This window comes from Sandaracinobacter sp. (assembly GCF_041909755.1).
Lineage (GTDB): Bacteria > Pseudomonadota > Alphaproteobacteria > Sphingomonadales > Sphingomonadaceae > Sandaracinobacteroides.
This window is the reverse complement of sequence record NZ_JAYRCW010000008.1, coordinates 1-43,995: the sequence shown is the minus strand read 5'-3', so window position 1 is coordinate 43,995 and position 43,995 is coordinate 1. Positions and strand designations below refer to the sequence as shown.

Below are 43,995 nucleotides of genomic sequence, written 5' to 3'. Positions count from 1 at the left end.
ATCCAACAGACGGCGATGTCAGTTGCCCACCCGTGTCCAGGTGTCGCTGCGGCAGCCGGTGTTGCGCACCAGGCAGCCGCGCACGTTGATCGTGGTGGGGTTGGTGACCGTCAGCGTGCCGTTGAAGCTGCGGTTGATGTCCGGCACGAAAACCCGGCCGCTGAAGCTGTTCGGCCCCGTCCGGCTGAAATTCTCGAACAGGTTCATGCCCACCAGATTGGGATGGCCGCCGCGCGCGGCGTCCGCCTTGGCCTTCGGGCTGGCCCAGGCCACCTTGCCGCAGATATTCGCGCCGCACTTCGAAAGCCTGAGGCGCGTGTTGCCGCCGGGGCTCTGCCAGACGCCCGTGGGCGTCACCGGCTTCTGCGCCAGCGCCGGCGCGGCCAGCGCGATTGTCGAGATCAGGATCAGGCCGAACCGATTCATCTTCACCCCCATCATGCCTGTTCGTGGCTGCCGCCCGGAGGATGCCCGCCGCCCCCCGGTCGTGCAATGGCTCAGTCCCGCAGCAGCTCGTTGATGCCGGTCTTTGCCCGCGTCTGCGCATCCACCCGTTTCACGATGACGGCGCAGGCGAGGTTCGGCCCCGGCGTGCCATCCGGCAGCGCCTTGCCGGGCAGCGTTCCCGGCACCACCACGGCATAGGGCGGCACCTCGCCGATGAAGACCTCGCCCGTCGCGCGGTCCACGATCTTGGTGGATGCCCCCAGGAACACCCCCATCGACAGCACCGCGCCTTCGCGGACGATGACGCCTTCGGCCACTTCGGAGCGCGCGCCGATGAAGGCGCCGTCCTCGATGATGACCGGGCCGGCCTGAAGCGGCTCCAGCACGCCGCCGATCCCCGCCCCGCCCGAGATATGCACATTGGCGCCGATCTGGGCGCAGCTGCCCACCGTGGCCCATGTGTCCACCATGCTGCCCTTGCCGACATGGGCGCCGATGTTCACGAAGCTGGGCATCAGCACCACGCCGGGCGCCACATAGGCCCCGCGCCGGACAACGGCGCCCGGCACCATGCGGAACCCGGCCTCTGCAAAGCGGTTGGCGCCCCAGCCCAGCGTCTTCAGCGGCACCTTGTCGTAGGCCGGCGCCCCGACACCGTCCGCCGGGCCGTTCGCCGTCAGCCGGAAGCTGAGCAGTACGGCCTTCTTCAGCCACTGGTTCACCGCCCACTGGCCGTCGGCGCCGCGTTCGGCCACCCGGAGCGCGCCGGAATCGAGGCCCGCGATCGCGGCCTCCACGGCAGCGGCCACCGCGCCGTCACCGGGCGTCAGCGCGTCGCGCGCATCCCACGCGGCCTCGATCGCGTCGCGGGTTTCGGTCCAGTCGGTCATCGCGTCAGCTCCTCAAGCCAGTCTGTCAGGTCGGCGATCTCATGATCGATGAAATCGGGCGAATGCCCGTGATCGCCGCGTTCGGATCCGTTGTTCACCCAGCCCGTCACCATGCCCAGCGCATGGGCGGGTTTCAGATTGTGCGCCATATCATCCACGAAAAAGGCCCGGGCGGGATCGACGCCATGCGCCGCGCACAGGCCGGAATAGGCCCTGGGATCGGGCTTGGGATGGTAATCCATCGCGTGGATGTCGTGGATATCCTCGAAACAGTCGAGGATGCCGATCGCCCCCAGCACCCGTTCGGCATAGGGCCGATCGCCGTTGGTGAAAATGATGCGGCGGCCGGGCAGTTTCATCAGCGCCGCCCGGAGGCGCGGATTTGGATCCAGCACGGATGTGTCGATATCGTGGACGAACGACAGGAAGTGATAGGGATCGACCTGATGGCTCAGCATCAGCCCCTTCAGCGTGGTCCCATGTTCGTGGAAATAGCGCTTCTGCAGGGCCCGCGCCTCGTCCCGGCCGAGCCCCAGCAGCTGCCCGACATAGGCCTCCATCTTGCGGTCGATCTGGGCGAACAGGTTGACGCTGGCCTGATAGAGGCTGTTGTCCATATCGAAGAGCCAGGAGTTGACGCCCGAAAGCCGCCCCGGCAGGCTGCCCGTCAACGAGAAGTCGTTTTCGAAGGTCGTGCGGCGAGTCATGCGCCGCCCATAGACGAGGACGAACGAATGAGGCCAGTTCCACTTTGGGCGGAAGCCCGGCTGCGCGCGTGCCTGCTGCTGTCTGCCGGGTGCATGGCGCTTGCGGCCTGCGGCGGGGCCGGCGGATCCGTGACCCCGGTTTCGCAGACCCCGGCAGCGGTGACGCCCGCGCCCACGCCCGCGCCACCGGCCGCCATCAGCTATGACACGGCCGAATATCGCCGTTCTACCGCGACGCTGGGCTCTGCCGCGATCACCGCCTGGCAGGCCGGGGCGACGGGCCGGGGCATCACCATCGCCTTCGTGGACAGCGGCATCGACACCGGCAGCGCAGAGTTTGCGGGGCGCATTTCCGGCCAGAGCCGCGACGTGAGCGGACAGGGGCGGACGGTGCAGGACATTTCCGGCCATGGCACGGCGGTGGCGGGCGTGGCGGCCGCCGCGCGCAACGACAGCCAGATCATGGGCGTCGCCTTCGAGGCGACGATCGCCAGCTTCCGCGCCGACAATGGGCAATGTGCCGACGGGTGCAACTATACCGACGCCAGCATCGCCGCCGGGGTGGACGCCGCCGCCAATGCCGGGGCGCGGGCCATCAACATCTCGCTGGGGGGATCGCCCGCCAATTCGGTGCTGCGCAACGCGCTGGCCCGGGCGGCCGGCGATGGCGCGGTGATCGTGCTTTCGGCCGGGAACGAGGGGGCGGCGAACCCCGATCCGCTGCCGCTGGGCGCTTTGAGCGCGGTGGGGCCTTCGGCTGTGATCATCGTTGGCTCGGTCGGCGACGGCGGGGTGATCAGCAGCTTTTCCAACCGGGCGGGATCGGCGGCGGCCAACTTCCTCGTCGCGCTGGGGGAGGGCGTGCGCGGCTTCGACCATCTGGGGCAGGCCTATCACTATTCCGGCACCAGCTTTTCCGCGCCGGCGGTGACGGGGGCGGTCGCGCTGCTGGCGCAGGCCTTTCCGAACCTGACGGCCACGCGCATCACCGAAATCCTGCTGACGACGGCCGACGATCTGGGCGAGGCGGGGCCCGATGCGGTTTATGGCCGGGGGCGGCTGAACATCGGGCGCGCGATGTCTCCCATTGGGCAGACCAGCTTGGCGGGGACGGCCGTGCCGGTTTCCGCCACCTCTGCCGGGGCGCTGGGCAGCGCGCTGGGCACCGGGCTTTCCGGCAGCGCCGGGCTGGGGGCGGTGCCCGTGGTGGACAGCCATGACCGGCTTTATCACTTTGCGCTGGGGGGCGGGCTGCGCCCGGCCTCTGCCGCGCGGCTGGCGGGGCGGCTGGCGGCGGGCGAGCTGGAGACGGCCGCGACGGATGTTTCAGCCGGGCCGTTCCGCGCCGCGCTGACCTTGCGCGCGACCGGGGATCGGGACAGGCCCGCGGCGGATGCGTTCCGCGACGGGGACCGGCAGGTGGCGCATCTGGGCCTTGCGCTGCGGGGCGTGGACCGGCGCGCCGCCAGCCGCAATCCCCTGCGGGAAACGCGCCTGTCGCTGCGGCAGGGCACGCCCGGCGAGGCGGAATGGGGGCTGAGCGTGGCAAGCGGGCAGCTGGCGCGGGAGGCGCTGCCCGGGAGCGCGGCGGGCGGGCTGGCGGCGGACGACGGGCTGACGCCGGACGACAATATGGGCACCGGCGGGCGGCAGCTGGCGATGGCGGACTGGCGGAGCGGTGGGCTGACGCTGGCGCTGGCCGCGACGCAGCGGCGGCTGGCGCTGCCCCGGCTGGACGGGCTTTCCACCGATAGCCGGCAGGATCAGCTGCTGGCGGCGGCGAACTGGGCGCGGGGGCCGCTGGCGCTGACGCTGCACGCGGCGGACACGCAGGAGGACGGCGCCTTCCTGGGCACGCGGCTGTCCGGCGATTACGGATTGACCGGGGGGCGGACGCAATCGCTGGGCGGGGCGCTGGCGTTCGGGCGCGGCGGGTTCGGGCTGCGGCTGGCGGGGACGCGGGGCTGGGCGACGCCGCATCTGGCCGCGAACAGCCTGTTGCGGGCCGACGGCGCGCTGGCGGTGGAGAGCTGGTCTGCCACGGCGCGGGCCCCCCTGGGGGGCGGGGTGCTGAGCCTGTTCGTGGCGCAGCCGCCGGCGGTGACGGGCGGCGGCTTCCGGCTGGCCAACGGAACAGCGCTGGGGGCCGGGGTGACGGCGCGGGAAACTGCCCGGGAGATCGGCTGGAGCCGGGGCGGCTTCACGCTGGCGGCCTTTCGCCGCGACAATGCCGGGAACCAGCCCGGCCTGACGGACACCGGCGGGGCGGTGACACTGCGGACGCGCTTCTAGGCGGGCTAGAGGACGGCGTCGCCCACGAAGGGGTTGGTCTGCCGTTCGCGGCCGAAGGTGCTGATCGGGCCATGGCCGGGGACGAACGCCGTCTGGTCGCCGAGCGGCCAGAGGCGGCTGGTGATGGACTGCACGAGTTGCTGGAAATCCCCCTTGGGAAAATCGGTGCGGCCCACCGAGCCCTGGAACAGCACGTCGCCGACGATGGCGAGGTTGGACGGCGGATGGTGGAACACCACATGGCCGGGCGTGTGACCGGGGCAGTGCCAGACATCGAGCACGAGGTTGCCGACCGTCACCTTGTCGCCATCGTGGAGCCACCTGTCTGGCGTGAAGGCGGTGGCGCCGGGGATGCCATATTGGGCGCCGGTCGCGGGGTTCATGTCGATCCAGAACTTGTCGTCCGGGTGGGGGCCTTCGATGGGAACGCCAAGCCGTTCGGCAAGAACGCCCGTGAGACCGCAATGATCGATATGGCCGTGGGTGACGAGCAGCTTTTCGATGGTGACGCCCTGTTCGGCGGCGACCTTCAGCAGATGATCGAGATCCCCGCCCGGATCGGTGAAGGCGCCCTTCATCGTTTCCGTGCACCAGATGAGGGTGCAGTTCTGCTGGAGGGGCGTGACCGGGATGATCACCGCCTTCATCGGGGGATTGGAAGCCATGCGTGACATGTGGCGTCGGCGGGCGCGCACTGCAACGGCTTATTGCGACAGGCGGCCGCGAGTGCCACATGGCGGGCGTGAGCCCCCCTGCCCGCCCCCCCGAGCGCACCCCCGGAAGCAGCGCCGAGCCCGGCTTCGCGACGCTGAAGCGGTTCCTGCCCTATCTGTGGCCGGCGGATCAGCCGCAACTGAAGCTGCGCATCGCGATCGCGCTGCTGCTGGTGCTGGTTTCGAAGGCGATCCAGCTTTCGATGGGTTTCCTGTATGCGGGCGCGATCGACCGGATGGCGCCGGGTCTGGAAGGCGGGGCCGCGATCGCGATTGCGCTGGTCGTCGCCTATGCGGGCGCGCGCTTTGGATCGGTGCTGTTCGACAATCTGCGCAACGTGGTGTTCGAGCGGGTGGGCCAGGATGCGACCCGGCGGCTGGCCGAGCATGTGTTCGCGCACCTGCACCGGCTGTCGCTGCGCTTCCACATGAACCGCTCCACCGGGGCGCTGGCGAAGATCGTGGAGCGCGGCACCAAATCCATCGACGTGATGCTGTATTTCCTGCTGTTCAACATCGCCCCGACGATCATCGAGCTGGCGGCCGTTGGCGTGATCTTCTGGATGCGGTTCGGCGTGGAGCTGGTGATCGCGACCGCCGTGATGGTGGTGGCCTATATCAGCTTCACCCGCCGCGTGACCGACTGGCGCAATGCCCTGCGCGAGGAGATGAACGAGCTGGACACCGCGACGGTGGCGCGCAGCGTGGACAGCCTGCTGAATTACGAGACGGTGAAATATTTCACCGCCGAGGACCGGGAGAGCCTGCACTACGGCCGGGTGGCGCGCCGCTATGCCGACGCGGCGGTGAAATCGGAAAATTCGCTGGCCTTCCTGAACATCGGCCAGTCGCTGATCACCAACCTGCTGATGGGCGGCGCGATGGCCTACAGCGTGTGGGGCTGGAGCCGGGGGCAGTTCACGACCGGCGACGTGGTGCTGGTGAACACCCTGCTGGCGCAGCTGTTCCGCCCGCTGGACATGCTGGGCATGGTGTATCGCACGATCCGGCAAGGTCTGGTGGACATGGCGGCGATGTTCACGCTGATCGACAGCGAGGCGGAGATCCGCGACGTGCCCGGGGCGCAGCCGCTGCTGGTGACGGGCGGGGAAATCCGCTTCGAGGATGTGCGCTTCGGCTATGAGCCGGAACGGGAAATCCTGCGCGGCATCAGCTTCACCGCGCCCGCCGGCACGCGCACGGCCATCGTCGGCCCTTCGGGGGCGGGGAAATCCACCATCTCGCGCCTGCTGTTCCGCTTTTACGACGTGGCGGGCGGGCGCATCCTGATCGACGGGCAGGACATTCGCGCGGTGACCCAATCCTCTCTGCGCGCCGCGATCGGGATCGTGCCGCAGGATACCGTGCTGTTCAACGACACGATCGGCTACAACATCGGCTATGGCCGCGACGGCGCGACCATGGACGAGATCCGGGCGGCCGCCGGGGCGGCGCAGATCGGGCCCTTCATCGAAAGCCTGCCCGACGGCTATGACACGCCGGTGGGCGAACGCGGCCTGAAGCTTTCGGGCGGGGAAAAGCAGCGGGTGGCGATCGCGCGCACCCTGCTGAAAGATCCCCCGATCCTGCTGCTGGACGAGGCGACAAGCGCGCTCGATTCCGCGACCGAGGCCGGAATCCAGGAGGCGCTGGAACTGGCCGAGCGCGGCCGCACCTCGCTGATGATCGCGCACCGGCTTTCGACGATCGTGGACGCGGACCAGATCCTGGTGATGCGCGGCGGAGAGATCGTGGAGCGGGGCACCCATGCCGCGCTGCTGGCGGCGGACGGCCTATATGCCGAGCTGTGGGCGATGCAGGCGGCCGAAGAGGCCGATCAGCCCGCGGTGGTGTAGGCCGCCGACGCCTCGGCCGCCGAGACGCTGTTCGCGAGCGAGACAGCGGAGAAGCCCCCGATGAATCCCAGCGCGATCGCAATCAGCAGAATCTGCCTGTTCGACATAATGTCGCTCATGTCCCGAACCCTTTGCGATTCCGCCCGCCCGCCGGATGGCGGACCTGAATGCGGGATCGCGGAGACAGCCTGATGACAAGCAGCGCCCAAAGCCAAGTGAACGATTGTAACGGCGGATTTGCGCCCTGTTCCGAACGGCTTGGACGCGGCGTGACGGATGGGGCGCGGGCCGTTGGCGGGCCGCGCGACTCAGGCCGTGGCGGCGGTGGTGATCGGGCCTTCGGCGCGGCCGTGGACGAACTGGTCCACATGGGCGTTGCCGCTGTGATCCAGCGTGGAAACGGGGCCGCTCCACAGGATGCGGCCGCCGTGGAGCATGGCGACCCGGTCCGCGATGTGGCGGGCGGAGGCCATGTCGTGCGTGATGGTGATGGCGGTGGCGCCCAGCGCTGTCACCTGCTGACGGATGAGGGCGTTGATGACATCGGCGCGGATGGGATCGAGACCGGTTGTCGGTTCATCGAAGAACAGGATTTCCGGGTTGGCGGCGATCGCGCGGGCGAGCGCGACGCGCTTCTGCATGCCGCCAGACAGTTCCGACGGGCGGAGATCGGCGACGCGGGGTTCCAGCCCCACCTTCGCCAGCACCTCCACCGCGAGGGCATGCATCTTCGCCCCGCCGCCCAGCTTCCCCTGGGTGAGGGCGAAGGTGACGTTGCGCCACACCGGCAGCGAATCGAACAGGGCGCCGCCCTGGAACAGCATGCCGAAGCGGGCACGCGCCTGTTCCAGCGCCCGGCCCTTCAGCCCCACCAGTTCCTGCCCGTCGAGCCGGATCGAGCCTTCGTCGGGCCGGATGATGCCGAGGACGCATTTCAGCAGCACCGACTTGCCGGTGCCCGACCCGCCGATGACGACGAGGCTTTCGCCCGCCGCAACATCGAGATCGACGCCGTCCAGAACGACCTTCGGGCCGAACGCCTTTTTGAGGCCCCGGATGCTGAGGCGCGGTTCCGTCATGCGCCGAACACCAGCACGGTGATGGCGAGGTTGAACAGCAGGATCAGGATAAAGGCGGTGACGACCGCGTTTGTGGTGGCGCGGCCGACGCCCGCCGCGCCGCCGCCGGAGCGATAGCCGTGGTAGCAACCCGCGAGCGCCAGCAGGAAGCCGAACACGGCGGCCTTCACCAGTGAGGAGACGATGTCGTCTGCCTCGAGATAGCGGCGGGTGGTGGCGAGATAGGTGCTGCCGTTGAAGCCCAGCCGCCAGACGGCCAGCGCATAGCCGCCGAGGATGCCGATGACATTGGCGATGGTGACGAGGATGGGCAGCATCAGCGTGGAGGCCACGAGGCGCGGCGCGATCAGGTAGGACCAGGGATCGGTGCGGAGTGTGACCATCGCATCGAGCTGTTCGGTGACCCGCATCGTCGCAAGTTCGGCCGCGATTGCCGAGGACACCCGGCCCGCGACCATCAGGCCCGCCAGCACCGGCCCCAGTTCGCGCACCATGGCGATCACGGTGACGGCGGGAACCGTGGATTCGGCGGAGAAGCGCTGGCCGCCGACATAGATCTGCTGCGCGAGGGCGGCGCCGGTGAACAGAGCGGTCAACCCGACGACGGGAAGCGAGAACCAGCCGATCAGCGCCATCTGTTCCAGCCAGCGGGCAGGATACCAGGGCGGCGCGAAGGCGGCCTTCACCCCATGGCCCGCGAAAATGGCGAGCCGCCCCACCCCGGCCATCAGGGAGAGGACGAAGCGGCCCAGCGCGATCAGCGGGCGGAAAAGGATGTCGGCTGCAGCCATGTGCGGCGCTCGTAGCGGGGGACGGGGGATCGCGGCAAGCCCGGCCGTTCAGTCATCGGGGCCGAGCGTCGCATCCAGGTCGCGCGGACGGACGAAGGTGACGAGGCGGCCCGTCTGCATATGCTCTTCGGCTGCTGCCCAGCTTTCCACGTCCATCTCGATGCCGGCGAAGGTGGCGGTGGGATATTTGACGGCCGCTTCCGCGCGGAGCGCGGAGGTGTCTTCCTCGGTGGCCAGCAGCAGCAGATCCTCCAGCCCCGGATTGTGGCCGATGAGGAGCAGGCTTTCCAGCGCGTCATCCGTTTCGCGGACGAGATCGAACAGGGTCGCGGCCGAGGCCATGTAGATGCGCTTGTCGAACTGGGGGGCGAGCCTGCGACCCAGCCCGGCCTCCACGCCTTCGATCGTCTGCCGGATGCGCAGCGCGGGCGAGGCGATGACGAGATCGAACTGCTGGCCGCTTTCCTTCAGCCATTCGCCCATGCGGCGCGCGGCGCGGTGCCCCCGGCCGTTCAGCGGCCTGTCGAAATCCCGTTCCACCGGATCGTCCCAGCTGGACTTGGCGTGGCGCAGTAGGTTGAGGCGCTTCATCTTGGTCAGCCGGCTCCCGTTCCGTCGCCCGTGTCAGAGGGCCTGTGTTAGAGGGGGCGACTGCGGCGCACAATCCCGCAGCAAGCGGGCGATGGCGTCGGCGGCGTCGGCCAGCGGCACGCGGGCAACCGGCACCTCTGCTGGAAAGGCGGTGAGCAGGCGCGACGGCGTGGAGGCCCCCAGCAGGACGAAGGCGCCCCTGTCCTCTGACGACCGGATCAGGCGGCCGAACGCCTGCGACAGGCGGTGCTTCACGGCCATCTCCTCATGGGCGGAACCGCCGAAGGCCGCACGGCGGGCGGCGTTGAGGATCGTGGGGCGGGACCAGGGCACGCCTTCGAACACGATGAGGCGCAGCGAATCACCCGGCACATCGACGCCGTCCCTGAGCGCATCCGTTCCGAACAGCGTGGCGCGGCGGTCTGCGCGGAAGAGATCGACGAGGGTGCCCGTATCCACAGCGTCCACATGCTGGGCGAAGAGCGGCAGCCCGGCGCGGGCCATGCGATCCGCCAGCCGGGCGTGGACGGCACGCAGCCGGGCGATGGCGGTGAACAGGCCCAGCGTGCCGCCGCCCGCCGCCTCGATCAGGGCGTGGTAGGCGTGGGCGAGGCTGGCGGTGTTGCCCCGCTCGACATCGGTGACGATGAAGACGCGGGCCTGTTCGGCATAATCGAAGGGCGACTGCACCCGGAAGATGTGGGGCGCCACGGCGAGATGCGCTGCGCCCGCGGCGGCTTCGGGGGGATCGCCCAGCGTCGCGGATGTGACGAGGACGCCGTGCGCCGGGGCCAGCACCGCGCCAGCGAGCGGCTTCAGCGGATCGAGCCAGTGGCGCCAGATGCCGCAATCCAGTTCCCGCCCCTCGGTTCGGATGAGCGCGAACCAGTCGACATGGTCGGCCTCTGGCTCGCCCACGACGCGGGCGAGGAGGCGCTGCCAGGCGCCCAGCAGATCAAGGCGGAGCTGAAGCCCCTCTCCGGCGGCGGACAGGCGGGCGATGCCGGGCTGGTCGAGCCATTCGGGCTTTTCCTCGGCCAGCGCCAGCAGGCGGGCGCGCAGCGCGATCATCGCGCGCGCCATGCGGGACAGGCAGGCGGCCGCCGCATCGACGGCTTCGGGCAGGCCGGGCGAGAGCGCGGCGACTTCGGTTTCCAGCGAAAAGCCGCGATCCTCGTCTGTCGCGCGGGTGAGGACGTGGGTGCGGATGGCGGCGATGAGCGCTTCGATCGGGCCTGCGGGTTCGCCCGCGCCCACCCGGCTGAGCCAGTCCGCACCGGGAAGTTCTGTGGCGAGGTGGAGCAGTTCCTCCAGCGCGGTGCCGCCTTCGCCATCATAGCTGCTGACATCCATCAGCCGGGCGGCGAGGCCGCGGCGGCGGCCGGCGCGACGGCCGGGGCGATCCGGGCCGAGGAGCCAGCGGCGGAGTTCGATGGCCTCTCCGCCGGAGAGGACGACGGCGAAGGCGCTGTCGGCTGCGGCGTGGAGGTGATGGCCTTCATCGAACACGAGCCGGGTGAGGCCCTGCCCTTCGGCGCGGGCGCGCACGGCATTCGCCATGACGAGGGCGTGATTGGCGATGACGAGGCTGGCCTTTTGCCCTTCGCGGACCGAGCGTTCGATGAAGCAGCGCCGCCAGTGCGGGCAGGCAGAGCGGATGCATTCGCCGCGCCGGTCCGTGAGCGCGGGAAGCGCGGTGCCGCGCCGGAACAGGCCGGGGAGCCAGCCGGGCAGATCGCCGCCGACCATGTCGCCGTCTACCGTGAAGCGGGCCCAGCGGGCGACGAGTTCCGCGAACAGCGCCTGCCGGCCGGCGAAGGCGCCCTGCATCGCATCCTCGAGGTTGAGGAGGCAGAGATAGTTTTCGCGGCCCTTGCGGACGACGACCTGGCCTGCATCGACCATGGCGGGCAGGCTGCGGCGGGTTTCGGCCTTCAGCTGGCGTTGCAGGGCGCGGGTGAAGGTGGAGAGCCAGACCTGTTCGCCGGTTTCGGCGGCATGGAGGCTGGCGGGTGCGAGATAGCCGAGCGTCTTGCCGATGCCGGTGCCGGCTTCGGCCACCACGAGGTTGGGGCCGTCGCGGCTGTCGCGGGGCTGGAAGGCGTGGGCCGCGGCGAGCGCATAGGCCATCTGCCCTTCGCGCGGTTCGCGGCGGGTGCCGGCGAGATGGCGGAGATTTTCCAGCACGTCGGCGTCGGCATGGGTGCGGACAAGGGGCGGCAGGCGGGGCGGCATGTCGTGCCATTCGGGAAGCGCGACGAACAGATCGGGGGCATGGGGGCTGCTGCCCATCGCCTCCCCCACGGGGGCGGCCCAGAGCCAGCCCTTGCGGTGGAGCCGTTCGAGGCTGTCGCGCGCGCCGGCGCGGTGGGGCCATTTCCGGTCCTCCAGCCGGGTGAGGAGGGCGGCGGCGGCCCGTTGCAGGAAGGCGGCCTCTTCCGCTTCGCGGCCGGGTAGTTCATGCCCCAGCGCATCCGCGAGGCCACGCGCGGAGGGGACGAGGAAGGTGGCCGGCAGCACGAAGGCCCAGAGTTCGAGGAGATCGAGGCCGGAGACTTCGGGCAGGCCGAGCCGGGCCGCGACCTGCGGCGCATTGAGCAGAAGATGCGGGGTGTCAGCCAGCCGCCGCACCGCTTCGGCGCGCGAAACGGCCGTGACTTCGCCGCCCGCATCGGCGCGCCAGATGCCGGCATGGCTTGCAACGAGCGCGGGGATTGGCAAAGGGGCGACCATGTTTACCGGACTCGACAGCCTTTCGCCCACGGAATTGCAAGCTCTGCGCGACGAAGCGCTGGTGAGCAAGGCCTGGCCGTTCGAGGAAGCGCGCAAGGTGATCGCCCGCTATCCCGAGGGATTCCCGGCCGATGGGGTGATCTTCGAGACGGGCTATGGCCCATCCGGGCTGCCGCACATCGGCACCTTCGGGGAAGTGGTGCGCACGACCATGGTGCGCCGCGCCTTCGAGCTGTTGCAGCCGGGCGTGAAGACGCGGCTGATCGCCTTTTCCGACGACATGGACGGCATGCGCAAGGTGCCGCCGCATCTGCCCAACCAGGAGCTGCTGAAGGCTGCGCTGGACCTGCCGCTGACGGTGGTGCCCGATCCGTTCGGCACGCACGACAGTTTCGGCGCGCACAACAATGCCCGGCTGCGGGCGTTCCTGGACAGCTTCGGCTTCGATTACGAATTCCTGAGCTCGACGGACTGCTACCGGTCGGGCCGGTTCGACGCCACCCTGCTGAAGGTGCTGGCGAAGTATGAGGAGATCATGGCCGTGATGCTGCCCACGCTGGGCGCGGAGCGGCAGGCGACCTATTCGCCCTTCCTTCCGGTTTCGCCCACCACGGGCAAGGTGCTGCAGGTGCCGATCACCGCACGCGACGAGGCGGCGGGGACGATTTCCTATGCCGATCCCGACACCGGTGAAACGGTGACGGTTCCCGTCACGGGCGGCCATTGCAAACTGCAGTGGAAGGTGGACTGGGCGATGCGCTGGGTGGCGCTGGGCGTGGATTACGAGATGTCGGGCAAGGACCTCATCGATTCGGTGAAGCTGTCCAGCCAGATCACCCGCATCCTGGGGGCGAAGCCGCCCGAAGGCTTCAACTACGAGCTGTTCCTGGACGGCGAGGGCGCGAAGATCTCGAAGACGAAGGGCAATGGCCTGACGATCGAGGAATGGCTGCGCTATGCCCCGCCGGAGAGCCTGGCCTTCTACATGTTCCAGCAGCCGCGCGCGGCGAAGAAGCTGTATCTGGGGGTGATCCCCAAGGCGATGGACGACTATTTCCAGTTCGTCGCCGCCTTCCCCGGACAGGCGCCGAAGGAGCAGCTGGGCAACCCCAGCTTCCATGTGCATGGCGGCCCGCCGCCGGCCTATGCGCCGCCCGTGACCTTCGCGCTGCTGCTGAACCTGGTGGCGGTGTCGGGCGCGAGCGACGCCGGGATGCTGGGCGCCTATCTGAAGCGCTATGCGCCGCAGTGCGACCCTGAGGGCGACCCCCGGCTGAAGGCGCTGATCGACGCGGCCATCGCCTTCCATGCCGATCATGTGGCCCCCACGCTGAAGCGGCGCGCGCCCGACGCGCGGGAGCGCGAGGCGCTGGCCGAGCTGGAGCTGTGGCTGCAGGGCCATGCGGATGCCGATGCGGAAGCGATCCAGTTCGAGGTGTATGAGATCGGCAAGCGCTATGGCTTCGAGCCTTTGCGCAGCTGGTTCCAGGCGCTGTACGAGATCCTGCTGGGATCGTCGCAAGGGCCGCGCATGGGCACCTTCTTCGCGCTTTATGGCGTGGACAACAGCCGGCGCCTGATCGGCGACGCGCTGGGCGAGGTGCGGGCCTGATGCGCGCGCTGCTGCTGACGGCGCTGATGCTGACGGCGGCCCCGGCGGCGGCCAGCCCTTCGGCGGATGCGTTTGCGGCCGGGAAATTCGCGGACGCCGCAGCCATCGGGCGCAAGGAAGCAACCGCGCAATCGCTGCTGACAGCCGGGCGCGCGCTTGCGACCCAGGCGGCCTGGCAGACGACCGACAGGGAAACGGCGCGCAAGATGCTGGTGCAGGCGGAAGCCGACCTGACCGCATCGCTGGCGCTGGCGCCGGGCAATCCGGACGCGCTGCTGCAGAGGGCGGTGGTGATCGGCTATCAGGCGAAGCTGGCGAAAAGCCCCGGCCTTGCGAAGCAGGCCCGCGCCGGGTTCGAGGCCGTGCTGGCGAAGGAGCCCGGCAGCGCGCTGGCGCAGGGCGCGATGGGCGGCTGGCACGGCGAGGCGGTGGCGACGCTGGGCAAGTTCCTGGCCGGCACCGCGCTGGGGGCGAAGGAGGCGGAGGCCATCCGCTGGTTCGACAAGGCGGTGGCGACGCGGGGCGGCGACCCGGCCATCCCGCTGTTCTATGCCTCGACGCTGCTGGGGCTGTCTGCCGACAATGCGGCGAAGGCGAAGGCGCTGTTGCAGCGGGCCGTGAAGGCGGCGCCGGCCGACGGGTTCGACCGGCTGATGCAGGCGAACGCCCGCGCGATCCTGGCGCCGCTGGACAAGGGGGATGTGAAAACCGCGCAGGCGACGGCGAAGCGGCTGTCGCCGCTGGGAAGCGTGCGGTAGCGGGCGTCCCTTTCGGGACGCCCGGCCCGGTTTACTTGCCGCCGGCGGCGATCCAGCGGTCGATCTTGGCGTCCAGCACTTCCAGCGGCAGCGCGCCTGTCATCAGAACCTGTTCGTGGAAGCCGCGGATGTCGAAATTCTTGCCCAGCGCCTTTTCGGCGCGCTTGCGGGCGGCCTGGATGCGCAGGTCGCCCACCTTGTAGGCCAGCGCCTGACCCGGCATCGCGACGTAACGGTCCACCTCGTTCACGACATCGGTTTCGCCCTGCGAGGAGTTGGCGAGCATGTAATCGATCGCCTGCTGGCGGCTCCACCCTTTGGAATGGAGGCCGGTGTCCACCACGAGCCGCATGGCGCGCAGCATCTCGTCGTCGAGGCGGCCATAATATTGGTAGGGATCGGTGAACATGCCCAGTTCCTTGCCGAGGCTTTCGGCATAGAGGCCCCAGCCTTCGGCAAAGGCGGTGTTGCCGCCGAAGCGCTGGAAGCTGGGCAGCTTCGCGTTCTCGAACGCCAGCGCGATCTGGAAATGGTGCCCCGGCGCGCCTTCGTGGAGATAGAGCGTCTCCATCCCCGGCGTGGTGCGGCTGGGGAGATCATAGGCGTTGAAATAGAAGATGCCCGGGCGCTTCCCGTCGGGCGAACCCGGCTGATAGGAGCCGCCCGCCATGTCCTTTTCGAGGAAGGGGGGATAGGGGCGGATTTCCAGCGGCGTCTTGGGCATGGTGCGGAACAGCTTGGGCAGCGTGGCATCCACCCGCTTGCCGATGTCGTAATAGCCCTGCGTCATCGCTTCACGGCTGACGGGCTTGAACTTCGGATCGGTCTTGATGTGGGTGAAGAACTCCTGGAGGCTTCCCTTGAAGCCCACTTCGGCCATCACCTTCTTCATTTCGCCCTGGATGCGGGCGACTTCCGACAGGCCGAGATTGTGGATTTCATCCGGCGTCATGTTCGTCGTCGTCTGGGTGGAGACGAGATAGCGGTAGAAATCCGGGCCGCCCGGCATGGAGACGAGGCCGGGGCGATCATTGCCGCGGCTGGCCGGTAGATAGGTATCGCGGGTGTAATCGCGCAGCGCCGCATAGCGCGGCAGGATTTCATCCTTCACCTTGGCGGCATAGGCGGCCTTCAGCCGGGCCTGGTCTTCCGCCGAAATGCCTTCGGGGAATTTCTGCACCGGCATCATCAGCGGCATCTTTTCGACCCCGCCTTCGACATGGCGGTTCAGCTGATCGAGCACCCGTTCGGAGACGAGCTTCGGCTGCACCACGCCGGCGGCCACACCCTCCTTCATCCGGCCCAGCACGCGGTCCAGCGCGACTGCGAAGCCGTCGAGGCGCTTCAGATTGTCCTCATAGTCCTTCACCGTCTTGAACTGGGCGACGGAGGTGCCGGACAGGATGTCGGGCACGAACTGGTGCAGGCCGTTGAAGTGATCGATCGGCAGCAGCTTCGAGACGTTCAGCAGATCCGGCTGATAGCCCCGGAGCGTGGATTCACGCTGCCATTTGAAGACATCGTAGCTGATCTGCTCATCGGCCGTCAGCTTCGCGCGGTCGATCGCGGCGAGCGCCTTCAGATCGGCTTCTGCGGCGGCCTTTTCGGCGGCCAGATACGCGTCGGTGATATAGTCGCCGAACTGATCGGAGAAGCGGGTGTCGCCCCGGAACAGGGCGAACAGCGGGTTGCGCTTCAGATTCGCCTCGTCCGAGGCGATGAAGAGCTGGGTGAGCTTTGCCGACGGGGTTTCGACCATCGGGCCGGCGGCGACCTTGTCGGCGGGCTGCTGGGCCATGGCCGGCATGGCGAGCGCAAGCGCGGCAACGGCTGCGCCGAGGCGGAAAATGTGCGTCATTCTTGCTGAGACTCCGGTTTTTGTTGTCGCCCTCTCCGTTGCAGGGGATAGCGGCTGCGGCGGCGTTCACAAGAGGCGATTCCCGTGGCCGCGCGCCGGGGCCCGTGGCCTGCCGAAGGTTGACAAAGGGCGAGTCGAGCCATAAAGGCGCTGGCTTTCGCGGCACCCCCTGCTTCGGCGGGGGCGGCCGCGTTTGCTATCTTGAGATGAGGATTTCCAGATGTTCGCGGTGGTGCGCACGGGTGGCAAGCAATATCGGGTTGCCGCCGATGACCAGATCACGGTCGAGAAGCTGGACGGCGAAGCCGGCAGCCAGGTGCAGCTGGACGTGCTGCTCGTTTCCGACGGCGGCGCGCTGAAGGACGCCGGCAAGGCGAAGGTGACGGCCGAGATCGTGGCCCACAATCGCGGCGACAAGGTGATCATCTTCAAGAAGCGCCGTCGCCACAATTATCGCCGCAAGAACGGCCATCGCCAGCACCAGACGGTGCTGAAGATCCTCTCGATCGCTTAAGGAGCCCCTGAAATGGCACATAAGAAGGCAGGCGGCTCGTCGCGCAACGGCCGTGATTCGAATGCGAAGCGCCTGGGCGTGAAGCTGTTCGGCGGCCAGGAAGCGGTTGCCGGCAACATCATCGTGCGCCAGCGCGGCACCCGCGTGTGGCCGGGTGTGAACGTGGGCCTTGGCCGCGATCACACCCTGTTCGCGACCGCTGACGGCCGCATCGAGTTCCACGACGGCAAGCAAGGGCGGAAGTATGTGTCCGTCCGCGTGGCCGAAGCCGCCGAGTAAGAGTTCCCTTTCAAGGGTTGGAAGGGGGGCCGGGGTTTTCCCGGCCCTTTTTCGTTTCGGCGCCATGCGGTGGCCAAGCCCCTTGCAACTTCGGGACTTGAAGCGCGGCCACATCTGATTGAAGACCCCTACGCCATGATGTTCCTTGACCAGGCCAAGATCCACCTGAAGTCCGGCTGGGGCGGGGATGGTTGCGTGAGCTTCCGGCGCGAGAAGTTCATCGAATATGGCGGGCCGAACGGCGGCAATGGCGGCAAGGGCGGCGATATCGTGTTCGAGGCGGTGGCCGGGCTGAACACGCTGATCGATTTTCGTTACACTCAGCATTTCCGGGCCCAGCGCGGCGCGGGCGGCATGGGCACCGACCGGCACGGCGCCAATGGCGAGACGCTGGTGATCAAGGTGCCCGTGGGGACGCAGGTGCTGGCCGACGACGAGGAGCGAACGCCGCTCGCCGACCTGACCGAGGTGGGGCAGACGGTGATGCTGCTGAGGGGCGGCGACGGCGGCAAGGGCAACGCCAGCTACAAGAGCAGCACCAACCGCGCGCCGCGCCAGTTCCAGAAGGGCTTTCCGGGGCAGGAAATGAGCGTGTGGCTGCGGCTGAAGCTGCTGGCCGATGTGGGGCTGGTGGGGCTGCCGAATGCGGGCAAGTCCAGCTTCCTGAACGCGGTGACGAACGCCAGCGCCAAGGTGGGGGCCTATGCCTTCACCACGCTGAAGCCGCAGCTGGGGGTGGTGAGCCACCGGGGCCGCGAGTTCGTGATGGCGGACATTCCGGGCCTGATCGAGGGCGCGGCGGACGGGGCCGGCATCGGCGACCGCTTCCTGGGCCATGTGGAGCGCTGCCGCGTGCTGCTGCATCTGGTGGACGCCGACGGCGAGGCGCCGACGGCCGGATATGACATCGTGCGCGGCGAGCTGGAAGCCTATGGCGCGGGGCTGGAGGACAAGCCCGAGATCGTGGTGCTTTCCAAGAGCGACACGGCCACGCCGCAGAAGATCGCCGCCGTTTCGCGCGCCATCGAACGGCGCACGGGGGTGCCGCCGCTGGTGGCTTCGTCCATGACCGGGGCGGGGATGGAGGGCGTGCTGAACGCCCTCGCCGACGAACTGTGGCCGAGGGGCGAGGCGGTCAAAACCGAAGGCGGCTGGTCGCCGCTATGACCCTGCGCGGGGGGCTTTTCGCGGCCGGGCAGGCCGCGCGGCTGACGCTGAAGGTGGGATCCAGCCTGCTGGTGGAGAAATCCGGCGAGGTGCGGGCGCGCTGGCTGGAAACGCTGGTGGCCGACATCGCCGAGGCGCATGCGGCCGGGCAGCAGATCATCCTGGTGTCGTCCGGTGCGATCGCGCTGGGGTCGCGGCGGCTGAAGCTGGTGAAGGGCGGGCGCGCGAGCCTTGAGGATGCGCAGGCAGCGGCCGCAACCGGGCAGATCATCCTGGCCGGGCTGTGGGCGGACCTGCTGGGGAAGCATGGCATCGCGGCGGCGCAGATGCTGGTGACGCTGGGCGATTTCGAGGACCGGCGGCGGTTCCTGAACGCATCCGCCACGCTGGACCGGCTGCTGAGCCTGGGCGTGGTGCCGATCCTGAACGAGAATGATTCGGTGGCGACCGAGGAAATCCGCTTTGGCGACAATGACCGGCTGGCCGCGCGCGCGGCGCAGGCGGCGCGGGCGGATGCGCTGGTGCTGCTGTCGGACATCGACGGGCTGTACACCGCCAATCCGGCGGAAGACCCTTCGGCCGAGTTCATCCCGACCGTGAGCGACATTTCGGCGGTCGCGCATATGGCGAGCCGGGCTTCGTCTTCTGGGATGGGATCGGGCGGGATGGCGGCCAAGGTGGAGGCGGCGCGGATCGCCCATGCGGCCGGTGTGCCGGTGGCGATCGTGGCCGGCGCGCCGGACCATCCGCTGAAGCGGTTCATCGAAACAGGGCATGGCACGCTGTTCGAGGCGCCCGACCCGCTGACGGCGCGCAAGGCCTGGCTGGCGGGCCGCATGCAGGTGGAAGGACGGCTGACGGTGGATGCCGGGGCCGCGCGCGCGCTGAAGGCGGGGAAGAGCCTGCTGGCAGCCGGTGTGATCGGGATCGAGGGGCAGTTCCGGCGCGGCGACGCGGTGGACGTGCTGGACGAGGGTGGCAAGCTGATCGCGCGCGGGCTGGTGAGCTATGATGCGGCGGATGCGCGGGCGATTGCTGGGAAGAGCCGCGAGGCGCTGCAGCCGATCCTGGGCTATGCGCCGCGCAGCGCGATGATCCACCGCGACCAGATGGTGATGCTGTGACGATGGCGACGCAGCCGGAACGGCTGATGGCCGAAATGGGCGCGCGCGCCCGGGCAGCCCAGCGCCTGCTGGCGGCGGCGCCGACGGCCACAAAGGCCGATGCGCTGCGCGCGATGGCAGCCGCGATCCGGGCCGATGCGGCCGACATCCTGGCCGCCAACGCGTGCGACATGGCCGGGGCGGATGCGCTGTCGCCCGCGATGCGGGACCGGCTGAAGCTGACGGAGGCGCGGATCGAAGGCATCGCCGCTGCGCTGGAGCAGGTGGCCGCGCTGCCGGACCCGGTGGGCGAGACGATCCGCGCGTGGCGGCAGCCGAACGGGCTGACCTTCCGCCGGGTGCGGGTGCCGCTGGGCGTGATCGGCATCATCTTCGAAAGCCGCCCGAACGTGACGGCGGACGCGGGCGCGCTGTGCCTGATGGCGGGCAACGCCTGCATCCTGCGCGGCGGATCGGACGCGACCGAAAGCAGCCGCGCCATCCATCGCTGCCTGCTGGCGGGGCTGGACGCGGCGGGGCTGCCCGCGGATGCGATCCAGCTGGCGCCGACGGCCGACCGGGCCTTCGTGGGGGCGATGCTGGGGGCTTCGGGGCTGATCGACGTGATCATTCCGCGCGGGGGGAAAAACCTTGTCGCGCGGGTGCAGGCCGAGGCGCGGGTGCCGGTGCTGGCGCATCTGGACGGCAACAACCATGTCTATGTCGATGCCGCCGCCGACACGGACATGGCGCGGGCCATCGTGGTGAACGCCAAGATGCGGCGCATCGGCGTGTGCGGGGCGATGGAGACGCTGCTGATCGACCGGGCCTTCTCCGATGCCCGCGCCCTGCTGACCACGCTGCTGGACGCCGGATGCGAATGCCGGGTTTCGTCCGAGCTGATCGGGCTGGATGCGCGGCTGAAGCCGGTGGCGCCGGAGGACTGGGACACCGAATATCTGGATGCCGTGTGCGCGGTGGGGCTGGTGGACGGCGTGGAGGGCGCGATTGCCCATATCGCGGCGCATGGCAGCGCGCACACCGATGCGATCGTGACCGAGGATGCCGCCGTGGCGGAACGCTTCCTGGCGGCGGTCGATTCGGCGATCGTGCTGTGGAACGCCTCCACCCAGTTCGCGGACGGGGGCGAGTTCGGTTTCGGCGCGGAAATCGGCATCGCCACCGGGCGGCTGCATGCGCGGGGGCCTGTCGCGCTGGAAGGCCTGACCAGCTACAAGACGCTGGTGATGGGCAGCGGGCAGGTCAGACGCGGTTGAGGAAGGGCTTTACCGTCGGGCTGCTGGGCGGCTCGTTCAATCCGGCGCATGGCGGGCACCGCAAGATGAGCGTGGCGGCGCTGGAACGGCTGGGGCTGGACGAGGTGTGGTGGCTGGTTTCGCCGCAGAATCCGCTGAAGCCGGTGGCCGGCATGGCGCCGCTGAAGGCGCGAATCGCATCGGGCCGGGCGGTGGCGCGGCATCCGCGCATCCGGGTGACGGGCATCGAGGCGGAGCTGGGCACGCAACTGACCATCGACACCATCCAGGCGCTGAAGCGGCGCTATCCGCAGGTGCGCTTCCTGTGGCTGATGGGATCCGACAATCTGATGCAGTTCCACCGCTGGGCCGACTGGCGGGAAATCGCGCGGCAGGTTCCGATTGTGGTGATGGCCCGGCCGCTTTATGTTGGGCGGAGCCAGTTCGCCCCGGCCATGGGCTGGCTGAGGCGATGGCGCCACGGAAACCCGGCCGGATGGAGGACCTGGCGTCTGCCCGGGCTTGCGCTCGTGAACTTCGGACTGGACCAGAGGTCTGCCACCGCGATCCGGCGGGCAGACCCGGACTGGGCGGACGACATCCTCTTGCAACAGGACACACCAGATTGACTGACGCCGAAAAGAGCGTGGAGGCTCTCCACACGCTGATCCTGAAATGCCTGGAGGACGGGCAGGCCGAGGAGGTGGTTTCCATCCCGCTGGCCGGGAAGAGCGCGATCGCGGACCATATGGTGATCGCATCCGGCCGCTCCACCCGGCAGGTGGCGGCGCTGGCGCAGCGGATCGAATCGGAAGTGAAGCAATCCCTTCACCGGAATGTGCGGATCGAGGGGCTGGCGAGCGCGGACTGGGTGCTGATCGACGCGCATGACGTGATCGTCCACCTGTTCCGGCCGGAAGTGCGCCAGTTCTATGGCCTGGAAAAGATGTGGGCCTTCGATGCCGATGGCGCACCGCTGCGCGCGGAAGGCGCGAAACCCTGAAGCTGAGCATCCTTGCCTATGGAAAGGCCGGGCGCGGGGCGGAATCCGAACTTGTCGAGCGTTATCTGAAGCGCATTCCCTGGGGCGCTTCGGTGGTGGAACTGGGCGATTCCGCCGCCTTTCCCCCGGCCCCGCCGCACAGCCGCACCGTGGTGCTGGACGAGCGCGGCCGGGCGTTGACGAGCGAAGCTCTTGCCGGGCGGCTGGGCAAATGGCGCGACGAGGGCGTGCGCGAGGTGCGCTTCCTGCTGGGCCCGGCGGACGGCCACCGGGCGGACACGCGCGACGCCGCAGACCTTGTGCTGGCGCTGGGGCCTGCCACCTGGCCGCACCTGCTGGCCCGCGCCATGCTGGCCGAGCAGCTGTACCGGGCCTGGTCCATCCTGACGGGCCATCCCTATCATCGTGAATGATGATGCCCCCCCTTTTCACCGGGGGTTCAAGCTGTCAGTCTTAAAGGTCAAGATATGGGCGAGTCTGTCGCGGAGGTTGCGCCGGATCCCAAGCCCGAGAGGGTCTGACTGATGAAGCCGATCGTACACACGCTTCTTGCCGGAACAGCGGGCGCCATCCTGGCGCTGACGCTGCCCACGGCCGTGAACGCCGCGCGCGGGAATGAAACCTGGCGCGAGCTGGACACGCTGATGGACGTGTTCCTGAAGGTGCGCGAGGCCTATGTCGACCAGGTGGACGACCGGAAGCTGATCGAAGGCGCGATCAACGGCATGCTGGCGAGCCTGGACCCGCACAGTTCCTATCTGGACGCGCGCGCCAGCCAGAACATGCGTACCCAGACCGACGGCGAATATGGCGGGCTGGGCCTGACGGTGAGCAGCGAGGACGGCGCCGTCCGCGTGGTGTCGCCCACCGATGAAACACCGGCCGCCCGCGCCGGGATCAAGGCCGGCGATTTCATCACCCATATCGACGACGAACTGATCTTCGGCTCCACGCTGAACGAAGCCGTGGACCGGATGCGCGGCACGCCCGGCACCTCCATCAAGCTGACGGTGGTGCGGCCGGGCGAATCCAAGCCGCTGACCTTCAAGCTGACGCGCGAGGTGATCAAGGTGCGCCCGGTGCGCTGGGAAGCGAAGGGCAATGTGGGCGTGATCCGCATCGCCAGCTTCAACCGGCAGACCGGCGAGGCGACGCGGCAGGCTGTGGCCGAGCTTTCGAAGAAGCTGGGGCCGGATGCCGCCGGCTATGTGATCGACCTGAGATCGAACCCCGGCGGGCTGCTGGACCAAGCGATCGAAGTGACGGACACCTTCCTGGAGCGCGGCGAGATCGTGAGCCAGCGCGGCCGCACCAAGGAGGATATCGAACGCTATTACGCCCGTTCCGACGACCTGACGGGCGGCAAGCCGATCGTGGTTCTGGTGGACGAAGGCTCTGCCTCTGCCGCGGAAATCGTGGCGGGCGCCCTGCAGGACCAGAAGCGCGCGATCGTGCTGGGGCAGCGCACCTTCGGGAAGGGCAGCGTGCAGACGCTGATCCCGCTGGGGCCGGAAACCGGGCTGAGGCTGACCACTGCGCGCTACTACACGCCTGCCGGCCGTTCGGTGCAGGAAGCCGGGATCGACCCCGACATCCAGGTGCCGCAGCTGACGGACGCCAGCCGGGCCGACCGGCCGCGCCTGCGCGAAGCCGACCTCAGGAACCATCTGATCGCGGAGAAGAAGGCGGACGACAAGCTGATCGAGGAGGACGGCAAGCCCGATCCCCGGTTCCGCATGACCGCCGAGGAGCTGAAGAAGCAGGGCATCACCGACTTCCAGCTGGACTATGCGGTGAAGCTGGTGTCGCGGCTTGGCGCCCGGCCGGTGGCCCCGGCGCAGGTGGCTGCCACCACGCGATGACGCGCGCCAGAGGGGTACGGCAGGCCGCCTGGCTGCTGTTCGCGGTTTCGGGATCGCTGCTGCTGGGGGCGCTGAGCTTTCAGTTTCTGGGCGGGCTTGCGCCGTGCGAAATGTGCTTCTGGCAGCGCTATGCCCATCTGGCAGTGCTGGCGGTGGCGGCGCTCGCCCTGCTGAGCGGCAACCGCGCCATCGGCTGGCTGGCGGTGCTGGCGATGGCGGCGGCCGCCGGCCTTGGCCTGTTCCACGCGGGCGTCGAGCAGAAATGGTGGCAGGGCATCACCGCCTGCACCGCGCCGGTATCGGCGGGCATGTCCACCGCCGACATGCTGGACACGCTGATGAACGCGCCGCTGGTGCGCTGCGACGAAATCCCCTGGAGCCTGATGGGCATTTCCATGGCAGGATGGAATGCGCTGATCTCGGCGGGCGCCGCGCTGTGTGGGGCCTTCATCCTGATCTTCACGCGGAGGGCGAAATGACACGGCTGGCCGGCGACCGCGCCCCTGACACCAAGGCCATGATCCGCGTGGATCAGGCCGGGGAATATGGCGCCAAGCGCATCTATGCCGGACAACTGGCGGTGATGGGCAACCGCCACGCCAGTTCGGGCGAAATCGCCCGCATGGCCGCGCAGGAGGATGTGCACCTGGCCGCCTTTGACCGGCTGGTGGCGGAGCGCTGCGTGCGCCCCACCCTGCTGATGCCGCTGTGGCATGTGGCCGGCTTCGCGCTGGGCGCAGCATCGGCGCTGGTGGGGCCCAAGGCCGCCATGGCCGTGACCGCCGCGGTGGAAACGGAAATCGACCGCCATTACCAGGCGCAGCGCGACGCGCTGGCCGGCGACGACCCGGAACTGGAAGGCATGATCGCACAGTTCCAGGCCGAGGAAGTGGAACATCGCGACAGCGCCATCGCCCATGGGGCGGAACAGGCGCCCGCCTATCCGCTGATGTCGGCACTGGTGCGCGCCGGATGCCGCGCGGCGATCCGGGTGGCGGAGAAGATCTAGGCGGGAAGGCTGTTTTCGCCTCCGGCGGGCAGGCTCTTTTCGCCTCCGGCGGGCAGGGAAATGATTTCCCTGCACCCTCGACATTCGCGCTGCGGATCGGCTGCGGATGACACGCCCGCGAATCGGGTTCATGTGCCTGCGGCGCCTTCAAGTTGGCGCCGCAGGCAATCATTTCCTTCCGCCAGCGCCAACCCGTCCGTTGCAGCGCAAGGCAAGGAATGAGGGTGCAGGGAAATCATTTCCCTGCCCGCCGGAGGCATGAAGGCTGCCGCCGGACGCGCCAATGACGTCCGCGTCAGGCCAGCAGCTGGTCCACCAGCGCCTTTACCTTGGCGCTTTTCCATTGGGGGGCTGGGGCGCAGAGCCAGTAGGCGTCGTCCGTCGGGATGCGGTCGGCGCGTTCTTCCAGCTGGCCGGTGGCGAGTGCGGCGGCGGCCAGCGTGAGCGGCACCTGGGCTTCGCCGAGGCCGGCGATGGCCCAGTCCAGCGCCTGGCCGGCATCCGGCAGGGCGGCGGCGGGGCCTTCCATCGTGCGCCAGCCCAGTGCGCGGGCCGGGGCGCCGGGGGCAGCGACGGTGACCAGTTGTTCGTCTGCCAGCTTGCGGCCGAACACGCCTTCGGCATCCGGGGCGGGGCCGAAGCTGAGGGCGAGATCGAGGTTGGCCTGGGCGAAATCGACCGGGCCGTCGAGCGCGAGGATCTGCACGCTGGCATCGGGGTTGTCGTGCAGCCAGCGGGCGAGGCGGGGCATCAGCCAGTGGCGGATGGCGCCGCGCGCGCAGCCGATGGAGAGGCGGGCGGCGCCCTGCCCTTCCTGGAGCGCGGAGACGGATTCCTCGAAGGCGGCAAAGCCGGCGCGCAGGTGCGGCAGGGCGCGGGCGGCTTCAGGCGTGAGTTCCAGCCCGCGCGCGGTGCGGCGGAACAGGATGACGCCCAACGTTTCCTCAAGCGCGCGGATCTGCTGCCCGACGGCGGCGGGCGTGACGGCGAGTTCGTCTGCCGCGCGGGTGAAGGAGAGCGAGCGGGCGGCGGCATCGAACACGCGCAGTGCGTTGAGGGGGAGGAGGGATCGTTTCATCAGTTGGCGGCCCCCTTCGCATCGGGCGAGAGGAGATCGAAGCCGGGAATGGCCACCTCGAAACGGCGGCCGCCGCTGTCCACCATGCCGAAGCGGCCCTCCATATGGCCCATGGGCGTGGCGAGCGGGCAGCCGGAGACATAATCGTAGCTGCAACCGGGTGCGATCAGGGGCTGTTCGCCGACGACGCCTTCGCCCATCACGTCGCGCCGCGCGCCATGGCCGTCGATGATGACCCAGTGGCGGTCGATCAGCTGCACCTCCATGCCGGAGCCGTTTTCGACCCGGATATGATAGTGCCAGACCCAATGGCCGTTTTCGGGATCCGACTGGTCACCGGCGTAGCGCGGCTGCACGCGGATCGTGATGCCGTCGGTGGTGGCGGTTACCGAGAACAGGCCGGGCAGGCTCATGCGCCGGACCTTTGAGGGGGGCGGGGGTTCAAAGGCCGATGGCCTTGAGCGCCTGTTCGAGATCGTCGATCAGGTCGTCGGCGTCTTCCAGCCCGACGGAGAGGCGAAGGGTGCCTTCGCTGATGCCCATTTCCAGCCGCGCCGCTTCGGCCATGCTGGCGTGGGTGGTGGAGGCGGGGTGCGTCATCAGGGTGCGGCTGTCGCCCAGGTTGTTGGAGATGTCGATCAGCTGAAGCGCATCGAGCAGCCCGTGCGCCTGCGGGCGGCCGCCGGCGAGGTGCAGCGCGATGATGGTGCCGCCGGCCGACATCTGCGCCATGGCGAGCGCGTGCTGGGGGTGGCTTTCGAGGCCGGGGTAGAGGGTGCCGGGGGCGCGCGTTTCCAGGAAGCGGGCGACCTTCAGCGCATTCTGGCAGGCGCGCTGGACGCGGAGATCCAGCGTTTCCAGGCTTTTCAGCAGCACCCAGGCGTTGAAGGCGCTGAGCACGGGACCGGTGTGGCGGGTGAAGGCCAGATAGGTCTTCTCCATCCATTCCTCGGGGCCCATCACGGCACCGGCCAGTACGCGGCCCTGCCCATCCATCAGCTTGGTGGCGGAATAGGCGACGATGTCGGCGCCCAGTTCCAGCGGGCGCTGCACGATGGGGGAGGCGAAGGCATTGTCCACCATCACCAGCGCGCCGGCATCATGGGCGATGGCCGAGACGGCGGGGATGTCCACGATATCCAGCGTGGGGTTGGCGGGCGATTCCAGGAACACCGCCCTGGTGTTGGGGCGCAGGGCCCGGGCGAAGGCATCGGTGTCGCGGCCGTCGACGACTGTGGTTTCGATGCCGAAGCGGGGCAGGATGGTATCGACCAGCACCCGGCAGGACCCGAAGGCGGCGCGGCCCGCGATCAGGTGATCGCCCGCCGACAGGGTGGACATCAGCATCGCCGACATCGCGGCCATTCCGCTGGCGGAGACGCGGCAGGCTTCCGCCCCTTCCAGCAGGGCGAGCCGTTCCTCCAGCATTTCCACCGTGGGGTTCTGCAGGCGCGAATAGGTCATGCCCTTCGCGTCGCCCCGGAAGCGGGCGGCGGCTTCCTCGGCATTGTCGTAGCAATAGCCGGAGGTGAGGAAGATCGCTTCGGAGGTTTCGCCGTAGTTGCTGCGCGCGGTGCCCCCGCGCACGAGCTGCGTGGCCGGGCGCCAGCCGCGGGTGATGGCCCTGTCCTGTCCTGTGAGCTTTTTCATCGCGCTGCTTCCCTAGCGCCAAAGCGCTGGAGGGCAAAGGGCGCTGGCGCGCCAGGCAGGGAAGGAGCGGGCGTTGCAGCGATTCGCCAGTTGGAGTATCGCTGGCTGAATATCCTTAACGAGGGTCTCTCATGCGCATCTGGCTTCCCATCCTTGGCGCGGGCGTGCTTCTGGCCGCCGGCGGAATGGTCGTTTCCGCGACCCGCGCGCAGACGCCTGCCACGCCGCCCATGCCTGTTGTGAAATCCGCCCATGATTTCACCCTGACGCGGATCGACGGCAAGCCGATGCCGATGTCTGCCTATAAGGGGAAGGTCGTGCTGCTGGTGAACACAGCCAGCTTCTGCGGATTCACGCCGCAATATGAAGGGCTTCAGAAACTGCAGCAGGCCTATCAGGCGAAGGGCTTCACGGTGATCGGCGTGCCGTCCGGCGATTTCATGAGCCAGGAGTATGACGAGAACGGGAAGATCAAGGAGTTCTGCGAGACGAAGTTCGGCATCAGCTTCCCCATGGCCGAAAAGGCGCATGTGAAGGGCGACAAGGCCATTCCCATCTATCGCTGGGCAAAGGCGCAGCTGCCTGTGGAGAATGAGCCCAAGTGGAACTTCCACAAGATCCTGATCGGCAGGGACGGAAAGCCCATCGCCGGCTTCAACAGCAAGGTGGAACCCGGCAGCCCGCAACTGACGGGCGCCATCGAAAAGGCGCTGAAGGCATGAAACAGGCCCTGACCCTGACCGCGTTGCTGCTGCTGGCCGCCTGCGGGCAGAAGGCAGAGGAAGCACCCAAGTCCGAAACCGCAGCGCCTGCGACGCCCAACCTCGCCAAGGCGAGCCGGACTGTTGCCTATACCTGCGAGAAGGATCTGCCGATCACGGCGATCCACGGCACCAACGCCCAGGGCAAGCCCGATGTCGCGCTGGTGATCCGCGGCGACGATTTCACCCTGACCCCGACGGACGCCACGCCGGGCACGCGCTTTACCACGCAATATGGCCTTGAGCCGGGCATGGGCCTTGCCTGGTGGGAGCAGCCGGACGGCAGCGTGCTGCTGCAGCAGGCGCCCTTCAAGGAGATCGACGATCCCGCGAAGGCGACGACGCTGCGAACCTGCCGGGTGAAGACCCAGCCGGACGGCGCCGCCGCCAAATAGGCGGGCCGCTTCAGCTTCGCAGAGCTTCGATCGGGCTGAGTTTCGCGGCGCGGGTGGCGGGCCACCAGCCGAAGAAGATGCCGATGCCGGCCGAAATCGCGAAGGCGATCAGCACCGAACCGGGGGAAATCACCGTCGGGAACGGCAGGAAGCGGCTGATTCCGCCACCGATCAGGACGCCGGCGAGACAGCCGGCGAGGCTGAGCATCAACGCTTCCAGCAGGAACTGAAGCCGGATCGCGCTGCGGGGCGCGCCGATCGCCATGCGGATGCCGATTTCCCGCGTGCGCTCGGTGACGCTGACCAGCATGATGTTCATGATGCCGATGCCGCCGACCACGAGGCTGATGCCGCCGATGGCGCCCAGCAGCAGCGACAGCGCGCCCGTCGTCTGCTTGAAGGTGTCGCCCAGCGCGGAGACGTTGGTGATGTTGAAGTCATCGACGGCCGACGGGGCCAGCCGGTGGCGGCGGCGCAGCAGCTGGCTGATCTGCTCCTGCGTCGATTCCAGCTCGTCCTGACGCTCCACCGTGATCATGATGGTGCGGACCGAGCGGCGGAACGGCCCGCCGCCCTGCACCATGCGCTGGGCGGAATTCAGCGGCAGGACGATGGCGTCATCCCGGTCGGCGCCGCCGATGCCCTGCCCCTTCGACGGCAGGACACCGATCACCGTGAAGCTGATGCCGCGCACGCGCACCTGCTGGCCGATGGGATCATTGGCGCCGAACAGTTCATCCGCGACCTTCCGGCCCAGCACCGCGACCCGCGCGCCCTGCCGGTTTTCCATCTCCGTGAAGGCGCGGCCTTCATCGGGGAACCAGTCCTGCACCTGGAACCAGCCCGGCGTGGTGGCGGTGACGGCGGTGAGCCAGTTGGCGGGCCCGGCAACCGCCTGGGTGGAGAAGGCGGAAACGGGGGCGGCGGCCGCCACCGCCGGCAGCCTGCCGATCGCCTCTGCGTCATCCAGCGTGAGCGTGGGCGCCGTGCCGATGCCCTGCGCGAAACCGCCGCCGGACCGGGCGGCCCCGGCGTTCACGATGAGCAGGTTGGTGCCCAGCGACGAGATCTGCCGTTCGATATAGGCCTGCACGCCATTGCCGATCGCCAGCATCACGATCACGGCGGCAACGCCGATGATCATGCCGAGCATGGTGAGGATCGAGCGCAGGCGGTTCGCCAGCAGCGCGCTCCAGGCCTCTGCGAGCATTGCGCCGAGCATCAGGCGGGCGTCTCGTCTGCGGCGACCTGCCGGCCGGCGCCGGCCAGTGCCTCGGCCGTTGGCGGACCATCATAGGTGATGCGGCCGTCGTGGATGCGCACGACCCTGTCGGTCGAGGCAGCGACGCCCGGATCATGGGTGACGATGATCGCGGTGACGCCGCGTTCGCGGTTCAGGCGGCGGACCATGTCCAGCACTTCGCGCCCTGTCTTCGTGTCGAGCGCGCCGGTCGGCTCGTCAGCCAGCAGCAGGCGGGGATCATTGGCGAGCGCGCGGGCGATGGCGACCCGCTGCTGCTGCCCGCCCGACAGCTGCATCGGGCGCGACCGTTCCTTGCCGGCAAGGCCCACGAGGCCGAGCAGCTCTTCCGCCTTGGCGTCGCGTTCGGCGCGGGACCGGCCCGAATAGACGAGCGGCAGACCCACATTCTGCCGCGCGGACAGGCGGGGCAGCAGGTTGAACTGCTGGAAGACGAAGCCGAGCGACCCGTTCCTGAGATGCGCCAGCTCCGCTTCCTCGAAGGCCGAGATATCGCGCCCGTCGAACAGATATTGCCCCTCTGTCAGACTGTCGAGGCAACCGATGATGTTCATCAGCGTGGACTTGCCGGACCCGGACGGGCCGACGATCGACAGCAATTCCCCCTGCATCACCCGCATGGACACACCATGGAGCGCGCGGAACACCCCCGCTTCGGACGGGAAGTCCTTGATGACGTTGCGCACGTCGATGACGGGGGTTTCGGCCACCGGGTGACGATCAGCCGGGCGGCGGGCCGCCGGGGCGGGCGCTTTCCGCGGGCTTCACGTCGCCCGTGATCACCTTTTCCCCGGCCTTCAGCTGGCCGCCCAGCACGACGCTCATGTCGTTGTCGGCCGCGCCCACGCGGATGCGCCGCGGCTCCGGCTCTCCCCCGGGGCCGAGCACGAAGATGGTGGTGCCATAGCCGGGAAGCCTCGCTTCGTCCGGCAGGGGCTTTGGCTGCTGCTGGCGGTTCCAGCCGGCGGGCTTCCAGCTCATCGCGGAATTGGGGACCAGCAGCACATCATCATATTGCCGGACAAGGAAACTGGCATTCACCGTCATCCCCGGCAGCAGCGCCCCATCGGGGTTCGGCACGGCGACGATCACCGTGAAGGTGACGACATTCTGCTGCGTGGTGGGGTTCAGCCGCACCTGGCTGACGGTTCCGGCAAACGGGCGGTTGCCATAGGCATCGACGGTGAAGCTGACCTTCTGGCCCAGCTGCACGCGGGCGACATCGGCCTCGGCCACCAGCGCCTCGATCTGCATTTCGGTCAGGTCCTGAGCAATGGTGAACAGGGTCGGCGTCTGGAAGGAGGCCGCGACGGTCTGCCCGATATCGACGGCCCGGCTGATGATGACGCCGGACACCGGGGCGCGGATGATGGAGAAGCCGAGGTTTGCGCGATCCTGATCGGCGGCCGCCTGGGCGGAGGCGACCTGCGCGGCCTGCGACCGGGCCGTGGCGAGCGCCGTTTCATAATCCTGCTGGCTGATGAAATCCTGCCGCCGCAGCTGCCCGGCGCGGGCGGCGTTCGCCTGCGACAGCGCAGCCTGTGCGCGGGCGTTGGCAAGCGCCCCTTCGGACTGGGCGAGACGGGCCTTGAACAGCTGCGGGTCCAGTTCCAACAGGACCTGCCCGGCCGTCACCTTGTCGTTATAGTCGGCATAGAGTTTCTGGACGGTGCCCGACACCTGCGAGCCGACATTGACCACCCGCACCGGGTTGATGGTGCCGTTGGCGCTGATCACCTCTGTCAGGTCGCCGGTTTCGGCTGCCGCCGTGTGGAAGCGGGCGGCATCCCCCGGCTTGCGGATCGCGAAATACCAGACGGCGCCCGCGATCGCGACGAGCAGCAGCAGCAAGGCCAGGATCCGCCCGGTGGTGAATTTGGGGAGCGTCATTCCAGGGCGTCTCCGACAGCGCCGACCGAGCGGGCGAGTTGCAGTTCCGATGCGCGAAGCTGAAGATCGGCCAGCACCTTCTGCTGGCGCGCGCCCGTGAGGCTGGACTGGGCGTCGAGCAGTTCGGTGATGCCGGCCAGCCCGGCCTTGTAGCGTCCCTGCGCGAGGGCCGCCGCCTCTTCCGCGCTGGCGAGCAGGCGGCGGGTGGTTTCGAGGTTGGCGCTGGCCGTTTCCAGATCCTGGTAACGGCTCCACACCTCAAGCGCGGCCTGCTGGCCGGCGAGCGCGAGATTGGCTTCGGCGCGGTCGCGTTCGGCCTCTGCCTCGCGAAGGGCGGCGGTGCGGCCGCCGCTGTTGAAGAGCGGGATCGACATGGTGACGCCGGCTGTGGCCACGGCGCTGTCCTGCCCCTGGGTGCCGACCGACACGCTGGGCCCCGCGCCGACCGAGACGCTGGGGCGCCGGGCGGCCCGTGCCTGCGCGACAGCCGCGCGGGCGGATTCGAGCGTGGCGGCCTGCAGGCGAAGATCGGGGCGGAGCCGCGCGGCCTCCTCCAGAAGGGCGCGGGCGGACGCGCGCGCGACGGCGCTGCTGGGGGCGGGCGGTTCCGCGACGGTGATGCGGCCATCGGGCGGCAGGGAGAGCGCCGTCAGCAGCCGCCCGCGCTGTGTTTCCAACGTGCCCTGGGCCTGCCGCTGTTCCAGCAGGGCGCGGGCGTAGGCGGCGTCTGCCTGAAGGCGATCGGACTTGATGGCGACCCCGGCCCGTTCCCGCGCGGTTGCCGCGGCAAGGCTGGTTTGCGCAAAGCCGGCATTGGCGTCGGCCGCGCGGGCGGAGGCCATCGCGGAGACATATGCGTTGTAGGCTAGGGCAGTTTCCTCGACCACGTCCTGCGCGGTGCCGGCGAACGAGGCCATTGCTGCGGCGCGGGCCGCCTCTGCCCCGGCGAGGGCGGCCTGACGGCCGCCGAAATCGAACAGCAGCCACTGGAGTGAAAGCTGGGCGGTGGCGCTGGCGCTGCTGTCCGTGGCGGCGGGGAAGCCCCCGCCCCAGCGGCGGCTGGCGCTGACATCCGGGCCGACGGCGGCGGACAGCGACGGGCCATAGGCCGCGCGCGCCTGCGCTTCCCGTGCGGCTGCGGCTCGCACGCCCGCCCATGCGGCGCTTGTGGCCGGCGCGCGGCACAGGGCGATGTCGATGAGGTCCGCAAGGGCGAGCGGGCGATCCGGCACGGGCGCATCGGCACAGGCGGGCTGGTGCAGGCCGGCGGCGGCGAAATCCGGGCCGGTGGCGGGCTGGGCGGCGAGGCCCGGCCCGGCCGACAGCAGCAACGCAACGGGTATCAGCAGGCGTGACAAATGAATTCGTTCCTCGGCACTTGCAGATCCCTACGCGCCGGACCGGAGATTTCCCCTGCCCCCCGGCCAAGTCAAGCGGCGGAGTGCCAAGGGAAGGCTTTTGCGGCAACGCGCCACGCGCTAGGGAATGCGAAACACGCATCGAAAAGGGCGCAGCACATGCCGACTATCCTCGTGGTGGACGATGATCCCGGAATCCGGGATCTGGTGTCCGAGTTCCTGGGCCGCCACGGCTATTCGGTGACGACTGCCGAGGATGGCGTTTCGATGGATCGCGCGATCGCAGACGCCGCCGCGCCCTTTGACCTGGTGGTGCTGGACCTGATGATGCCGGGCGAACATGGGCTGGAAATCGCGCGCCGGCTTTCGACGCCGGGGGGGCCGGGGCTAATCATGCTGTCGGCCATGGGCGAAGACAGCGACCGGATCGTGGGGCTGGAAGTGGGGGCGGACGATTATCTGCCCAAGCCCTGCAACCCGCGGGAACTGCTGGCGCGCATCCGGGCGGTGCTGCGCCGCCGGCAGGAGCCGGGTGCCGAGGTGGCGGCCGGGGTGATCGCCGAGTTCGACGGCTGGAAGCTGGATCTTGTGCGGCGGGAGCTGACCTCTCCCGAACAGGTGCTGATCGCGCTGTCGGACGGGGAGTTTTCGCTGCTGCGCGTGTTCGTGGAGCGGCCGCAGCAGCCGCTGGCGCGCGAGGAGTTGCTGGAACTGGCGCGCGGGCGTGATGCGGACAGCTATGACCGCTCCATCGACGTGCAGATCAGCCGCCTTCGCCGCAAGCTGGACGGGGCGGTGAAGAACCGCGAGGAGCTGATCCGCACCGTGCGCAACGAGGGCTATATGTTCACGCCCAAGGTCACCCGCCGCTGACCGCACCGGCCCCACAGGAAGGCGTTTCGCCCGGCGCCGCGCGGCGCGAGGTTCCCAGCAGCCTGTTCACCCAGATCTTCGCGCTGGTGCTGGCGACGGTTGCCATCGCGCAGCTGATCAACCTGGTGCTGCTGGCGCTACTGCCGCCGGATCCGCCGCGCACCGTGCCGGTGACGGCGCTGGCCGAGGCGATCCTGACCCGGAACGAAAGGGCGCTGATCTTCCAGCGGGTGCCGGTGGCCCCTTTCCAGCCGGCGACCGCGGGGCCGGGCGCGGCGCGGGTGGAGGCGGAGCTGGCGGGCCTGATCGGGCGGATTCCAGCCGAAGTGGCGCTGGACATGTCTGCCGTGCAGGGGCGCAAGTTCCTGGAGCTGTATCCCAAGGCCGGCGGCGCGCCGGTTTCCGCGATCCAGGGCCATTTCCGCGTGGCCGTGCGCGAGCGCGACGGCTGGCTGCTGGCGGAACCGCGCGACCAGCGGCTGTTCGCCACGCGGGAGCGGCAGTTCCTGTTGCTGTTCCTGCTGAGCGCGCTGGCCATGCTGCCCATCGCATGGGTCTTTGCGAGGCGGCTTGCCGATCCGATCGAGCGGTTCGCCGACGCGGCCGAGAAGCTGGGGCGCGACCCGCGCGCGACCCCGCCGGGCGTCGATGGCCCGGCCGAGATCGAACGCGCCGCGCAGGCCTTCCAGCAGATGCAGCAACGGCTGCAGGCCTATGTGACGGACAGGACCCAGATGCTGGGCGCCATCGCGCACGACCTGCGCACGCCGCTGACGCGGCTGGCCTTCCGGCTGGAATCCCTGCCCGAAGCCGACAAGGCGCGCCTGCGGGGCGATGTGGCTGAAATGGAAGCGATGGTGCGATCCACGCTGAGCCTGGCGCGCGCCGACAACGAGCCGGTGAACCGGCAGCGGCTGGACCTGGGATCGCTGACGGAGCAGGCCGCCGACGACCTGGCGCTGACGGGCCGGCGGATCACCGCCGACGCAACGGACATGCTGGTGGTGGACGGCGATCCGGGCGAATTGAAGCGGCTGCTGACCAATCTGATGGAAAATGGCGAAACCTATGGCGGCGACGTCAGCGCCCGGGCCTGGCGCGGCGACGGGCTGGCGGTGATCGACATCGACGACCGGGGGCCGGGCATTCCCGAAGCCGAGCTGGAGCGGGTGTTCGAGCCCTTCTACCGGCTGGAACGGTCGCGCAGCCGGGAAACGGGCGGCACCGGACTGGGGTTGGCGGTGGTTCGCTCCATCGCCCGGGCGCATGGCGGCGATGTGGTGCTGAGCAACCGCGAGGGCGGCGGGCTGCGGGCGCGGGTGACGATCCCGCTGGCGCCGGCGCGCTAGCGCAGCAGCGCGGCCTCCACCTGGGCCCAGAGCGCCGCGAAGGCGCGGGCGGGGGCGCCGCTGGGCTGGAAGGCCGCGATCGGGGCGCGATGCACTGCCATCTGCTCCACCGTGCTGGAATAGGGGATCTGGGGCCAATCCGGATGGGCAGCGACCGTCTGCCGGTGCAGCTTGCGGCGGGCATCCACCATGCTCCACACCGGCAGCAGCCGGGGCCGGTCGAAGCCGCCCATCGCCAGTTCCTCCTGAAGCTGGGCGGCGGCCCGTTCCGACAGGGGCGAAGGGATCACCGGCAGGACGATGAGATCGACGGCGCGGAAGATGCGCACCGCGAGTTCCGAGAGGCCCGGCGGGCAATCGATCAGGATGCGGTCATAGCTTTCGGTGAAGGCCTTCAGCTGTTTCCTCAGCTGCTTTTCCTTGTCGGACCGGGCGAGATCGCCTTCCAGCCGGCGCAGCGAGCGATCGGCGGGCAGGATGTGCAGGTTCGGGAATTCGGTGTGCACCACGAGGCCCGACAACGCCTCGTCCCCGGCAAGTGCTGCGCGGGCCTTGCGGCCCGACGCCGGCTCCCGCTGGAGCAGCCAGGTGGCGGCCCCTTGCGAATCCAGATCCCACAGCAGGGTGCGGCGGCCGCCGGTTGTGGCGGCCGCATGGGCGAGGTTCACCGCCGTCGCGGATTTTCCGACGCCGCCCTTGATGGAAAAGACCGCAACCGCCTTCATGCCCCGTTTATGGGGGTGGGCGACGCAGGCGGCAAGCGGGGGTTCAGGCCGCCAGCGCGGCGGCGAGGCGATCGCGCAGGGCGATGAGTTCCGGGAGGAGCGCCGGCGAGGCGGCGGACGCAGGCGTCGCCACGGCGGGCGCGCGGACCGGTTCGGCAGCGGCCGGGGCCGGCTCTGCCGGGGCGGGCACCACCGAGATCACCGGCGCTGCGGCCGGCCGGCCACGCCCGCGCGGCGCGACCGTTTCCCCGTTGGCGAGTGCGACGAGGTTCGAGGCGCCATGATCGGTGATCAGCTTGCGCACGCCCTTCACCGTGTAGCCGTCCTGGTGCAGCAGCTTGTGGAGCGCGGCCGCGAAGGCGACATCCCCCGGCCGGTAATAGCGGCGGTTGCCGCCCCGCTGCAGCGGCTTCAGTTCAGGGAAACGGGTTTCCCAGAAGCGCAGCACATGCTGCGGCACGCCGAGCAGTTCGGACACTTCGCGAATGGTGCGGAAGGCCGCGGGATCCTTGCCCGGGGCATCTGGTTCAGCAGGAGGCGCCATCAATCATTGATCTTCTGTCGGAGCAGCTGGCTGGGCCGGAAGGTGAGGACGGTGCGCGGCTGGATCGGCACCTCTACCCCGGTCTTCGGGTTGCGTCCGACGCGCAGGCCCTTCTTGCGGAGGATGAAGCTGCCGAACGAGGACAGTTTCACATTGCCCCCCTTCAGCAGGGCTTCGGCGACATTGTCCAGAACCTGTTCGACAAGGTCGGCCGATTCGGCGCGCGACAGCCCGATGGTGCGGTGCAGTTCATCCGCCAGATCCGCCCGCGTGAGCGTCGGCACCGATTTCTGGGATTGCGCCATTCGACCCCCCGACACCTCAAGATCGGCCCGAACGACTCGGACAAGACCTGTTTACGTCGAAGAATGCTAATCAAAAGCGTGGCTTGGCGAAAGCCCTTACAGTTTCGTGAAATGCTTCGTCACAAAGGGCAACGGGACACGCCGCCCCTTGGCAGCGACGGGCCGAGCCGCCGTGGCCCCGTTCAGGCCCGAATCAGCACCGCGCCCCAGGTGAATCCGCCGCCCATGGCTTCCAGCAGGCAGAGATCGCCGGGCTTGATCCGCCCGTCGCGAACGGCGGCATCCAGCGCCAGCGGCACCGAGGCGGCCGAGGTGTTGGCATGGCCGCTCACCGTCATCACCACCCGTTCCATCGGCAGGCCGAGCTTCTTCGCGGTCGCCTCCAGGATGCGGGCGTTCGCCTGGTGGGGCACGATCCAGTCGATGGACTGCGCGGAAAGACCTGCGTCTGCAAGCACTTCCTCGGTAACGGCGGCAAGGTTGGTGACGGCGTGGCGGAACACCTCGCGGCCCTTCATGCGCAGCTTGCCCACGGTGCCGGTGGAGCCGGGGCCGCCATCCACATAGAGCAGATCATTGTGCCGGCCATCGGCATGGAGCCGCGCCGAAAGCACGCCGCGCCCATCCGTTTCCTGCGCTTCCAGCACGACGGCGCCTGCGCCATCACCGAAGAGGACGGCGGTGGTGCGGTCCTCCCAATCGAGGATGTGGCTGAACAGTTCGGCGCCGATCACCAGCGCGCGGCCATGTGCGCCGGTGCGGAGCAGCGCATCCGCGACCGTCAGCGCATAGACGAAGCCCGAGCAGACCGCCGCGACATCGAAGGCCGCGCCGTGCCGGATGCCCAGCCGCGCCTGCACGGTGGTGGCGGTGGCCGGGAAGGTCTGATCCGGGGTGGCGGTGGCGACGATCACCAGATCGATGTCGGCCGCCGTCACGCCCGCCGCCTGCATCGCGGCCTCGGCCGCAGCCGTGGCGAGATCGGAGGTGCGGACGCCGGGCGCGGCAATCCGACGCTCGCGGATGCCGGTGCGTTCGACGATCCATTCATCCGACGTGTCGAGCCTTGCGGCGAGATCGGCGTTGGTGACGGTTTCGGGCGGCAGCGCGCTGCCGGTGCCGGTGATGACGGAGCGACGTTGCATGACGATCAGGCCGCGTCGGCCGCGGGCCCGCTGCCGGGCCGGGGGGCGGGCCTGTGGGCGGCGAAATTGGCGAGATCCTGGTGGATGCGGGCGTTGATGTCCTTGGTGACCAGATCATGGGCGACGCCGATGGCATTCGCGAAACCCTTGATGTTGGCGCCCCCATGGCTTTTCACCACCACACCGTTCAGGCCCAGGAACACCGCGCCATTGTGGTTGTTCGGATCCAGCTGATCCCGGAGCGCGCGCAGCGCCGAGCGGGAGAAGAGATAGCCGATCTTCGTGAGCAGCGACGCGCGATAGGCGTTCGCCAGCAGCCCGGTCACCAGCTTGGCGGTTCCTTCCGCCGTCTTCAGCGCGATGTTGCCGGAGAACCCGTCGGTCACGATCACGTCGGTGTTGCCCTGCGCGATGCCGTTTCCTTCGACATTGCCGAGGAATTCCAGCGGCAGGTCGACAGCGGCCGTGCGGATGAGGGCGGCGGCGTCGCGGATCGCTTCCGTGCCCTTCATGTCTTCCTCGCCGATGTTGAGGAAGGCGACCTTGGGCCGGTCAAGCCCGAGCACAGTGCGGGCGAAAGCGGCGCCCATCACGGCGAACTGCACCAGATTTTCCGCGTCGCATTCGGTGTTGGCGCCCAGATCCAGCACCACCGAGTCGCTTTTGAGCGTGGGCATCAGCGCGACAAGCGCCGGACGCTCGATATCGGGCATGGTGCGCAGCGCCAGCTTGGCCATCGCCATCAGCGCGCCGGTGTTGCCGGCCGAGACGGCGGCCTGTGCCTGCCCGGATTTCACCGCCTCGATCGCGAGGCCCATCGAGGTGGATTTCGCACGGCGGATCGCCTGACCGGGCTTGTCCGTGCCAAGCACGACGCCGTCGACATGGACGATTTCGGCTTCCGCGCTGACGCGGGGCGCCTGGGCGAGCGCGGCGCGGATCGCGGCTTCCTGCCCGTAGAGGCGGAAGCGGAGCTGCGGATAGCGTTCGCGCGCGAGTTCGGCCCCGCCGATCACGACTTCGGGGCCGACGTCTCCGCCCATCGCATCAAGCGCGATGAGCGGGCGCTTCTGGTGTTTTTCTGCTGTCACGCGGCGTGACTAGCCATGGCCGGGCGGGGCTTCAAGCGCGGTTTCGCCTGTTATCCCCCGGTCCGTCGATCAGTCCTCGGAGGCGATCACTTCGCGGCCGTCATAGAAGCCGCAGGCCGGGCAGACATGGTGGTTCAGCTTCAGCTCGCCGCAGTTGGAGCATTCCTGGGGCTGCACCGCGACGAGGGCGTGGTGGCTGCGCCGCATGTTGCGCCGGGAAGGCGAGGTCTTGCGCTTGGGGACGGCCATGAGGCACCTTCTTCAATCAAATGGGCGGGAAGCGCACAATCCTGCGCGCCCGAACCGCCCGGACAGTTGGGAATCGAGCGCGCGGTCTTAGCCAAAAATCGCGAAAAGGCAAGAGGCGGCGCCCGCCGAGGGGAGAATCGGACGTGCAGCTGACCATGATAACCGCCGGGATGCTCGGCCTGATGATCGTCGTGCTGGGCCTGCGCGTCTCGGCCATCCGGCGGAGCGCGCATGTTTCGCTGGGCGATGGCGGCAATCCGCTGCTGGAAGAACGTATCCGCGCCCATGGCAATGCGGTGGAAACAATCCCGATCGCGCTGATCCTGCTGGGGCTTGCCGAACGGGCATTGGGGCAGCCCTGGTATCTGGTGGCGATGGCGGTGGTGCTTGTCGTCTCGCGGCTGATCCATCCGATCGGCATGGCGCGGCCTTCGCCCAATGCCGCGCGCGTGCTGGGCATCCTGGGCACATGGAGCGTGATCGGCATCCTGGCGCTGATCCTGATTAGCAGCGGAATCCGGCTTTGCCGGGCTTGCCTGTTGGGGGCCTGAGCGGCAAGGGGACGCGATGATCCCCGCCTTCTTCGGCCTTGCCGGCACCGAGCTTTCCACCGACGAGCGCGCGCTGTTCGGCGCCTGCGAACCTGCCGGCTATATTCTGTTCAAGCGCAACATCGACACGCCTGAGCAGGTGCGGGCGCTGACCGATTCGCTGCGGGCGCTTTCCGGCAATGCGGCGGTGCCGATCCTGATCGACCAGGAGGGCGGGCGTGTCGCCCGGCTGCGGCCGCCGCACTGGCCCGAATTCCCGTCGCCGGTGGTGTTCGGGGAGGCGTTCGCCAGGGCGCCGCTGACGGCGATGGCCGCCGCCCGCGCCAATGCGCAGGCGCTGGGCGTGATGCTGGCCGAACTGGGCATCAACGTGGATTGCCTGCCGCTGCTGGACGTGAAGGCGGACGGCATGCACGAGGTGATCGGCGACCGCAGCTATGGCACCGATCCCGCGATGGTCGCCTCGCTTGGCCGGGCCACGCTGGACGGGCTGAAGCAGGGCGGCTGCGTGGGGGTGGTGAAGCATATACCCGGCCATGGGCGCGGCACGCTCGATTCGCATCTGGCGCTGCCCACCGTGACGGCGAGCACGGAGGAACTGGAAACCGACCTGATCCCGTTCCGCCGGCTGGCCGACGCGCCGATGGCGATGACCGCGCACATCCTCTATACCGGCTGGGACGAGACCTTCTGCGCCTCGCTCTCTCCCACGATCATCCGCGACATCATCCGGGGCTCCATCGGCTTCGACAATCTGCTGATGTCCGACGATCTGGGCATGCATGCGCTGGGCCTGCAACCGGGCGGCAACAGCATGGCGGGCCGTGCGACCGGCGTGATCGCCGCCGGCTGCGACATTGCGCTGCACTGTTCGGGCGACTTCGCCGAAATGCAGGAAGTCGCCGACGCGCTGGGGCCGATTTCCGACCCGGCCCGGGAGCGGCTCGATCGGGCGATGGCCTGGCCGTCCGCTGCGGCGGGCACTGTGGCCGAACTGGCCGCAAAGCGCGACCTGCTGCTGGCATCGGCATGAGCGGGCTGTTCGCGGAAGACCCCCCGCGGACGGCGCCGCTGCCCGAAACGCTGATCGTTTCGTTCGAAAGCTGGGAAGGCCCGCTGGACCTTCTGCTGAACCTGGCGCGGCACCAGAAGATCGATCTGGCGAAGATCCCGATCCTGCCGCTGGTGGAGCAGTATCTGGCCTTCATCCAGAAGGCCCGCGCCCTGCGGCTGGAGATCGCGGCCGATTATCTGGTGATGGCGGCCTGGCTCGCCTATCTGAAATCCGCCCTGCTGCTGCCGCGCGAGGACCAGCCGGATCCCGACCCGAACATCCTAGCTGAACGGCTGCGCTGGCGGCTGCAGCGGCTGGAGGCCATGCGCGACGCCGCCGACCGGCTGATGCGGCGCGACCTCTTGGGCCGCGACGTGTTCGCGCGCGGCAGGCCGGAAGGGCTGCGCACCATCCGCCAGTCGCAGTGGGACGCCACGCTTTATGACCTGCTGCAGGCCTATGGCGCGCTGAACCAGCGGCCGAAGCCCGGCCCCTGGACCCCCCACAACAGGGGCGCGATCTGCACGCTGGAAGAGGCGCTGCAGCGCCTGTCCACCCTGATCGGCACCGCGCTGGACTGGACCGAGCTGGCGAAATTCCTGCCCGCCAGCGAAGACCCGCAACTGACCCGCTCCACCATGGCCTCTTCGTTCGTGGCGGCGCTGGAACTGGCCCGCACCGGGCAGGCCGAACTGAGCCAGGCCGACGCCTTCGGGCCGCTGATGCTGCGCGTGCGACGGGAGGGCTGAGGCGGCTGCGGTTCCGGCCGCCGCTTCCCGCGATCAGACCGGCGGGCGGCGGGTGGCCCAGGGGCTTGCGCGTTCCAGCTGGTGGGCGAGCTGGAGAAGGGTGAGGTCTGAACCGAAGCGGCCGTGGGCCATGATGCCGATGGGGAGGTTGGACCGGCTGTGGCCCAGCGGCAGCGTGATGGCGGGCGTGCCCGTCATGTTGGCGAGGCCGACATAGGGGCAGAAGCGGGTGTAGGTTTCGATGAACTGCTGGTGATCCGGGTTGGAGAGGCTGAGGATGCCCAGCTCGATCGGGGGTTCGGCCAGCGTCGGCGACAGGATGATGTCGTGGGTTTCGAAGAAGCGGTCGAGGGCGATGCAGGCGGCTTCGAGGGCGCGGAGCGCGAGTTCATGGGCAAGACCGCCGCGTTCGAGGCCCATGCGCCGCCAGTTGGCAACCGCGGGTTCGAGGCCGTCGCCCGGATCGCGGCCCTGGGCGAGGCGGAACTGTTCGATGTCGGCCGCCGTGCAGACGGCGATGTTGGTGATGTTGGCGGCCATCAGGGCCGGCCAGTCGATGGCGGGCTGCGCCGGTTCCACGACATGTCCCATCGCCTCGATCTGGCGCGCGGCGGCGGCGAGGGCGGCGGACACCTCCGGATCGACGGGCGTGCCCGTGATGGGCGCGTCGAGAAGGGCGACACGCAGCGGGCGGGGTGCGGATTCGAGATTGGCGAGCCAGCCGCCGCCGGGGACGGGCGGCGCGGCGCGGGTGCCGGGCGCGGGGCCGGCGAGCATGTCGAGGAAGGCGGCGCAATCGCGGGCGGTGCGGGCGATCGGGCCGGAGACGGCCATGCCGTTCCACATGGTTTCGAGCTTCGGGCCGTGGGGGACAAGCCCGCGCGAGGTTTTCAGGCCGAGAAGGCCGCAACAGCTGGCGGGCACGCGGATGGAGCCGCCGCCGTCCGACGCCTGGGCGAGCGGAACTGCGCCGACAGCGACCGCGACCGCCGCCCCGCCGGACGAGCCGCCGGCGATGCGGGTGGGATCCCAGGGGTTGCGGGTCTGCCCCGTGGCGGCGCTTTCGGTGGTGATGGTGAGGCCGAGTTCGGGCGTCGTCGTCTTGCCGAAGGTGAGGAGGCCGGCGGCATCTGCCCGTTCGACGAGGATCGAGTTCCAGTCCGGCGTGTAGCGCATGGAGCGGCTGCCCATGCCGCTGATCTCGCCCGCGACATCGATGCCCAGATCCTTCACCAGGAAGGGGACGCCTGCGAGCGGGCCATCCGGAAGCGGCCCGGCGGCGCGGCGGCGGGCGCGATGCGGAAAGAGGCGGACGATATAGTTGAAGGCAGGCTGGGTTTCCTCGACACGGGCGAGCGCTGCATCCAGCAGTTCCAGCGGGCTCACCTCCCGTCGTTTCACCAGCTGGGCGAGGCCCACGGCATCCGTGTCGCGATAAAGGGCTGCGATGTCCGCCATTTCTACCTCCCCTGCCGGCCGAGCCTTTCCAGTGCCGCGGCGAGATCCGCGATCAGGTCGTCCGGGTCTTCAAGCCCGATGGACAAGCGTAGGCTGAGGCCCGCGGGGCGGAAACCGGCGAGTTTGCGCAGCTTTTCCGGGCTGGTGGGGATGGCGAGGCTTTCATAGCCGCCCCAGGAAAAGCCGATGCCGAAATGGCGCAGATCATCGAAGAACAGCGGCGCATCCGCGCGGGAGCCGGTGTTGAGGACAACCCCGAACAGGCCGGAGCTGCCGGTGAAATCCCGCTTCCAGATGTCGTGGCCGGGGCAATCCGGCAAGGCCGGGTGCAGCACGCGGTCCACCAGCGGATGCGCCTTCAGCCAGTGCGCGATCCTGAGCGCGGACTGCTCGTGCCGCGCCATGCGGACGGGAAGCGTGCGGAACCCGCGCAGTGCCAGCGCGGCTTCGTCGCCCGACACGCACTGGCCGAGATGCCAGGCCGTGTTGCGCAGGCGGGGGAAGAACTCCGCCGTGGCGGAGACGGCGCCCATCATCAGATCCGAATGGCCGCCGACATATTTGGTGAGCGCCTGGACCACCATGTCGCAGCCCGCCGCGATCCCCTTGAAGAAATGGCCGGCGGCCCATGTGTTGTCGAGGAGGGTGGGGATTCCCGCCGCCCTGGCCGCCGCCGCGATGGCGGGCACATCCTGCACCTCGAAGGTAAGGGAGCCAGGCGATTCGACCAGCACCAGCGCCGTTTCCGGACGGAACAGCGCGGAAATTCCGCTGCCGATCAGTGGGTCATAGGGCTGTGCCTCCACGCCCAGCCGCTTCAGCATGCCCTGCCCCATCAGCGTGGTGGGATCATAGGCGCTGTCGGGCAGGAGGATGTGGCTGCCGGGTTTCGCGACCGTCAGGATGGCGCCCGCGATCGCCGCCACGCCCGAGGGATAGAGCATGGTGCCGGCCGCGCCGGGTTCGAGGCCGGTCAGCGCCTCGCGCAG

47 protein-coding genes are annotated in these 43,995 nt (G+C 69.0%); 22 read left to right on the top strand and 25 right to left on the bottom strand.

The genetic code is table 11. The features are described 5' to 3' along the window. Positions 1 to 18: 18 nt before the first annotated feature. The 3 genes from ACE3O8_RS02480 to ACE3O8_RS02470 all read right to left on the bottom strand — a co-directional run bounded on the left by ACE3O8_RS02480 (position 19) and on the right by ACE3O8_RS02470 (position 2,044). Positions 19 to 426: a DUF2147 domain-containing protein gene (locus ACE3O8_RS02480; protein WP_374386426.1), complete on the bottom strand. Its 408-nt coding sequence runs from the start codon at positions 424 to 426 to the stop codon at positions 19 to 21. Between the two features lie 71 nt (positions 427 to 497). Then, on the bottom strand, positions 498 to 1,337 hold the full coding sequence (gene dapD / locus ACE3O8_RS02475) for a 2,3,4,5-tetrahydropyridine-2,6-dicarboxylate N-succinyltransferase (protein WP_374386424.1): 840 nt from the start codon (positions 1,335 to 1,337) through the stop codon (positions 498 to 500). Further along, positions 1,334 to 2,044: a pyrimidine 5'-nucleotidase gene (locus ACE3O8_RS02470; protein ID WP_374386423.1), complete on the bottom strand. Its 711-nt coding sequence runs from the start codon at positions 2,042 to 2,044 to the stop codon at positions 1,334 to 1,336. Before ACE3O8_RS02470 ends, dapD begins: the two co-directional genes overlap by 4 nt. Positions 2,045 to 2,071: 27 nt before the next feature. On the opposite strand from ACE3O8_RS02470, the gene ACE3O8_RS02465 reads away from it, so the two are divergent. Continuing rightward, on the top strand, positions 2,072 to 4,336 hold the full coding sequence (locus ACE3O8_RS02465; protein WP_374386420.1) for a S8 family peptidase: 2,265 nt from the start codon (positions 2,072 to 2,074) through the stop codon (positions 4,334 to 4,336). A 5-nt stretch (positions 4,337 to 4,341) separates the two neighbouring features. Here ACE3O8_RS02465 and ACE3O8_RS02460 read toward each other — a convergent pair whose 3' ends face one another. Further along, positions 4,342 to 5,001: an MBL fold metallo-hydrolase gene (locus ACE3O8_RS02460; protein WP_374386417.1), complete on the bottom strand. Its 660-nt coding sequence runs from the start codon at positions 4,999 to 5,001 to the stop codon at positions 4,342 to 4,344. A gap of 68 nt (positions 5,002 to 5,069) precedes the next feature. On the opposite strand from ACE3O8_RS02460, the gene ACE3O8_RS02455 reads away from it, so the two are divergent. Beyond that, a complete protein-coding gene (locus tag ACE3O8_RS02455) occupies positions 5,070 to 6,905 on the top strand; it encodes an ABC transporter ATP-binding protein/permease (protein WP_374386415.1) in 1,836 nt (611 codons plus the stop codon). Here ACE3O8_RS02455 and ACE3O8_RS02450 read toward each other — a convergent pair. The 5 genes from ACE3O8_RS02450 to ACE3O8_RS02430 all read right to left on the bottom strand — a co-directional run bounded on the left by ACE3O8_RS02450 (position 6,887) and on the right by ACE3O8_RS02430 (position 12,099). Beyond that, positions 6,887 to 7,024, bottom strand: coding sequence for a hypothetical protein (locus tag ACE3O8_RS02450; protein WP_374386413.1), 138 nt, complete (start codon positions 7,022 to 7,024; stop codon positions 6,887 to 6,889). The genes ACE3O8_RS02455 and ACE3O8_RS02450 overlap by 19 nt on opposite strands. A gap of 189 nt (positions 7,025 to 7,213) precedes the next feature. Then, on the bottom strand, positions 7,214 to 7,984 hold the full coding sequence (locus ACE3O8_RS02445; protein WP_374386411.1) for an ABC transporter ATP-binding protein: 771 nt from the start codon (positions 7,982 to 7,984) through the stop codon (positions 7,214 to 7,216). Further along, entirely contained in the window at positions 7,981 to 8,775 is a 795-nt protein-coding gene (locus ACE3O8_RS02440; protein ID WP_374386409.1) for an MlaE family ABC transporter permease, read from the bottom strand. Before ACE3O8_RS02440 ends, ACE3O8_RS02445 begins: the two co-directional genes overlap by 4 nt. Positions 8,776 to 8,823: 48 nt before the next feature. Then, positions 8,824 to 9,366, bottom strand: a complete 543-nt coding sequence (locus ACE3O8_RS02435; RefSeq protein WP_374386407.1) for a histidine phosphatase family protein — start codon at positions 9,364 to 9,366, stop codon at positions 8,824 to 8,826. Positions 9,367 to 9,399: 33 nt separating this feature from the next. Further along, positions 9,400 to 12,099: an ATP-dependent DNA helicase gene (locus tag ACE3O8_RS02430; protein ID WP_374386405.1), complete on the bottom strand. Its 2,700-nt coding sequence runs from the start codon at positions 12,097 to 12,099 to the stop codon at positions 9,400 to 9,402. Here ACE3O8_RS02430 and ACE3O8_RS02425 point away from each other — a divergent pair. Beyond that, positions 12,098 to 13,711, top strand: coding sequence for a lysine--tRNA ligase (locus ACE3O8_RS02425; RefSeq protein ID WP_374386403.1), 1,614 nt, complete (start codon positions 12,098 to 12,100; stop codon positions 13,709 to 13,711). The two genes, ACE3O8_RS02430 and ACE3O8_RS02425, sit on opposite strands and share 2 nt — an antisense overlap. Next, positions 13,711 to 14,469, top strand: coding sequence for a hypothetical protein (locus ACE3O8_RS02420; RefSeq protein ID WP_374386401.1), 759 nt, complete (start codon positions 13,711 to 13,713; stop codon positions 14,467 to 14,469). The genes ACE3O8_RS02425 and ACE3O8_RS02420 overlap by 1 nt, the downstream gene beginning before the upstream one ends. A gap of 31 nt (positions 14,470 to 14,500) precedes the next feature. Here ACE3O8_RS02420 and ACE3O8_RS02415 read toward each other — a convergent pair whose 3' ends face one another. After that, entirely contained in the window at positions 14,501 to 16,327 is a 1,827-nt protein-coding gene (locus ACE3O8_RS02415) for a DUF885 family protein (protein ID WP_374386399.1), read from the bottom strand. A 220-nt stretch (positions 16,328 to 16,547) separates the two neighbouring features. Here ACE3O8_RS02415 and rplU point away from each other — a divergent pair, with 220 nt between their 5' ends. The 11 genes from rplU to ACE3O8_RS02360 all read left to right on the top strand — a co-directional run bounded on the left by rplU (position 16,548) and on the right by ACE3O8_RS02360 (position 24,520). Beyond that, positions 16,548 to 16,841 (top strand): 50S ribosomal protein L21, encoded by a 294-nt coding sequence (gene rplU / locus ACE3O8_RS02410; RefSeq protein WP_374386397.1) that lies wholly within the window; start codon positions 16,548 to 16,550, stop codon positions 16,839 to 16,841. Between the two features lie 12 nt (positions 16,842 to 16,853). Continuing rightward, positions 16,854 to 17,120 (top strand): 50S ribosomal protein L27, encoded by a 267-nt coding sequence (gene rpmA, locus ACE3O8_RS02405; protein ID WP_374386395.1) that lies wholly within the window; start codon positions 16,854 to 16,856, stop codon positions 17,118 to 17,120. Positions 17,121 to 17,255: 135 nt separating this feature from the next. Then, the gene (obgE, locus tag ACE3O8_RS02400; protein ID WP_374386393.1) at positions 17,256 to 18,287 is read left to right on the top strand and encodes a GTPase ObgE; all 1,032 of its coding nucleotides are present in this window, start codon (positions 17,256 to 17,258) and stop codon (positions 18,285 to 18,287) included. Beyond that, positions 18,284 to 19,411, top strand: coding sequence for a glutamate 5-kinase (gene proB / locus ACE3O8_RS02395; protein ID WP_374386391.1), 1,128 nt, complete (start codon positions 18,284 to 18,286; stop codon positions 19,409 to 19,411). Before obgE ends, proB begins: the two co-directional genes overlap by 4 nt. 2 nt (positions 19,412 to 19,413) lie before the next feature. Next, complete coding sequence (locus ACE3O8_RS02390; protein WP_374386389.1) at positions 19,414 to 20,667, top strand: glutamate-5-semialdehyde dehydrogenase; 1,254 nt, start codon at positions 19,414 to 19,416, stop codon at positions 20,665 to 20,667. Next, the gene (locus tag ACE3O8_RS02385; RefSeq protein ID WP_374386387.1) at positions 20,664 to 21,275 is read left to right on the top strand and encodes a nicotinate-nucleotide adenylyltransferase; all 612 of its coding nucleotides are present in this window, start codon (positions 20,664 to 20,666) and stop codon (positions 21,273 to 21,275) included. Before ACE3O8_RS02390 ends, ACE3O8_RS02385 begins: the two co-directional genes overlap by 4 nt. After that, entirely contained in the window at positions 21,272 to 21,649 is a 378-nt protein-coding gene (gene rsfS, locus ACE3O8_RS02380) for a ribosome silencing factor (protein WP_374386385.1), read from the top strand. Before ACE3O8_RS02385 ends, rsfS begins: the two co-directional genes overlap by 4 nt. Next, a complete protein-coding gene (locus ACE3O8_RS02375) occupies positions 21,646 to 22,062 on the top strand; it encodes a 23S rRNA (pseudouridine(1915)-N(3))-methyltransferase RlmH (protein WP_374386428.1) in 417 nt (138 codons plus the stop codon). Before rsfS ends, ACE3O8_RS02375 begins: the two co-directional genes overlap by 4 nt. Positions 22,063 to 22,173: 111 nt before the next feature. Further along, positions 22,174 to 23,511, top strand: a complete 1,338-nt coding sequence (locus tag ACE3O8_RS02370) for a S41 family peptidase (protein ID WP_374386383.1) — start codon at positions 22,174 to 22,176, stop codon at positions 23,509 to 23,511. Continuing rightward, positions 23,508 to 23,990 (top strand): disulfide bond formation protein B, encoded by a 483-nt coding sequence (locus ACE3O8_RS02365; protein ID WP_374386381.1) that lies wholly within the window; start codon positions 23,508 to 23,510, stop codon positions 23,988 to 23,990. The genes ACE3O8_RS02370 and ACE3O8_RS02365 overlap by 4 nt, the downstream gene beginning before the upstream one ends. Continuing rightward, positions 23,987 to 24,520, top strand: a complete 534-nt coding sequence (locus ACE3O8_RS02360) for a demethoxyubiquinone hydroxylase family protein (protein ID WP_374386379.1) — start codon at positions 23,987 to 23,989, stop codon at positions 24,518 to 24,520. The genes ACE3O8_RS02365 and ACE3O8_RS02360 overlap by 4 nt, the downstream gene beginning before the upstream one ends. Before the next feature lie 295 nt (positions 24,521 to 24,815). On the opposite strand, the gene ACE3O8_RS02355 is transcribed toward ACE3O8_RS02360, so the two are convergent. The 3 genes from ACE3O8_RS02355 to metZ are packed head-to-tail and all read right to left on the bottom strand — an operon-like array spanning position 24,816 to position 27,248. Continuing rightward, positions 24,816 to 25,598 carry a LysR family transcriptional regulator gene (locus ACE3O8_RS02355; RefSeq protein ID WP_374386377.1) on the bottom strand — a complete coding sequence of 261 codons (783 nt, stop codon included), beginning with the start codon at positions 25,596 to 25,598 and terminating at the stop codon, positions 24,816 to 24,818. Then, positions 25,598 to 26,011 carry a Co2+/Mg2+ efflux protein ApaG gene (gene apaG / locus ACE3O8_RS02350; RefSeq protein WP_374386375.1) on the bottom strand — a complete coding sequence of 138 codons (414 nt, stop codon included), beginning with the start codon at positions 26,009 to 26,011 and terminating at the stop codon, positions 25,598 to 25,600. The genes ACE3O8_RS02355 and apaG overlap by 1 nt, the downstream gene beginning before the upstream one ends. Before the next feature lie 28 nt (positions 26,012 to 26,039). Beyond that, a complete protein-coding gene (metZ, locus tag ACE3O8_RS02345; RefSeq protein ID WP_374386373.1) occupies positions 26,040 to 27,248 on the bottom strand; it encodes an O-succinylhomoserine sulfhydrylase in 1,209 nt (402 codons plus the stop codon). Positions 27,249 to 27,379: 131 nt separating this feature from the next. On the opposite strand from metZ, the gene ACE3O8_RS02340 reads away from it, so the two are divergent. Both ACE3O8_RS02340 and ACE3O8_RS02335 read left to right on the top strand, forming a co-directional pair. After that, a complete protein-coding gene (locus ACE3O8_RS02340) occupies positions 27,380 to 27,970 on the top strand; it encodes a glutathione peroxidase (protein WP_374386372.1) in 591 nt (196 codons plus the stop codon). Then, positions 27,967 to 28,404: a hypothetical protein gene (locus tag ACE3O8_RS02335; protein WP_374386370.1), complete on the top strand. Its 438-nt coding sequence runs from the start codon at positions 27,967 to 27,969 to the stop codon at positions 28,402 to 28,404. The genes ACE3O8_RS02340 and ACE3O8_RS02335 overlap by 4 nt, the downstream gene beginning before the upstream one ends. A 10-nt stretch (positions 28,405 to 28,414) precedes the next feature. Here ACE3O8_RS02335 and ACE3O8_RS02330 read toward each other — a convergent pair whose 3' ends face one another. Genes ACE3O8_RS02330 through ACE3O8_RS02315 form a run of 4 tightly spaced genes read right to left on the bottom strand, consistent with a single transcriptional unit; the run spans position 28,415 to position 32,913 of the window. Next, positions 28,415 to 29,626: an ABC transporter permease gene (locus ACE3O8_RS02330; RefSeq protein ID WP_374386368.1), complete on the bottom strand. Its 1,212-nt coding sequence runs from the start codon at positions 29,624 to 29,626 to the stop codon at positions 28,415 to 28,417. Next, complete coding sequence (locus tag ACE3O8_RS02325) at positions 29,626 to 30,375, bottom strand: ABC transporter ATP-binding protein (RefSeq protein ID WP_374386366.1); 750 nt, start codon at positions 30,373 to 30,375, stop codon at positions 29,626 to 29,628. The genes ACE3O8_RS02330 and ACE3O8_RS02325 overlap by 1 nt, the downstream gene beginning before the upstream one ends. A gap of 10 nt (positions 30,376 to 30,385) precedes the next feature. Next, positions 30,386 to 31,555 (bottom strand): efflux RND transporter periplasmic adaptor subunit, encoded by a 1,170-nt coding sequence (locus tag ACE3O8_RS02320; protein WP_374386364.1) that lies wholly within the window; start codon positions 31,553 to 31,555, stop codon positions 30,386 to 30,388. Continuing rightward, positions 31,552 to 32,913, bottom strand: coding sequence for a TolC family protein (locus ACE3O8_RS02315; protein ID WP_374386362.1), 1,362 nt, complete (start codon positions 32,911 to 32,913; stop codon positions 31,552 to 31,554). Before ACE3O8_RS02315 ends, ACE3O8_RS02320 begins: the two co-directional genes overlap by 4 nt. A 159-nt stretch (positions 32,914 to 33,072) precedes the next feature. Here ACE3O8_RS02315 and ACE3O8_RS02310 point away from each other — a divergent pair, with 159 nt between their 5' ends. Further along, positions 33,073 to 33,786, top strand: coding sequence for a response regulator (locus ACE3O8_RS02310; protein ID WP_374386360.1), 714 nt, complete (start codon positions 33,073 to 33,075; stop codon positions 33,784 to 33,786). 86 nt (positions 33,787 to 33,872) lie between these two features. Continuing rightward, positions 33,873 to 35,135, top strand: coding sequence for a sensor histidine kinase (locus tag ACE3O8_RS02305; protein WP_374386358.1), 1,263 nt, complete (start codon positions 33,873 to 33,875; stop codon positions 35,133 to 35,135). On the opposite strand, the gene ACE3O8_RS02300 is transcribed toward ACE3O8_RS02305, so the two are convergent. The 6 genes from ACE3O8_RS02300 to rpmF all read right to left on the bottom strand — a co-directional run bounded on the left by ACE3O8_RS02300 (position 35,132) and on the right by rpmF (position 39,194). After that, positions 35,132 to 35,860, bottom strand: coding sequence for a ParA family protein (locus ACE3O8_RS02300; RefSeq protein ID WP_374386356.1), 729 nt, complete (start codon positions 35,858 to 35,860; stop codon positions 35,132 to 35,134). The two genes, ACE3O8_RS02305 and ACE3O8_RS02300, sit on opposite strands and share 4 nt — an antisense overlap. A gap of 43 nt (positions 35,861 to 35,903) precedes the next feature. Then, complete coding sequence (locus tag ACE3O8_RS02295) at positions 35,904 to 36,404, bottom strand: MerR family transcriptional regulator (RefSeq protein WP_374386354.1); 501 nt, start codon at positions 36,402 to 36,404, stop codon at positions 35,904 to 35,906. Further along, positions 36,404 to 36,709 (bottom strand): integration host factor subunit alpha, encoded by a 306-nt coding sequence (locus tag ACE3O8_RS02290; protein WP_374386352.1) that lies wholly within the window; start codon positions 36,707 to 36,709, stop codon positions 36,404 to 36,406. The genes ACE3O8_RS02295 and ACE3O8_RS02290 overlap by 1 nt, the downstream gene beginning before the upstream one ends. A gap of 182 nt (positions 36,710 to 36,891) precedes the next feature. Beyond that, complete coding sequence (locus tag ACE3O8_RS02285; protein ID WP_374386350.1) at positions 36,892 to 37,854, bottom strand: beta-ketoacyl-ACP synthase III; 963 nt, start codon at positions 37,852 to 37,854, stop codon at positions 36,892 to 36,894. 5 nt (positions 37,855 to 37,859) lie between these two features. Next, positions 37,860 to 38,945, bottom strand: coding sequence for a phosphate acyltransferase PlsX (gene plsX / locus ACE3O8_RS02280; RefSeq protein WP_374386348.1), 1,086 nt, complete (start codon positions 38,943 to 38,945; stop codon positions 37,860 to 37,862). Between the two features lie 69 nt (positions 38,946 to 39,014). Beyond that, positions 39,015 to 39,194, bottom strand: coding sequence for a 50S ribosomal protein L32 (gene rpmF / locus ACE3O8_RS02275; protein WP_374386345.1), 180 nt, complete (start codon positions 39,192 to 39,194; stop codon positions 39,015 to 39,017). 143 nt (positions 39,195 to 39,337) lie between these two features. Here rpmF and ACE3O8_RS02270 point away from each other — a divergent pair, with 143 nt between their 5' ends. From ACE3O8_RS02270 to ACE3O8_RS02260, 3 genes are read left to right on the top strand one after another with little or no spacing between them, the layout of a single operon-like run. Further along, on the top strand, positions 39,338 to 39,745 hold the full coding sequence (locus ACE3O8_RS02270; protein WP_374386343.1) for an MAPEG family protein: 408 nt from the start codon (positions 39,338 to 39,340) through the stop codon (positions 39,743 to 39,745). 16 nt (positions 39,746 to 39,761) lie between these two features. Beyond that, on the top strand, positions 39,762 to 40,778 hold the full coding sequence (nagZ, locus tag ACE3O8_RS02265) for a beta-N-acetylhexosaminidase (RefSeq protein WP_374386341.1): 1,017 nt from the start codon (positions 39,762 to 39,764) through the stop codon (positions 40,776 to 40,778). Next, positions 40,775 to 41,548 carry a ScpA family protein gene (locus tag ACE3O8_RS02260; protein WP_374386339.1) on the top strand — a complete coding sequence of 258 codons (774 nt, stop codon included), beginning with the start codon at positions 40,775 to 40,777 and terminating at the stop codon, positions 41,546 to 41,548. The genes nagZ and ACE3O8_RS02260 overlap by 4 nt, the downstream gene beginning before the upstream one ends. Positions 41,549 to 41,581: 33 nt before the next feature. Here the strand turns inward: ACE3O8_RS02260 and ACE3O8_RS02255 are convergent, their stop codons facing one another. Both ACE3O8_RS02255 and metC read right to left on the bottom strand, forming a co-directional pair. Then, positions 41,582 to 43,006: an amidase gene (locus ACE3O8_RS02255; protein WP_374386337.1), complete on the bottom strand. Its 1,425-nt coding sequence runs from the start codon at positions 43,004 to 43,006 to the stop codon at positions 41,582 to 41,584. Positions 43,007 to 43,008: 2 nt separating this feature from the next. Continuing rightward, positions 43,009 to 43,995 (bottom strand): cystathionine beta-lyase (gene metC / locus ACE3O8_RS02250; RefSeq protein ID WP_374386335.1); only part of this gene is annotated, 987 nt, incomplete at its 5' end.

Coding starts and splice junctions, on each gene's coding strand:
- ACE3O8_RS02480 (WP_374386426.1), bottom strand. CDS start 426: ATGAATCGGTTCGGCCTGATCCTGATCTCGACAATCGCGCTGGCCGCG.
- dapD (WP_374386424.1), bottom strand. CDS start 1,337: ATGACCGACTGGACCGAAACCCGCGACGCGATCGAGGCCGCGTGGGAT.
- ACE3O8_RS02470 (WP_374386423.1), bottom strand. CDS start 2,044: ATGACTCGCCGCACGACCTTCGAAAACGACTTCTCGTTGACGGGCAGC.
- ACE3O8_RS02465 (WP_374386420.1), top strand. CDS start 2,072: ATGAGGCCAGTTCCACTTTGGGCGGAAGCCCGGCTGCGCGCGTGCCTG.
- ACE3O8_RS02460 (WP_374386417.1), bottom strand. CDS start 5,001: ATGGCTTCCAATCCCCCGATGAAGGCGGTGATCATCCCGGTCACGCCC.
- ACE3O8_RS02455 (WP_374386415.1), top strand. CDS start 5,070: ATGGCGGGCGTGAGCCCCCCTGCCCGCCCCCCCGAGCGCACCCCCGGA.
- ACE3O8_RS02450 (WP_374386413.1), bottom strand. CDS start 7,024: ATGAGCGACATTATGTCGAACAGGCAGATTCTGCTGATTGCGATCGCG.
- ACE3O8_RS02445 (WP_374386411.1), bottom strand. CDS start 7,984: ATGACGGAACCGCGCCTCAGCATCCGGGGCCTCAAAAAGGCGTTCGGC.
- ACE3O8_RS02440 (WP_374386409.1), bottom strand. CDS start 8,775: ATGGCTGCAGCCGACATCCTTTTCCGCCCGCTGATCGCGCTGGGCCGC.
- ACE3O8_RS02435 (WP_374386407.1), bottom strand. CDS start 9,366: ATGAAGCGCCTCAACCTACTGCGCCACGCCAAGTCCAGCTGGGACGAT.
- ACE3O8_RS02425 (WP_374386403.1), top strand. CDS start 12,098: ATGTTTACCGGACTCGACAGCCTTTCGCCCACGGAATTGCAAGCTCTG.
- ACE3O8_RS02430 (WP_374386405.1), bottom strand. CDS start 12,099: ATGGTCGCCCCTTTGCCAATCCCCGCGCTCGTTGCAAGCCATGCCGGC.
- ACE3O8_RS02420 (WP_374386401.1), top strand. CDS start 13,711: ATGCGCGCGCTGCTGCTGACGGCGCTGATGCTGACGGCGGCCCCGGCG.
- ACE3O8_RS02415 (WP_374386399.1), bottom strand. CDS start 16,327: ATGACGCACATTTTCCGCCTCGGCGCAGCCGTTGCCGCGCTTGCGCTC.
- rplU (WP_374386397.1), top strand. CDS start 16,548: ATGTTCGCGGTGGTGCGCACGGGTGGCAAGCAATATCGGGTTGCCGCC.
- rpmA (WP_374386395.1), top strand. CDS start 16,854: ATGGCACATAAGAAGGCAGGCGGCTCGTCGCGCAACGGCCGTGATTCG.
- obgE (WP_374386393.1), top strand. CDS start 17,256: ATGATGTTCCTTGACCAGGCCAAGATCCACCTGAAGTCCGGCTGGGGC.
- proB (WP_374386391.1), top strand. CDS start 18,284: ATGACCCTGCGCGGGGGGCTTTTCGCGGCCGGGCAGGCCGCGCGGCTG.
- ACE3O8_RS02390 (WP_374386389.1), top strand. CDS start 19,414: ATGGCGACGCAGCCGGAACGGCTGATGGCCGAAATGGGCGCGCGCGCC.
- ACE3O8_RS02370 (WP_374386383.1), top strand. CDS start 22,174: ATGAAGCCGATCGTACACACGCTTCTTGCCGGAACAGCGGGCGCCATC.
- ACE3O8_RS02365 (WP_374386381.1), top strand. CDS start 23,508: ATGACGCGCGCCAGAGGGGTACGGCAGGCCGCCTGGCTGCTGTTCGCG.
- ACE3O8_RS02360 (WP_374386379.1), top strand. CDS start 23,987: ATGACACGGCTGGCCGGCGACCGCGCCCCTGACACCAAGGCCATGATC.
- ACE3O8_RS02355 (WP_374386377.1), bottom strand. CDS start 25,598: ATGAAACGATCCCTCCTCCCCCTCAACGCACTGCGCGTGTTCGATGCC.
- apaG (WP_374386375.1), bottom strand. CDS start 26,011: ATGAGCCTGCCCGGCCTGTTCTCGGTAACCGCCACCACCGACGGCATC.
- metZ (WP_374386373.1), bottom strand. CDS start 27,248: ATGAAAAAGCTCACAGGACAGGACAGGGCCATCACCCGCGGCTGGCGC.
- ACE3O8_RS02340 (WP_374386372.1), top strand. CDS start 27,380: ATGCGCATCTGGCTTCCCATCCTTGGCGCGGGCGTGCTTCTGGCCGCC.
- ACE3O8_RS02335 (WP_374386370.1), top strand. CDS start 27,967: ATGAAACAGGCCCTGACCCTGACCGCGTTGCTGCTGCTGGCCGCCTGC.
- ACE3O8_RS02330 (WP_374386368.1), bottom strand. CDS start 29,626: ATGCTCGGCGCAATGCTCGCAGAGGCCTGGAGCGCGCTGCTGGCGAAC.
- ACE3O8_RS02320 (WP_374386364.1), bottom strand. CDS start 31,555: ATGACGCTCCCCAAATTCACCACCGGGCGGATCCTGGCCTTGCTGCTG.
- ACE3O8_RS02310 (WP_374386360.1), top strand. CDS start 33,073: ATGCCGACTATCCTCGTGGTGGACGATGATCCCGGAATCCGGGATCTG.
- ACE3O8_RS02300 (WP_374386356.1), bottom strand. CDS start 35,860: ATGAAGGCGGTTGCGGTCTTTTCCATCAAGGGCGGCGTCGGAAAATCC.
- ACE3O8_RS02295 (WP_374386354.1), bottom strand. CDS start 36,404: ATGGCGCCTCCTGCTGAACCAGATGCCCCGGGCAAGGATCCCGCGGCC.
- ACE3O8_RS02290 (WP_374386352.1), bottom strand. CDS start 36,709: ATGGCGCAATCCCAGAAATCGGTGCCGACGCTCACGCGGGCGGATCTG.
- ACE3O8_RS02285 (WP_374386350.1), bottom strand. CDS start 37,854: ATGCAACGTCGCTCCGTCATCACCGGCACCGGCAGCGCGCTGCCGCCC.
- rpmF (WP_374386345.1), bottom strand. CDS start 39,194: ATGGCCGTCCCCAAGCGCAAGACCTCGCCTTCCCGGCGCAACATGCGG.
- nagZ (WP_374386341.1), top strand. CDS start 39,762: ATGATCCCCGCCTTCTTCGGCCTTGCCGGCACCGAGCTTTCCACCGAC.
- ACE3O8_RS02260 (WP_374386339.1), top strand. CDS start 40,775: ATGAGCGGGCTGTTCGCGGAAGACCCCCCGCGGACGGCGCCGCTGCCC.
- ACE3O8_RS02255 (WP_374386337.1), bottom strand. CDS start 43,006: ATGGCGGACATCGCAGCCCTTTATCGCGACACGGATGCCGTGGGCCTC.